At 42.9% G+C, this 57,671-nt stretch carries 58 protein-coding genes (2 of these 58 running past the window's edge); 9 read left to right on the top strand and 49 right to left on the bottom strand.

The genetic code is table 11. The features are described from left to right. The 4 genes from lepA to gpr form a co-directional block, all read right to left on the bottom strand. Positions 1 to 965 carry the 5' portion of a translation elongation factor 4 gene (gene lepA / locus ACJ9PY_RS17870; RefSeq protein WP_057278852.1) on the bottom strand. 871 nt of this gene lie to the left of the window's left edge, so 965 of the gene's 1,836 nt are visible here — the first part of the coding sequence; the start codon lies at positions 963 to 965; the stop codon falls past the left edge of the window. A 175-nt stretch (positions 966 to 1,140) separates the two neighbouring features. Further along, a complete protein-coding gene (locus tag ACJ9PY_RS17875) occupies positions 1,141 to 1,464 on the bottom strand; it encodes a YqxA family protein (RefSeq protein WP_053535740.1) in 324 nt (107 codons plus the stop codon). A gap of 21 nt (positions 1,465 to 1,485) precedes the next feature. Beyond that, positions 1,486 to 2,685, bottom strand: a complete 1,200-nt coding sequence (gene spoIIP, locus ACJ9PY_RS17880) for a stage II sporulation protein P (protein ID WP_034308549.1) — start codon at positions 2,683 to 2,685, stop codon at positions 1,486 to 1,488. An 86-nt stretch (positions 2,686 to 2,771) separates the two neighbouring features. Continuing rightward, positions 2,772 to 3,890, bottom strand: coding sequence for a GPR endopeptidase (gene gpr / locus ACJ9PY_RS17885; RefSeq protein ID WP_057278854.1), 1,119 nt, complete (start codon positions 3,888 to 3,890; stop codon positions 2,772 to 2,774). Positions 3,891 to 4,164: 274 nt separating this feature from the next. On the opposite strand from gpr, the gene rpsT reads away from it, so the two are divergent. Continuing rightward, on the top strand, positions 4,165 to 4,431 hold the full coding sequence (gene rpsT / locus ACJ9PY_RS17890; protein WP_034308554.1) for a 30S ribosomal protein S20: 267 nt from the start codon (positions 4,165 to 4,167) through the stop codon (positions 4,429 to 4,431). A gap of 89 nt (positions 4,432 to 4,520) precedes the next feature. Here rpsT and holA read toward each other — a convergent pair whose 3' ends face one another. Next, entirely contained in the window at positions 4,521 to 5,534 is a 1,014-nt protein-coding gene (gene holA / locus ACJ9PY_RS17895) for a DNA polymerase III subunit delta (protein ID WP_411738658.1), read from the bottom strand. Between the two features lie 339 nt (positions 5,535 to 5,873). On the opposite strand from holA, the gene ACJ9PY_RS17900 reads away from it, so the two are divergent. After that, positions 5,874 to 6,008 (top strand): YqzM family protein, encoded by a 135-nt coding sequence (locus ACJ9PY_RS17900; protein WP_034308559.1) that lies wholly within the window; start codon positions 5,874 to 5,876, stop codon positions 6,006 to 6,008. A 76-nt stretch (positions 6,009 to 6,084) separates the two neighbouring features. On the opposite strand, the gene ACJ9PY_RS17905 is transcribed toward ACJ9PY_RS17900, so the two are convergent. From ACJ9PY_RS17905 to ACJ9PY_RS17915, 3 genes are all read right to left on the bottom strand, one after another. After that, a complete protein-coding gene (locus tag ACJ9PY_RS17905) occupies positions 6,085 to 8,391 on the bottom strand; it encodes a DNA internalization-related competence protein ComEC/Rec2 (RefSeq protein WP_411738659.1) in 2,307 nt (768 codons plus the stop codon). Positions 8,392 to 8,409: 18 nt separating this feature from the next. Further along, complete coding sequence (locus ACJ9PY_RS17910) at positions 8,410 to 8,970, bottom strand: ComE operon protein 2 (protein WP_057278857.1); 561 nt, start codon at positions 8,968 to 8,970, stop codon at positions 8,410 to 8,412. 68 nt (positions 8,971 to 9,038) lie between these two features. Continuing rightward, on the bottom strand, positions 9,039 to 9,674 hold the full coding sequence (locus ACJ9PY_RS17915) for a helix-hairpin-helix domain-containing protein (RefSeq protein WP_411738660.1): 636 nt from the start codon (positions 9,672 to 9,674) through the stop codon (positions 9,039 to 9,041). Between the two features lie 110 nt (positions 9,675 to 9,784). Between ACJ9PY_RS17915 and comER the strand changes: the two genes are divergently transcribed. Then, a complete protein-coding gene (gene comER / locus ACJ9PY_RS17920; protein ID WP_222619912.1) occupies positions 9,785 to 10,615 on the top strand; it encodes a late competence protein ComER in 831 nt (276 codons plus the stop codon). Positions 10,616 to 10,712: 97 nt separating this feature from the next. Here the strand turns inward: comER and ACJ9PY_RS17925 are convergent, their stop codons facing one another. The 8 genes from ACJ9PY_RS17925 to ACJ9PY_RS17960 are packed head-to-tail and all read right to left on the bottom strand — an operon-like array spanning position 10,713 to position 15,726. Beyond that, positions 10,713 to 11,456 carry a class I SAM-dependent DNA methyltransferase gene (locus tag ACJ9PY_RS17925; protein ID WP_057278859.1) on the bottom strand — a complete coding sequence of 248 codons (744 nt, stop codon included), beginning with the start codon at positions 11,454 to 11,456 and terminating at the stop codon, positions 10,713 to 10,715. Continuing rightward, on the bottom strand, positions 11,453 to 11,809 hold the full coding sequence (gene rsfS, locus ACJ9PY_RS17930; RefSeq protein WP_034308569.1) for a ribosome silencing factor: 357 nt from the start codon (positions 11,807 to 11,809) through the stop codon (positions 11,453 to 11,455). Before rsfS ends, ACJ9PY_RS17925 begins: the two co-directional genes overlap by 4 nt. Then, entirely contained in the window at positions 11,809 to 12,381 is a 573-nt protein-coding gene (gene yqeK / locus ACJ9PY_RS17935; protein WP_054400178.1) for a bis(5'-nucleosyl)-tetraphosphatase (symmetrical) YqeK, read from the bottom strand. Before yqeK ends, rsfS begins: the two co-directional genes overlap by 1 nt. Beyond that, complete coding sequence (locus ACJ9PY_RS17940; protein WP_034308571.1) at positions 12,371 to 12,940, bottom strand: nicotinate-nucleotide adenylyltransferase; 570 nt, start codon at positions 12,938 to 12,940, stop codon at positions 12,371 to 12,373. Before ACJ9PY_RS17940 ends, yqeK begins: the two co-directional genes overlap by 11 nt. 11 nt (positions 12,941 to 12,951) lie before the next feature. Beyond that, on the bottom strand, positions 12,952 to 13,242 hold the full coding sequence (gene yhbY / locus ACJ9PY_RS17945; protein WP_034308574.1) for a ribosome assembly RNA-binding protein YhbY: 291 nt from the start codon (positions 13,240 to 13,242) through the stop codon (positions 12,952 to 12,954). Then, on the bottom strand, positions 13,236 to 14,078 hold the full coding sequence (gene aroE / locus ACJ9PY_RS17950) for a shikimate dehydrogenase (protein WP_411738661.1): 843 nt from the start codon (positions 14,076 to 14,078) through the stop codon (positions 13,236 to 13,238). The genes yhbY and aroE overlap by 7 nt, the downstream gene beginning before the upstream one ends. A 20-nt stretch (positions 14,079 to 14,098) precedes the next feature. After that, a complete protein-coding gene (gene yqeH, locus ACJ9PY_RS17955; protein ID WP_411738662.1) occupies positions 14,099 to 15,208 on the bottom strand; it encodes a ribosome biogenesis GTPase YqeH in 1,110 nt (369 codons plus the stop codon). Beyond that, a complete protein-coding gene (locus ACJ9PY_RS17960; protein ID WP_034308582.1) occupies positions 15,205 to 15,726 on the bottom strand; it encodes a YqeG family HAD IIIA-type phosphatase in 522 nt (173 codons plus the stop codon). The genes yqeH and ACJ9PY_RS17960 overlap by 4 nt, the downstream gene beginning before the upstream one ends. 466 nt (positions 15,727 to 16,192) lie before the next feature. Between ACJ9PY_RS17960 and ACJ9PY_RS17965 the strand changes: the two genes are divergently transcribed. Beyond that, positions 16,193 to 16,333 carry a sporulation histidine kinase inhibitor Sda gene (locus tag ACJ9PY_RS17965; protein ID WP_034311351.1) on the top strand — a complete coding sequence of 47 codons (141 nt, stop codon included), beginning with the start codon at positions 16,193 to 16,195 and terminating at the stop codon, positions 16,331 to 16,333. 53 nt (positions 16,334 to 16,386) lie between these two features. Here the strand turns inward: ACJ9PY_RS17965 and ACJ9PY_RS17970 are convergent, their stop codons facing one another. Beyond that, positions 16,387 to 17,172, bottom strand: a complete 786-nt coding sequence (locus ACJ9PY_RS17970) for a phosphatidylserine decarboxylase (RefSeq protein ID WP_098865771.1) — start codon at positions 17,170 to 17,172, stop codon at positions 16,387 to 16,389. A 145-nt stretch (positions 17,173 to 17,317) separates the two neighbouring features. Here ACJ9PY_RS17970 and pssA point away from each other — a divergent pair, with 145 nt between their 5' ends. After that, the gene (pssA, locus tag ACJ9PY_RS17975) at positions 17,318 to 17,857 is read left to right on the top strand and encodes a CDP-diacylglycerol--serine O-phosphatidyltransferase (protein WP_034308587.1); all 540 of its coding nucleotides are present in this window, start codon (positions 17,318 to 17,320) and stop codon (positions 17,855 to 17,857) included. A gap of 66 nt (positions 17,858 to 17,923) precedes the next feature. Here pssA and ACJ9PY_RS17980 read toward each other — a convergent pair whose 3' ends face one another. From ACJ9PY_RS17980 to ACJ9PY_RS18015, 8 genes are all read right to left on the bottom strand, one after another. Continuing rightward, the gene (locus ACJ9PY_RS17980; protein WP_411738663.1) at positions 17,924 to 19,714 is read right to left on the bottom strand and encodes a M3 family oligoendopeptidase; all 1,791 of its coding nucleotides are present in this window, start codon (positions 19,712 to 19,714) and stop codon (positions 17,924 to 17,926) included. A 652-nt stretch (positions 19,715 to 20,366) separates the two neighbouring features. Further along, on the bottom strand, positions 20,367 to 21,089 hold the full coding sequence (gene sigK, locus ACJ9PY_RS17985; RefSeq protein WP_034308596.1) for an RNA polymerase sporulation sigma factor SigK: 723 nt from the start codon (positions 21,087 to 21,089) through the stop codon (positions 20,367 to 20,369). A 697-nt stretch (positions 21,090 to 21,786) separates the two neighbouring features. Next, positions 21,787 to 21,927, bottom strand: a complete 141-nt coding sequence (locus ACJ9PY_RS17990; RefSeq protein WP_076365157.1) for a YrzI family small protein — start codon at positions 21,925 to 21,927, stop codon at positions 21,787 to 21,789. Positions 21,928 to 22,606: 679 nt separating this feature from the next. Continuing rightward, positions 22,607 to 22,873: a YrhC family protein gene (locus ACJ9PY_RS17995; RefSeq protein ID WP_411738664.1), complete on the bottom strand. Its 267-nt coding sequence runs from the start codon at positions 22,871 to 22,873 to the stop codon at positions 22,607 to 22,609. Positions 22,874 to 22,989: 116 nt separating this feature from the next. Next, positions 22,990 to 24,126: a bifunctional cystathionine gamma-lyase/homocysteine desulfhydrase gene (locus tag ACJ9PY_RS18000; RefSeq protein ID WP_034308604.1), complete on the bottom strand. Its 1,137-nt coding sequence runs from the start codon at positions 24,124 to 24,126 to the stop codon at positions 22,990 to 22,992. Position 24,127: 1 nt separating this feature from the next. Then, on the bottom strand, positions 24,128 to 25,051 hold the full coding sequence (locus tag ACJ9PY_RS18005; RefSeq protein WP_411738665.1) for a PLP-dependent cysteine synthase family protein: 924 nt from the start codon (positions 25,049 to 25,051) through the stop codon (positions 24,128 to 24,130). Between the two features lie 94 nt (positions 25,052 to 25,145). Further along, positions 25,146 to 25,841 carry a 5'-methylthioadenosine/S-adenosylhomocysteine nucleosidase gene (gene mtnN, locus ACJ9PY_RS18010; protein WP_098865775.1) on the bottom strand — a complete coding sequence of 232 codons (696 nt, stop codon included), beginning with the start codon at positions 25,839 to 25,841 and terminating at the stop codon, positions 25,146 to 25,148. A 16-nt stretch (positions 25,842 to 25,857) separates the two neighbouring features. Next, positions 25,858 to 26,496 (bottom strand): class I SAM-dependent DNA methyltransferase, encoded by a 639-nt coding sequence (locus tag ACJ9PY_RS18015; RefSeq protein WP_034308611.1) that lies wholly within the window; start codon positions 26,494 to 26,496, stop codon positions 25,858 to 25,860. Positions 26,497 to 26,650: 154 nt separating this feature from the next. On the opposite strand from ACJ9PY_RS18015, the gene ACJ9PY_RS18020 reads away from it, so the two are divergent. Next, positions 26,651 to 26,863: a DUF2536 family protein gene (locus ACJ9PY_RS18020; protein ID WP_048682770.1), complete on the top strand. Its 213-nt coding sequence runs from the start codon at positions 26,651 to 26,653 to the stop codon at positions 26,861 to 26,863. Positions 26,864 to 26,933: 70 nt separating this feature from the next. Here the strand turns inward: ACJ9PY_RS18020 and ACJ9PY_RS18025 are convergent, their stop codons facing one another. From ACJ9PY_RS18025 to cymR, 22 genes are all read right to left on the bottom strand, one after another. Further along, positions 26,934 to 27,641, bottom strand: a complete 708-nt coding sequence (locus tag ACJ9PY_RS18025; protein ID WP_411738666.1) for a YrrS family protein — start codon at positions 27,639 to 27,641, stop codon at positions 26,934 to 26,936. Between the two features lie 88 nt (positions 27,642 to 27,729). After that, the gene (locus ACJ9PY_RS18030) at positions 27,730 to 29,481 is read right to left on the bottom strand and encodes a peptidoglycan D,D-transpeptidase FtsI family protein (RefSeq protein ID WP_098936159.1); all 1,752 of its coding nucleotides are present in this window, start codon (positions 29,479 to 29,481) and stop codon (positions 27,730 to 27,732) included. A gap of 342 nt (positions 29,482 to 29,823) precedes the next feature. Next, entirely contained in the window at positions 29,824 to 30,300 is a 477-nt protein-coding gene (gene greA / locus ACJ9PY_RS18035) for a transcription elongation factor GreA (RefSeq protein WP_034308617.1), read from the bottom strand. Between the two features lie 302 nt (positions 30,301 to 30,602). Continuing rightward, positions 30,603 to 31,241, bottom strand: coding sequence for a uridine kinase (udk, locus tag ACJ9PY_RS18040; protein WP_034308619.1), 639 nt, complete (start codon positions 31,239 to 31,241; stop codon positions 30,603 to 30,605). A gap of 1 nt (position 31,242) precedes the next feature. Continuing rightward, entirely contained in the window at positions 31,243 to 32,514 is a 1,272-nt protein-coding gene (locus ACJ9PY_RS18045) for a peptidase U32 family protein (RefSeq protein ID WP_034308621.1), read from the bottom strand. Between the two features lie 32 nt (positions 32,515 to 32,546). Next, a complete protein-coding gene (locus tag ACJ9PY_RS18050) occupies positions 32,547 to 33,476 on the bottom strand; it encodes a peptidase U32 family protein (RefSeq protein WP_053535758.1) in 930 nt (309 codons plus the stop codon). Further along, positions 33,463 to 34,128 carry an O-methyltransferase gene (locus ACJ9PY_RS18055; protein WP_411738667.1) on the bottom strand — a complete coding sequence of 222 codons (666 nt, stop codon included), beginning with the start codon at positions 34,126 to 34,128 and terminating at the stop codon, positions 33,463 to 33,465. The genes ACJ9PY_RS18050 and ACJ9PY_RS18055 overlap by 14 nt, the downstream gene beginning before the upstream one ends. 257 nt (positions 34,129 to 34,385) lie before the next feature. Further along, entirely contained in the window at positions 34,386 to 35,522 is a 1,137-nt protein-coding gene (gene mltG / locus ACJ9PY_RS18060) for an endolytic transglycosylase MltG (RefSeq protein WP_371748454.1), read from the bottom strand. A gap of 1,749 nt (positions 35,523 to 37,271) precedes the next feature. Continuing rightward, complete coding sequence (locus tag ACJ9PY_RS18065; protein ID WP_034308630.1) at positions 37,272 to 37,562, bottom strand: DUF1292 domain-containing protein; 291 nt, start codon at positions 37,560 to 37,562, stop codon at positions 37,272 to 37,274. An 11-nt stretch (positions 37,563 to 37,573) separates the two neighbouring features. After that, positions 37,574 to 37,999, bottom strand: a complete 426-nt coding sequence (gene ruvX / locus ACJ9PY_RS18070) for a Holliday junction resolvase RuvX (protein ID WP_034308633.1) — start codon at positions 37,997 to 37,999, stop codon at positions 37,574 to 37,576. Further along, the gene (locus ACJ9PY_RS18075; RefSeq protein WP_034311358.1) at positions 37,999 to 38,268 is read right to left on the bottom strand and encodes an IreB family regulatory phosphoprotein; all 270 of its coding nucleotides are present in this window, start codon (positions 38,266 to 38,268) and stop codon (positions 37,999 to 38,001) included. The genes ruvX and ACJ9PY_RS18075 overlap by 1 nt, the downstream gene beginning before the upstream one ends. A 65-nt stretch (positions 38,269 to 38,333) precedes the next feature. Continuing rightward, positions 38,334 to 40,970 carry an alanine--tRNA ligase gene (alaS, locus tag ACJ9PY_RS18080; protein ID WP_328098018.1) on the bottom strand — a complete coding sequence of 879 codons (2,637 nt, stop codon included), beginning with the start codon at positions 40,968 to 40,970 and terminating at the stop codon, positions 38,334 to 38,336. 310 nt (positions 40,971 to 41,280) lie between these two features. Continuing rightward, positions 41,281 to 42,357 carry an AI-2E family transporter gene (locus ACJ9PY_RS18085; protein ID WP_054400170.1) on the bottom strand — a complete coding sequence of 359 codons (1,077 nt, stop codon included), beginning with the start codon at positions 42,355 to 42,357 and terminating at the stop codon, positions 41,281 to 41,283. A 226-nt stretch (positions 42,358 to 42,583) separates the two neighbouring features. Further along, the gene (locus tag ACJ9PY_RS18090) at positions 42,584 to 42,799 is read right to left on the bottom strand and encodes a hypothetical protein (RefSeq protein ID WP_034311361.1); all 216 of its coding nucleotides are present in this window, start codon (positions 42,797 to 42,799) and stop codon (positions 42,584 to 42,586) included. Further along, entirely contained in the window at positions 42,789 to 43,247 is a 459-nt protein-coding gene (locus ACJ9PY_RS18095; RefSeq protein WP_176548612.1) for a PRC-barrel domain-containing protein, read from the bottom strand. Before ACJ9PY_RS18095 ends, ACJ9PY_RS18090 begins: the two co-directional genes overlap by 11 nt. Positions 43,248 to 43,610: 363 nt before the next feature. After that, a complete protein-coding gene (locus ACJ9PY_RS18100; protein WP_411738669.1) occupies positions 43,611 to 44,381 on the bottom strand; it encodes a TPM domain-containing protein in 771 nt (256 codons plus the stop codon). Next, positions 44,381 to 44,950: a LemA family protein gene (locus tag ACJ9PY_RS18105; RefSeq protein ID WP_372464783.1), complete on the bottom strand. Its 570-nt coding sequence runs from the start codon at positions 44,948 to 44,950 to the stop codon at positions 44,381 to 44,383. Before ACJ9PY_RS18105 ends, ACJ9PY_RS18100 begins: the two co-directional genes overlap by 1 nt. Positions 44,951 to 45,032: 82 nt before the next feature. Beyond that, entirely contained in the window at positions 45,033 to 47,438 is a 2,406-nt protein-coding gene (locus ACJ9PY_RS18110; RefSeq protein WP_134782308.1) for an ATP-dependent RecD-like DNA helicase, read from the bottom strand. A gap of 36 nt (positions 47,439 to 47,474) precedes the next feature. Continuing rightward, a complete protein-coding gene (locus ACJ9PY_RS18115; protein ID WP_063577666.1) occupies positions 47,475 to 48,140 on the bottom strand; it encodes a tetratricopeptide repeat protein in 666 nt (221 codons plus the stop codon). Between the two features lie 121 nt (positions 48,141 to 48,261). Next, the gene (mnmA, locus tag ACJ9PY_RS18120) at positions 48,262 to 49,377 is read right to left on the bottom strand and encodes a tRNA 2-thiouridine(34) synthase MnmA (protein ID WP_034308651.1); all 1,116 of its coding nucleotides are present in this window, start codon (positions 49,375 to 49,377) and stop codon (positions 48,262 to 48,264) included. A 30-nt stretch (positions 49,378 to 49,407) separates the two neighbouring features. Continuing rightward, positions 49,408 to 50,553, bottom strand: a complete 1,146-nt coding sequence (locus ACJ9PY_RS18125; protein WP_098185720.1) for a cysteine desulfurase family protein — start codon at positions 50,551 to 50,553, stop codon at positions 49,408 to 49,410. Between the two features lie 60 nt (positions 50,554 to 50,613). Further along, on the bottom strand, positions 50,614 to 51,033 hold the full coding sequence (gene cymR / locus ACJ9PY_RS18130; RefSeq protein WP_034308657.1) for a cysteine metabolism transcriptional regulator CymR: 420 nt from the start codon (positions 51,031 to 51,033) through the stop codon (positions 50,614 to 50,616). A gap of 272 nt (positions 51,034 to 51,305) precedes the next feature. Between cymR and ACJ9PY_RS18135 the strand changes: the two genes are divergently transcribed. Next, the gene (locus ACJ9PY_RS18135; RefSeq protein ID WP_369315707.1) at positions 51,306 to 52,577 is read left to right on the top strand and encodes a replication-associated recombination protein A; all 1,272 of its coding nucleotides are present in this window, start codon (positions 51,306 to 51,308) and stop codon (positions 52,575 to 52,577) included. A 491-nt stretch (positions 52,578 to 53,068) separates the two neighbouring features. Here the strand turns inward: ACJ9PY_RS18135 and ACJ9PY_RS18140 are convergent, their stop codons facing one another. Beyond that, a complete protein-coding gene (locus tag ACJ9PY_RS18140) occupies positions 53,069 to 53,473 on the bottom strand; it encodes a hypothetical protein (protein ID WP_411738670.1) in 405 nt (134 codons plus the stop codon). A gap of 153 nt (positions 53,474 to 53,626) precedes the next feature. Between ACJ9PY_RS18140 and ACJ9PY_RS18145 the strand changes: the two genes are divergently transcribed. Together ACJ9PY_RS18145 and ACJ9PY_RS18150 are read left to right on the top strand one after the other, a co-directional pair. After that, positions 53,627 to 53,911, top strand: a complete 285-nt coding sequence (locus tag ACJ9PY_RS18145) for a hypothetical protein (RefSeq protein ID WP_411738671.1) — start codon at positions 53,627 to 53,629, stop codon at positions 53,909 to 53,911. A 1,312-nt stretch (positions 53,912 to 55,223) separates the two neighbouring features. Then, positions 55,224 to 57,293, top strand: coding sequence for a hypothetical protein (locus tag ACJ9PY_RS18150; RefSeq protein WP_411738672.1), 2,070 nt, complete (start codon positions 55,224 to 55,226; stop codon positions 57,291 to 57,293). A 66-nt stretch (positions 57,294 to 57,359) separates the two neighbouring features. On the opposite strand, the gene ACJ9PY_RS18155 is transcribed toward ACJ9PY_RS18150, so the two are convergent. Next, positions 57,360 to 57,671, bottom strand: partial view of an acyltransferase family protein gene (locus ACJ9PY_RS18155; RefSeq protein WP_411738673.1) — the 3' end only. It continues 852 nt past the right edge of the window; the window shows 312 of its 1,164 coding nt (coding positions 853-1,164); the start codon falls outside the window, past its right edge — the gene reads right to left on this strand; its stop codon occupies positions 57,360 to 57,362.

The raw sequence follows: 57,671 nt of genomic DNA on the forward strand, positions 1-57,671 counted from the left end.
GCATCGCGTAAATCATTGAATTTCGATGCGTCAATTGGGTATAAACCGCAATATACCATCGGATTCATCTTCCTGTAACCCGGCAATGGTTCTGTCGCACTATTCACGGCACTCGTGATCGTATCACCGACAGTCGTATCACCAACGTTTTTAATGGATGCCGTAAGGAAACCTACATCACCGACGTTCAGTTCATCCAAAAGCTGTGTTTTAGGGTTGAAAACACCCAATTCGGTAACATCGAATTCCTTGCCAGTGGACATCATTTTGATTTTGTCGCCCACTTTAATGGAACCCTCAACAACACGGATATAGGCAACTACACCGCGGTACGCATCAAACAGTGAATCGAAAATAAGCGCCTTGAAAGGAGCATCCGGATCACCTTGCGGAGCTGGAACCAATTCAACTACCTGTTCCAAAATCTCCTCGATTCCGATTCCGGCTTTAGCCGAAGCCAAAACTGCATCGGAAGCATCCAATCCGATCACTTCCTCGATTTCTCCGCGCACCCGTTCCGGATCTGCACTCGGCAAATCAATTTTATTGATGACCGGAATGATTTCAAGGTTGTTGTCCAAAGCTAAATACACATTTGCAAGCGTTTGGGCCTCAATTCCCTGTGCCGCATCGACAACAAGGACAGCGCCTTCACAAGCTGCAAGGCTTCGTGACACTTCATACGTAAAATCGACATGTCCCGGTGTATCAATAAGATGGAAGATGTATTCTTCTCCATCTTTCGCGTTATATTTCAATTGAATCGCATTCAATTTAATCGTAATTCCACGCTCACGCTCTAAATCCATGGAATCCAACAGCTGACTCTTCATTTCACGCTGAGTCATGGCGTTCGTTTTTTCAATGATACGATCCGCCAATGTAGATTTACCATGATCGATATGAGCGATGATGGAAAAGTTACGAATTTTTGATTGTCTTTTTAATTTTTCTTCTCTATTCATGACGTTCACTCCCACTAGTCGACACAATACACTATTTTTTATTATATCAATAGAAAATGCAAGATTCAACAGAATAGTTACAAAAGAAGCATCATTGCAGGACAAAGCATAAAAAAAGGCTGCATCCCGGATTCGGATGCAGCCTTTTGCAGGGCACAATCAACTTATTTCCTGCCTAAATCATATCAATAAGGGCTTGAAAGGCACCTGATATGGTTTCTCCAAGCGTTTTGCCGATCGATGAGAAAAAGTTGAAAGCTTTCATTTCTTCAAGCTTTTCTTTTTTCGTCTCCAAATCATGACTCGTCACTTTTTCGCCAAGGATATCCGCTTCCATCTCCCCTTGGTCCGATTGGTTAATGATGAATGCACTATTCAAAGAGGGATCTTCATACCCCTTCATTTTTTTCATCCCGTCGTTCGCTTGCTGCATCCCGATTAGAACACCTAAAAATAATACGAGCACAATCCCTGTACATTTCAACCAAAATCGAACCATGATAAGAGAACTCCTTTCAAATTACCTCGCTTCCGAATCCCCGGTCGGGTTATCCACTGCTTTGGCATCCCAGTAAAATTCACTGAAAACCTCGGTAAAGGCATCAACGGTCAAGTACATTTCCTCGAAAGTATTATCAACACCGCCAACTTCAATAAGCATGGCATTGCCTGATAAATCCTGATTATATATACCATTATGGCTAGATCCGCCCTGTTTCATAACCCCTCGGGAAATACCTGGGTATTTTTTCTCCAATGCTTTATGAAGCTTATTGGCAAGCGCGGCATTTTTTTCATAGTTCGGGTTATTCCCCCCGATCACGAAGGCGATCTTGGCATACTCTTTACCTCTGATTGTAATTGTCGTATGTTTCTTCCGCTTTGAATCGCGGTGGATATCAATCAGGTATTCTAAATCTTTGTTATTGGCCAATGCCGTCTGGACCGATTTTCGTGATTCTTGATACGATTTGGCATAATTCAATCCTTTATTATTCAGATTTCCCATGATATCCGTTTTATCGAGCGAGGAGCCGATCCCCTTATCAGCCAAATCTTCAACCATCCGTTCCCCGAGTTTCGTAATATTGATTTTAGAATGGTAGGCTAGATCGGGGTCTGTCACCCCTTTTAAATATGGAAGATATGACTCCCGGTTATGGCTATGGTATATCTCGACCACTTTCCGGCCATTGGTCGTTTGATTCGGCTGATTGGTCACTCCTTTATCCGGTTCTTTAATCTCATCCAGGTTTTGAAGGGATGCATCCCTTTCTTCATTCAGGACATCCACTGGCGGTGAAGATTCATACGGCATATTCGTATAATTCGTTCCTTCCCCAGCAACGAGGATCTCATTATCAAAAATCGAAAAGCCAGGAAGCTCCCTTCCCAGTAAACTTCGCGGGTCCTCAAGTGAAATGTTGGTCGAGACTTTTATCAATTGATTCGTGATGATCGATTCCTGCTTACCTTCCGGCAGGGCATTAAAAAGATAATGATTTTCGTTGGCCAGCATCGAAAACAGCATTTTTCCCGAGAATTGATTGGCTACAGTATGTACGGAGTTAGAAGATATCCGATACTCCGGTCTTAGGGAAGTCATGACCCCACTGACTGAAAAAACAAAAAGAAGCAAGGCGAGAATACCTAGAAAAGTTTTTATTATTGTTGATCCGTGAATGGCTGTTATGATTCCTGGGGAATTTCTTCTTTTCATCTTTCCACCCTCTCTATAGCTTGTCTATTAATACCTATGACTTTGCTAGAAAGGGTAGAACACCATTTTTGGGCACTGAAAGTGATTTAACGGGTGTAATAGCCGGCATTATCTTGATTTATTGAATGATGCAAGGCTGCATTTAAACCATTGGCTATCAAATTGGCCATATCCTCGATGAAAACATCGACTTCTTTTGGTGTAACCATCAAATTTTGACCAAGCGGTGACAGTACCTCATAAATCAACTTCCGTTTCTCTTCATCAGGGAGGACACCTATCATTCCCAAGAAGGTTTGGCGCTCCTTTTCACCTGGCATATCCTCTTCGGTCAGCTTTGTGCGCTTCCCAAAACTGAATCCAGCTGGTGCCAACGAACGTGATGGCCTGTCCCCTTCATTCAGTTCCTTGCCAAAGTGCTTCAAAATATAATCTATCGTATCGCTGGCAATGGATACGGCATCCACGACAGTAGGTATTCCTATTGCTATAACAGGAACTCCCAGTGTATCCTGGCTCAATTCTTTTCGTTTATTTCCCACACCAGACCCTGGATGGATGCCTGTATCCGTAATTTGAATCGTAGAGTTCACCCGTTCGATCGAACGGGCAGCCAATGCGTCAACGACGATAAGGAAATCAGGATTACTTTTTTCGATGACGCCTTTTATGATGTCACTCGTCTCGATTCCGGTAATCCCCATCACCCCAGGGGAAATGGCACTGACCGGCCGATAGCCTTCCTTGACGGACTCTGGCTGCAATTCGAACAAATGTCTTGTGACCACAAGGTTCTCAACGACTGCAGGCCCCAAGGCATCGGGGGTAACATTCCAATTACCAAGACCGACAACCAAACAACTGCTTTCTTTTGTGATTTTATTCCGTTTCAAGAAGTAAGCCAGTTCGTTGGCGAACACCTTTTCCACCCGTTGCTGCGTTTCCGTATCCTGCTGGCGGATTCCCTGCACTTCGATGGTCAAATAACTGCCCTGTTTCTTACCGATTTCTTTTTCTCCCTCAGCCGTGACCTCAACTAAGGATACCTTCAAATCATCCACATCTTTTTCCTTAATAATGACCCCTTCGATGCGGGAAACATCCACTTCCTCTACTACACCTTTATGTTCAAGGGCAATTTCCTTTGCTTCAATCGCCAAATCTGTCCGAATTCCGTATTCACTAAGGTCCAATTTATTTTCCATAACGGCCTCCTGATGTTTGAATTGTATCTAATCTAGTATTTTCAATAGTCTCTCTTAAACATTCTGTCGTTTTTGCTTTTTTATTATTCATTTTTTTGGTACAATGAATGATGACGAGATGAATTTATTACTGAAATTATAATTCCTTTTCGATTCTCAATCTGAAGTATTGCATATTTATGAGCAGTCTGATAGAATATCACTTGTGCTATTTGATATGGATTTGAAAAGTCGAGTTCATATAATCTCGATTTCTTTGTAGGAGGTGAACGGAATGCCAAACATTAAATCTGCTATTAAACGTGTAAAAATCAACGACAAAAAACGCGTTCATAACATTACTGTTAGATCAACTATGCGTACTACAGTGAAAAACGCTGAAGTTGCATTAGCTGGTGAAAACGTTGAAGCTGCTAAAGAAGCTCTTTTAACAGCTGCTGTGAAATTAGACAAAGCTGCATCTAAAGGATTAATCCATAAAAATGCGGCAGCCCGTAAAAAATCTCGTTTAGCGAAAAGACTTAACGCTCTTAACGCATAATGACAAAAAATTAAACGATCCAATCGGATCGTTTTTTTTGTGCCGTTTTTTGCATAAAAAAGGTGACAGGAAATCTGCCACCTTTTTTATCATCTAATTTTTAAAAGCAGCAGCTCAAGCGTGATTGCCTTATCTGCTTGGCCGGTCTTCATTTTATAATCCGCTTCCGCTAAGTCGTTCATGATGCTCAACAACTCGCGTTCCTGGAATTTCCCCGTCTTTTCAAGTGCCAGCTTTACCCTGTAAGGGTGCACCTTCAGTTGACCCGCAATTTTTTGCTGGCTATAGCCCTGACGGGAAAGCTCCTTCACTTGATACATGAGCCTGACCTGACCTGCCATGACACTCAAGATCTTGATCGGCTCTTCATTCTGCCTGAGAAGATCGTGCAGTATCGTCATGGCACTCTCCATTTTTCTCTGTAACACATGATCAACAAGTGTGAAGATATTCTGTTCAAGGGATTTTGCGACCAGCTTTTCCACTACCTCGACTGTAATGTGCTTCTCAGCTTCCGTATAAAGCACCATTTTATCCAGTTCATTCGTCAGCATCATCAGATTCGTTCCTGTAAGTTCAAGTAAAAGCTCTGTAGCCTGCTCATCTATTCGGACCGAAGAAGCTTCGACCCTCTCCTTCACCCATCCCTTTAACTCATGATCACCAAGCTTCTTCGCTTCAACGAGAACCGCCTTACGCTTCAGTTCCTTGGTGATTTTTTTCCGTTCATCCAGTTTCTCATAAGGTGCGGTCAATACGACAATAGAATATGGAACCGGGTCAGCCAAATACGCTTCCAGTCTTTTCACATTATGCTCAACTCTTGACTTCGTTTTTTCAGCTGTCAAAAAAAATGGGTTTTGCATGAAGACAAGGCGCCTTTCCCCGATAAACGGGAGGGTTTCGACATCTTCAAGCGCAGTTTCAACAGGCGTCTCTTCTAAATCAAATTGAGAAAAGTTAAAATCCATCTCATCTTCATGAAGGACATTGTCGATCAATAGCTGCTTCGTTTCATTAATTAGATAGGCTTCCGTCCCATATAACAAGTATACTGGCGCGAATTGCCCTTTTTTTATACTTTTCCAAACGTCTAATACCAATAGAATCCGCCTCTTTACTATGTATTCTTCTCTAATGGTATAGGTGGATGGACCATTTGACAAGCTATAAAGGGAACTAGCCCTTAAAAGGGCTAATTCCGGATCTATATGAACACTTTCAAGAAAGGCCCGGGTAATCTCCCTTGAAAGCGGGTAGAGTATTCATGTAGAACAAATGAGCTTTTCGTTTTCGCTTGCTTTGTTTGTACTTTTATTTTGACCTCAAAATCCCAAACTATTTGTGACAACTCTTGTCAGTAAAGGAAATGAAGGAATGAAGCCTGTAGATTTTTTTTTGGTAATGTTTTATACTATTAGCAGAAATAGGAGGGGTAAATAATGAACGAATTCGAAAAGAATGTTCAATCAAAGACAGATGACGTCGCTGATTCCGCTATAGGATTCATCGGTTCTTTTGTATTTTTCGCTGCCATGTTCACCATAGCTGTCGTCATTAAAGCTGTCGGATCCTGATTTCATTCATTACATGCACTTATTTTTCCTGATGGGGGCTGCTGCTGCAGTCCCTTTCTTTTTGATTTTCTATATACTATGGGAGAGTCTTCAGAAAGGTTCCACTGCTTTTGTAATACTTGTAAATAATAGAACCATCCTCGTCCGTCCTGAACACTTTTATGCCATTCCCCTCCAAATTCCCAATTACGTCTCCATGAGGGTGCCCGTAGCGGTTATCTTTTCCAACTGAAATAAGCGCCGCTTTCGGCTGCAGCTGTTCAAGGAAGGGCGCGGAAGAAGACGTTTTACTGCCATGGTGACCGACCTTCAAGATATCCGCCTGCAACTGCGGAAATGTTCTCAAAAGTTCCCTCTCCCCTTCTTCTCCCATATCGCCGGTCAATAACCATGACACTCCGCCAAGCTCCGTGAATAGAACGATGGATGAATCATTCTTATCTTCCTCTTGCTTAAATGGACTTAGCACAGCAAACCGCACTCCGCCCGCCACCCATTGGTCCCCCCTTTTCAGGACGGTCATTTTCACTTTTTTCTCTCTCGCCACGGCTACAAGATCCATATCCCTATATTGCTCTTCACTCCAGCCTCCAATGATGATCTCCGCAACTTTAAAATTATCTATTAATTCTTTTGCACTTCCCATATGATCTGCATCCGGATGGGTTAAAATCAATTTGTCCAATTGGTGGATTCCTTTACTTTTCAATAATGGAATAATGATATCATCCGCCGTGTTGAACTTCTTTCGCTTTATCGCCCATGCATCGATTGGAAATGTAATTTGCCCGCCCGTATCAATTAAATAATTACCGCGATTGAAAGGCAGGGAAATGAAAATGGAGTCACCTTGTCCTACGTCGATTATTTGCACTTCACCGAAAGGCGAGAACCTTTGTAAGTTATATTGCAAAAGTAAAAGGACGATTATCATTCCGCACCAGATTTTACTTTTTTCAAAGGATACTTCCCAAGACAGGCATAACCCTATAAGGAAAATAACAAGTAGTAACATCATGAGGAAAGGCGGCTTTCCAAACGGTATGGAAGCGAGCGGCAATCCTGATGCTGCATCTGCGGCTTTATTGCAGAGTACGAAGGTGAAATTCAATAATGATATGAGAGGTTGACCAAAGGAAGGCAGTAATAAATGAATGAGGAGGGAAATCAGTGAAAATGGCAGCAATATGATGGAATAAAGCGGAACATACAATACGTTCAGAAACACTCCAAGTAAAGATACTTCAAAAAAGTGAAAAAGCAAAATCGGAAGGGCTGCCAGTTGGCAGATGGAACTGAGGATGAATAGCTGCATCGATTTCTTCGGGTATTGCAAGAAGATGCTTGTAGACATGATAATGGAGAATGTGACCGCGAATGAAAGCTGAAAACCTATATCATAGAGCATATTAGGCCGAAAAAACAAAAGTGCCAAATAAGTCGAACCAATTGCGGCACCCGCTGAAATCCGCTTCTTGAATAGCAGGAGTAGAAAGAAAAGCATAGCCATTGAACAGGATCGCACCACTGATGGACTGGCACCTGAAAGTAACATGTAAACCGGAAGGAAGAGTAAGATGGCCATCATCATTCTTTCCCGTGTAATCCCGACCCTGATGCCGATGTAAAATAACACCCCCGTTAAAAAACTGACATGAAGGCCGGAAATCGCCAGTAAATGAACCAACCCCAACCGCTGATAATTAGTAAGGTCCCCTTCATCTATATATCTCTGGTCACCGAATATGAGCGCTGTGACAAAACCGCTCGACTCTTCAGGAAAGTGTTCTCTAATATATGCAATCCCCTTCAGGCGCAAATTACGAATCGAAAGCAGAATCGAGTTTCCACCTTCTTTGCATTCTTGAAATGAAATGGAATCCGCTTTGAATATCCAATGGGTGCCTTGGCGGAAAAGATAACGCTGGTAATCGAAACTGTTTTCATTCCTGTTTTTCTCGGGAATTTGCAATGTCCCTTCAGCCGGACAAGATAAACCGATTCGCAGAAACTGACTAAGCTTTTCCTGTTCCAATTCGGTCGTGATTTTATAACGAAGCAATAGCCGTTCGCCTTTCTCACTGCCAATGAATCCTTTTAATGAATTTCCATCTATATTCGGTTGGTCGGTAAATGTGATGATAAATTGGCTTTCCGTTCCATGATAGGCAGTTTTGTTTCGGTGATCGGAGAAGGAGGCGGCCCCTAAAAATATCCCCATGATCACCAAATGAAAACTAAGGGCCTTCACACTTAAGCCCACCGAAAAATAAAGGAAACAGAGAAAAATTAGGATAATGATCAGCAGCCTTACATTTAAAAGAGAATGGGCCGTAACACCAAATGTAGCTGAAACGGCCAGTAAGATAAGATGTCTGGCCATGCCTGCCCCCCGTCCTATTTAATTTTCGAATATCTGATTGGCCTGCTTTTCCAGTTCCAATAAATCTTCTTTTCCCAGACCGTTTTGTTCAAGTTGAGCTAGCAATGAGAATACAAAGTCCTTTTTTTGTTTTCCATTCACATCGATGGCCCCTTTTGCTTCAACCTTCTCGGTCTTGACACCCGCCTGTTTGAATAATTCGAGGGCATATGGATGATTTTTGTAATCCTCGGCATAATAAACGGCCTTTATGCCAGCTTGGATGAGTGATTTACAGCACTGAAGACACGGAAAATGCGTCACATATATTTCCGCCTGATCAGTCGGCACCCCAAATTTCGCACATTGTAAAAGTGCATTCATTTCTGCATGTATCGTTCTGACACAATGGTTATCAATTACATAACAGCCGTCATCAATACAATGCGTCCCTCCCGCAATGGACCCATTATATCCCCCAGCAATGATTCGATTGTCCCTGACGATGGTCGCCCCTACAGTGAGGCGTGTACATGTGCTTCTTAAAGCTAATAAATGGCTTTGTGCCATGAAATATTGATCCCAACTAATTCTGTTCATGTTGTATCCCCTTACCCCTAGAATGATTTTCTTCAATTTTACCCTCTTCCTGTCCATTTGTGTAGCATTCATTTCACCGAAATGGAATCCCGTAACCTTTCAAACGTTTTATCGCCGATTCCCGTAACCTGCTTCAATTCATCGACCTCCTTGAATTTCCCTATCGTCTCCCTGTATTCCAGGATCGCATTCGCTTTGGATGGTCCAATTCCCGTCAAGGTTTGCAAATCTTCCTGTGTAGCAGTATTCAAGTTCACCAGCCCTCCTGACGTACCCTTAGTGATGGCATCACCAGACGTCCCGACTTGTATATTCTCCAAGTCCCCTTTGTCTTCTTCACCTATTTCCGGAACATAAATGACCATTTGATCTTCGATGATTTGGGCAAAATTCACTTTATCCGTGTCAGCCTTTTCCGTAAAACTGCCCGCAGCCGAAATCAAATCAATCACCCGATCACCTGCCTGTGCAGTAAAGATGCCCGGGGACTTGACCGCTCCTTTAACATCCACTTTAATGATCTCAGGCTCGGCAGCAGATTCATTTACACTTTGTTCCATTTCAGCTTCTTTTGCAGTAATCGAAAATATATCTTCCGTATCAGCCGGATCCTCCCCTTGTTGAGAAAAAAAGTAAATGCCCCCTGCCACAAACGCCACAGCAACGGTAATCATCGTCATTTTCCTTTTTAAAATCCCTTCCATTTCTTTACCTCCTTATTGGATTTCGCACGATACATTGTCATAGGACAGATTAAAAATACATAGTGTTTTTAGGAGAATCAATCGCTTTAAGTGAGAGGAGTTGATCGGAATTGAAGAAAATCGGTGTTATCGGAACCGGAAATATGGGTACCATTTTAATCGAGGCATGGCTGGAGGCAAAAATATTGAATCCGGCAGATCTAATCATTACAAATCGCACACTTTCCAAAGCATTGGTGCTGAAAGAGAAACATCCGGGTATAAAGGTTGCGGAAAGCGCAGCCGAAATCGTCGAACAAGCGGACTTTATCTTTCTCTGTGTAAAACCATTGCAAATTAACAGCCTATTACAAGGCATCAAACAGCATATAAAAAGGGATCAGCTGGTTATTTCCATCACAAGCCCGCTTTCCGTCTCCCAGCTCGAATCGGCAGTGAATGCACCCTGTGCCCGCTTTATCCCGAGTATAACGAACCGTGTGGGTTCAGGCGTATCGTTACTGAGTTTCAGCGAGAGCTGCAGTAAGGAGAAAGTGTCAGCTTTATTTGATTTGGCCTCCGCCATATCGGCACCGGTCATCATTGAAAATGATATCACCCGGGTAGCTTCCGATATTGTCAGCTGCGGCCCTGCCTTCTTCAGCTATTTAGCTCAAGCTTTCATTGACGCGGCTTGCCAAACGACGAAGATAGATAAAGAAACGGCTACGACTTTGACTGAGAATATGCTGGTCGGCTTAGGGGAATTGCTCGGTAAAGGGGTTTATACATTGCCGACCTTACAGGAAAAGGTTTGTGTAAAAGGTGGAATAACAGGTGAGGGGATCAAGGTTTTAGAAGCTGAAACCGGGGAAATGTTCCATCATCTTTTTCAAGCGACACATGAAAAGTTTGCAGAGGATCTTCACGAAGTTGAAAAACAGTTCGGCCATCCTTATTAATATTCGTAATCAAAATCTCAATTCCTTCTAAAAGTAAAAAAAAGAAGAGGTCAGACCTCCTATCGTCCTAGTACGAACGGAGATCTTGACCTCTTTATCATTTACTGGCTACAAACAAGATTCTTTCGGTTTCCGTTACAAGCGGTGCTTCTTCAAGATCCGCCAGAATTTCTGAAACCGTGAAACCTGCTTGCTCCAGCCACTTTTTATATTGTTCAACCGGATAGGTCCGTTGATAATGCAACTCATCAAAACGGTCATAAAGACCGCTTTCATCATCCCTTACGAAAAAACTTAAATCATGTTCCACACTGTAAGGTTCTTCACCCGGGAAGCAATCCCATATATAGGATACTTCTTCACCATTGACAGCAAACGTATGATCACTAAAGATTTCTTCCATTTTATATAGGGAATGGATATCAAACATGAATAATCCGCCATCCTTCAAATGCTCATGAACCCGGCTGAACGTCTTGACGATATCCTCTTCGTCACGAAGGTAGTTCAGCGAATCACAAAAAATCGTGACACAATCAAATTGGCCAAGTCCTTCGAGTTCTGCCATATTCTGCTGGAAAAGCGGAATCGATAATCCAAGCTTAACCGCTTTTTCATTAGCTACAAGAAGCATTTCATCAGATAAATCCACGCCGGTGACTTCGAATCCGTGCTGCGCCAATTCAACGGTCATTTCCCCGGTTCCACATGCCAAATCCAGGACTTTCCTTCCACCAATTCCATACTGTTCCAGCTTCGCCGTAAGGATCATCAGCCATTTTTCATAAGGTGCGTCCTTCATCAATTCATCGTATACATAGGCAAAGCGTTCGTAAGTCATGAAGTCAGTTCACTCTCTAGATCTTCAAAAGGTGCATCTCCCCATAGACGTTCAAGGTTATAGTAGTTTCTTTCATCTTTATGGAAAATGTGGGCCACTACATCGCCAAGATCCACAAGCACCCATTTCGCCTCGTCAAAACCTTCAAGACGCTTTACATTGATTCCTGATTCATCAGCTTTGCTCTTCATTTCACGAGCTATTGCTTGTACTTGTTTTTCAGAATTACCGTGGCAGATCAAAAAGTAATCCGCTACAAGGGAAATACCTTGCATGTTCAATGCCACGATATCCTCTGCTCTTTTATCATCCGCCGCTTTTGCTGCAATTACAAGAAGTTCACGTTCAGTCATTACATCTTCTCCTTCAAATTCATGATCAAATCATTATATGTCTTAAATGTGTCAGGGTAAATTGCCTGATTTCTTTTCATTAAAAAAACAACTGTATTCCTTAAAGCCTGGATGACAGCATGATCCAAATTTTGCTTTGCTGTCTGCCTGACTTCGTCGACACCGGGAAAAGAACGCCCCGGCTCGATATAATCAGCAAGGTATACGACTTTATCCAAAAGGCTCATGCCAACCCTGCCAGACGTGTGATAGGCAATCGCATCCAAGATTTCAGCGTCCTGAATGCCTGCTTCCTTATTCACCAGATAAGCCCCGACAGGAGCGTGCCACAGCTCCATATTATATTCAAGTAACGCCGGGTCCATTTTTTCAGCGATTATTATTTGCTCCATTTCTTCTTTAGGACGAAATTTTGCATAATCATGGAAAATGGCTGCAAGTTCCGCTTTTTTGACGTCGGCACCATATCGTTCAGCAAGTTCAATCGCTGACTCGACCACACCCAAGGTATGAATGTACCTGCGCTCGGTGATTTGTTCTTTGACCAGCGCCAATGCTTTCTCACGATTCATATAAACCATTCCCTTTAATATACTTCACCACTGGATCTGCTATTAAATACTTCACGGTTTTCCCTGTTCTTAACTTCCTTCGTATCATGGAAGACGAAATGAACATCTGCGGGACTTTCACCATCGTGATCGGGTATAAGGTATTCTCATTATATCCAGGGCGCTTTACCCCGACGAAATTGACCATATGCACCAGCTCGTCGATACGATGCCAATTCGGTAAGTACTCAATCATATCTGCGCCAATTATGAAATAGAACTCATTGGCTGGCTCAAGTTCTTTAAGCAATTTTATCGTGTCATACGTATAAGATGTGCCTTTTCTTTCTATTTCAATACCCTCAATATAAAAAGATGGGTTTCCGGCTATCGCGTTTTCCAACATGGCCAGCCTGTCCATATCGGTTACTTCCTCCGATTTTTCCTTATGTGGAGGAACGTGATTTGGCATGAACCTGATTTCATCTAGCTCAAGGGCATCCAGCACTTCATTGGCTATAATTAAATGCCCGATATGCGGAGGATTGAATGTACCGCCAAGAATTCCAATTTTTTTCATAGATAGGTTCCTTAAGGTAATTTAAGTTGTTTGTTTTCTTTTGATTCTTTATATAGCACAATTGTGTTGCCGATAATCTGAACCAATTCAGCCCGTGCACCTTTTGATAAAGTAAGCCCCACATCATTGCGGTCCTCTTCACAGTTTTGCAGGATGCTGACCTTGATCAATTCACGTACTTCAAGCGCCTCACCAATTTGCTTGATGAGATTATCATTGACTCCGCCTTTACCAACTTGAAAAATTGGATTGAGGTGATGGGCCTTTGATCGTAAAAATCTTTTTTGTTTTCCTGTTAACATGTGTTACCTCCTAGTTTGTTCAAGACAATATCTGTCATTCTTGCTGTATCCGGCATAATGCCTGTCCATATCTCAAAGGCAAGTGCGGCCTGGTTGATGAACATTCCCAGACCATTTTGCGTTTCCGCCCCTTTTTCCTCAGCTTCACGCAGCAGCTTGGTTTTTAGAGGGTTATAGATGATATCACTGACAATTGCACCGGTTTTAAGCTGGTCGACCTTTAATGGCGAATGATCCAGTTCAGGACTCATTCCAGAAGAAGTCGTTTGGATGATTAAATCATATTGTGATAAGCTTTCTTCCGCTTCGATAATCGAGAGTGCCTTCGATACTTTATCATAAGGGCAATCAGAAACAAGCTGGGCTGCTCTTTCCTTTGTCCGGTTTGCAATATCTACTTGCTTTACCCCTTCTTTCACGAGGGTAAAATAAATCGCACGCGCAGCACCGCCTGCTCCGATCACTAACGTTTTTTTAGCCTTGATGTCACCTGATATTTCATCGCATAAAGATTTAAAAAATCCTTTTCCGTCTGTATTATACCCTATAAACCGACCATTTTTGTTAACAACCGTATTTACAGCCCCGATTGCCAGGGCCAGTTCATCCACTTCATCAAGGAAAGGGATGATTGAAGTCTTATGAGGGATCGTGATGTTAAACCCTTCTATACCAAGGGCTTTCATGCCTTTCACGGCATCGTTCAAACCTTCTTTCGTCACATGAAAATGGTGATAAACCGCTTCTATATTTTCTTTTTCAAATGCATCATTATGAATGTCCGGTGACATCGAATGTGCAATTGGATCTCCCATTACCCCATATATCTTTTTCATAGACTAGACGACCCCTATATTTAGATTAATGATTTGCGAACGATCACATTGACGCCCTTTGGAACATGTGCAACGATTTTCGCCCCTTGCTCATTGACTGTCACCCAGCCAAGACCAGAAAACACAATATCCATTTTACCATCTTTCAAGGAAAATTCATGTGGAATCAGCTTCGGAAATTCCTCGATTTGTTCCGGCCTTGGGGGAGTCAGTAATTCCCCTGCATGGTTTTTATACAATTCATCGGCATTTTCCAGTTTCGTACGGTGAATATTCAATTCGTTCGAAAGGTAGCAAGTCAATGAACGCCTTCCGCCTGAGACATAGTCCAACCTGGCCAACCCTCCGAAAAATAGCGTCTGCCCTTCATTCAGTTGGTACACTCTCGGCTTGATTTCCTTTTTCGGCATAATCACCTTGAAGTCCCGTTTGTCCACATAGTGAGCCATTTGATGATGATTAATGATTCCAGGTGTATCGATCAATGCTTGTTCATCATCCAAAGGAATTTCAATCATATCCAAGGTAGTCCCAGGGAAGTGGGAAGTCGTGATGATATCACTTTCACCGCTCACTTCTTTTATAAGACGGTTGATGAAAGTCGATTTTCCTACATTCGTACAGCCCACCACATAGACATCTTTTCCTCTGCGATACCGCTCGATCGCATCCGCCGCTTCAAGTATGTGCTTTCCTTTTTCCGCACTGACAAGCAGGACATCGATCGGGTTAAGACCCAATTCCTTGGACGATTGCTTCATCCAATTGATCAACTTGTTCGGTTTTACCGATTTAGGCAATAAATCGACCTTATTTCCGATCAAAAGAACATCATTTCTTCCTACAAATCGATGAAGGCCAGGCAGCCAGCTTCCATTGAAATCAAAAATATCGACGATTTTGACGATTAAAGAGTCGGTTTCGCCTACTTTATTCAAGATTTTCAAGAAGTCATCGTCTGTTAAGGATACATCCTGAACTTCGTTATAATGTTTCAATTTAAAGCAGCGCTGACAAACGATGCTCTCTTTTTCCAGAGCCGATTTAGGGGCAAAGCCCAACTCCTTCGGATCTTCAGTCTGGACCTTCACACCGCAGCCGATGCACACTAATTCTTGATGATTGTTCAATTGTGATCCTCCCATTCTATCATTCCTTTTCGTTTAAAAAACGCCATGATCTTTCTTTCAAAATAACGATTGATCCTTGTTCTGAATTCGTCGGTTTGTGCGACAGGGACCACTAAGATCGTATGAAACCCGCCTCTGTTCCCTCCCAATACATCCGTCAATAACTGATCGCCGATTACCACCGTTTCTTCTAATTTCAACCCCATTGTCTTACGGGCTTTATGGAAAGCCCTTGCCATCGGTTTTCTGGCCTGGAAGATAAACGGAATGTGAAGCGGATCGGAAAAAGCCCGAACCCGATTTTCATTATTATTGGACACAATCGTCACTAAAATCCCATGATCCCGCATATTGTCGAACCATTTGATTAAATCGGGGGTAGCAGTCGGCCTGTCCCATTCAACGAGAGTATTATCCAAATCGGTAATGACGCCCTTAATCCCTCTTTTTTTCAATTCTTGAGGATCTATATTAAAAATGCTTTTAACATGTTCACTCGGCAAAAATAATTTAAGCATATTGGCACCTCTATATTTTCATTAAAATTTACCGTTTCCATCATATCGAATTTTCAGCCCACTTTCAAAAAAAATTAGGAAAGAATGGCTGACGGTAAAGAAACATCATAATGTATGTTTTCTGATATGGAAAGTCATATTTCTTTAAATAATGGGAAATTTGCAGGCAGACCAGAACCAAAGAACTAATTATTCATAAAAGATTTCGACAAAAATTTCATTTATTCAACCTGTGGATAACTTTACTAACATTTTCCATACTGATGGGCACCATTTCGTTCACTTTGCAAACAACTTAACCACAGGTTATCCACTTTCATCTGTGGATAACAGAACGATTGTTCTCCAAGTTTATTTCTGATACAGTAGGGGTACATCAAGGAAGACTTATCAATATATGCAGGTAAACACCAAATTATTCCTCGCAATCCCTACTGGAGGTGAGCAGCCCTTAAGTGGCGTTCTGATGCAAAAACTATCTGATGACCTGTTGCTTGAATCCTATTTTAAAGCACAGAATTTAAAGTTGAGTACCGATTTCATCCGCCTCATAGAAACGGAAATTCATCGAAGGTCCCTAACACATAAAATCCGGTCCATATTTTAATATGAAATACATAGGCTGACATCAAATGTCAGCCTCTTATTTTATATTTACAGTTAGACCGCTCTCATGAATCCGATTGTTTCACCTACACGGACATCTGCGGGAATGGATTTGTTTCCTTCAAGTTCAAAACTTCCTTTTTCAAAAAGAAGCACAACTGTGGACCCAAAGCTGAAATAAGAAAACTCCTGCCCTTTTTCCAATTGATCCGAATCATCAGTAATGACGATCGAATTTATGAACATGGCCCCGACTTTCACCATTGCCAGATTTCCCGCCTCATTTTGTAGTTCAGTTATTGTCCGGTAATTTTTTGATAAAGGCTCTTTTCCATATTTCATCCCCCATTTATTAACGGGGTATGATTTCCTTCCAAGCGTCCATCGCTTGACCACGGAACCCTTGATAGGCGCATGGATCCTATGGTAATGACTCGGGCTTAAGTATAACACGAGATATTTGCCGCCTAAGTACTTTTCCAATAAAAGCTCATCCCCGAGCATTTCCTCCATTGAATATACCTTTCCCTTAACGACGATCTTTTTATCAGCGTGTATCTCCCCTGAGTCCTCAAGTACACCGTCCACGGGACTAGCTACAGCAGATGGAACTGCCGTAATTGGCCTCGCGTCAGCCTTTAACTGCCTTGTAAATAGCTCGTGCAAATTGGTATATGCTTTTAACTCCTTACCAAATTCCTGTGTATTAAGCTTGAATGTTTTTACATAAAGTAAAATTAAGGGCCTGCTCCAACGAGATTGGCTAAAGTGTTTTAATAAACCTGATGAATACTGACCATTCGTCAGTTCAATAAGAACGCGATACAAAGACTGAAACAAAATATAACCACTCCAAATTGTAAAATTGTAAAATTATTCTAAAATCCTCTTGCATAAATTGTATTAAATAAAATATTATTATATAATAAATACTTATGTTTACTATATTTTGTTTTAATTTGTTTCACTTGAAAGGAGTGAAAAGATGTTTTTATTACACGCCCTAGATCAAACCATTAAAAAAGTGAAAGCACAAACAGCAAATATACTTACCTTAATTAATTTATCCCTTGGTGGATTTGCGATAATTGCCGTGATGCACGGTCAATTGAATTTAAGCTTGCTTTTAATCTTCCTGGCTGCCCTTGCAGATCGCTTTGACGGTATGGTTGCACGGAAATTCAACATTGAATCGGAATTGGGTAAGCAACTTGATTCCATGTGTGACATCATATCCTTTGGCGTCGCACCGGCTCTATTATTATACCAAGGAATATTGATAGAATTCGGAGCACCTGGCACACTCTTCACGGTTTTCTATATTGGCTGTGGCGCGTTTCGTCTCGCCCGCTTCAATATAAGTGAAAGCAATGGATATTTTACAGGAGTGCCCATTACGGTTGCGGGCTGCATCGCCACTTTAAGTTATTTAGCCATTCCGTATTTCCATCCGGTCTTTTTCTTATCCCTCATGATTATATTATCATTACTCATGGTCAGTCCATTTAAACTGAAGAAAGTTTAATAAGAAAAGCGGATGTCCTAAACCGGACATCCGCTTTCTTTTGTTCCTATTCCACCTAAACCCATCTTATGCTTTTCGGACTAATGGGTCGGTCAAACGCATGAATTCTTCTACATCCTCCATGCAGGCATTGACTGCTTCCTCCCAAAAATCCCGGGTCTTTAAATCGACGCCTAAATGTTTCTCCGCCAAATCCTCGACCTTCATGGAACCGGTATCCTTTAATAGAGCGATATATTTTTCTTCGAATCCTTCAGGTTCTTTCAGAGCATTCGCGTATATGCCTAATGAGAATAAGTAACCGAATGTATACGGAAAATTATAAAATGGTACACCTGTAATATAAAAATGGAGCTTTGAAGCCCAGAAAGTTGGATTATAATCACTTAAAGCATCGCCATAAGCTTCTTTTTGTGCATCGACCATCAGTTCATTCAACCGTTCGGCACTGACATATCCTTGCTTCCTCTCGTCATAAAACCTAGTTTCGAATAAGTAGCGGGCATGGATATTCATCAATAATGCCACGGAACGCTGAATTTTATCTTCTAAAAGCACCAGCTTTTCTTCCTCACTGGCTGCTTCCTTAACAGCTGCATCCGCTACGACCATTTCAGCAAAAGTGGAAGCGGTTTCCGCCACATTCATTGCATATGACCGATTCAATGGATGGATATCCCTCATCGCATAAGAATGGAATGCATGTCCCAATTCATGAGCCAATGTCGATACATTGGACGGTGTGCCCGAATACGTCATGAAAATTCTTGACTGCTTATTCAATGGAAAGCCGGTGCAAAAACCGCCTGGTCTCTTACCTGGTCTGTCCTCAGCTTCAATCCAGCTGTCTTCAAAAGCTTTTTGGGTGAAGTTCGCTAATTGAGAGCCGAATTTAGCGAATTGCTGGATGATGAAGTCTGCACCTTCTTGATAATCCATTACTTTGGATTCTGCCGTAACAGCGAGCGGTGCATCCAAATCCGCCCAACTTAATTTATCCAAATCCAGTAACTCCGCTTTCCTTTTTAAAAATCTCACAAGCGGCTCTTTTTGATCAGCAATTACATTCCACATGCTTTCGAGGGTTTCTTTTTTCATCCTTCCTATTTCAAGAGGCTCTTTCAAAATATCATCCCAGCCCCTTTTTTCATTCACACTGAGACGGAAGCCAGCCAAGTGGTTCAAAGTCCGGGCAAACAGGTCACTTTTTTCCTCCCAAGCCTGTTCCCACGCTGTAAATAATTCTTTCCGGGTCCTTTCATCAGGATCAGAAAATTTATTCGCCGCTTGGCCTACAGAAAGCTTTTCACCCTTATAAAGGATGGTCATTGACCCGACGATCGTATCATACATTTGGCTCCAACCTTCAAAACCGTCCATGGCCAATTGGGTGATTAATGATTCTTCCTTCACGGAAAGCTTTTCCTTTGCCTTTTCCCGACGTTCATTCAATACGAATTTCAATTCATTCAATGGTTCTTTTTCGAGGATTTTCATGAAAAATGCATCATCAAGCTGCATCAACTTTTCATCCAGCTTGCTTAACACCATTTTTAGTGAAGCGACTATCTTCATTTGTTTGATCCGCAGCTGACCAGCCTTCTTATCCTGCGCATTTTGAGCTTCCAGGCATCCAATGAAAGCACCTGCCTGCGAAGATTTCATATTTGTATTTTTAAAAAGATCAAATGCCTGGATTAAACTGAATTCATCATTTCCTACCGGATTGATATTGCTTACAAGCCTGTCTAATTCTTTTACCTCTTCGTTGAATTCATCTAAAAAAATCAGGAACTCCTTAGAAGAGCTTCCCCCTTTAAAAAAGATATCCAAATCCCATGTCATAGAATATCCCATACTAAATTGCCCCCTTTTTATCACTAACCCCATTATAGAGGTTCATTCAATATTTTTCTAATTAAAAGGAATTTTCAGTATTTTTCAGAACATTTTTCTATATCCCAGATTAAAAGCATGTTATGATGAATATAATCTTGGGAAAGGGGTGGTTGATTCATATGAAATTCTTTATTCACATGTCTGCCATCATCCTGCTCCTTTGGACACTGCCCATACAGTTCCACCATCATGCACAGCAGCTAACCATTGAAGAACATACCGATGTTCACCATTGGGATAAGGCCGACAAGAAACAGCCTTTCGTGCCGTCCTTTAGTTCATGGCAGTCACTTATCGTAATACTCATTTTCGAATTTACCATTTTGGGCTTTCTTTATTTTCCGTCGAATCTTCGACGGCGATATCTCAGTCCCGTTTTTTATCAGGCGAATTACGTAGCCTCACGCTCTGACATTTTATAAAAAATAAAATGGAGGAGTGATTCATATGTGGTTTCGACTAATTATGGTAGGGGTCTTTTCTTTAACCGCTTCACGTCTGTTCCTTTTTCAGGGAATCGAGATTTATCATGCATTTACAGATTTGATCAGAAATAAATATTAAAAAAAGAGTGCGGGGAATTTCCCCGCACTCTCTTTGTTTACCATTCCTATCCTTTAGCTTTCTTTTCCTTCTCTTTTTCTGCCCTGTAAAATTCATGGAACATCTTCATCAAAGCACGTTTTTCGATCCTTGATACATAACTGCGGGAAATGCCAAGCTCTTTAGCGATTTCCCTCTGGGTTTTCTCCTTTTTCAAATCCAGTCCAAACCTGCCTACGATGACTTCCTTTTCGCGTTCATCCAAAATATCAATATACTTTTTCACTTTTTCAATTTCCATATTGAGCTGAATCGTATCGATGACATCTTCCGATTCCGATTTCAGTACATCGATTAAACTGATTTCATTTCCTTCTTTATCCTGACCGATCGGATCATGCAGGGAAATATCTTTCTTTGTTTTCTTTGTCGCTCGTAAATGCATCAAGATCTCATTCTCAATGCATCGCGCCGCATATGTGGCCAGCTTCGTACCCTTCCCATCCGAATAACTCTCAATGGCCTTTATCAAACCAATTGTCCCAATCGAAATCAAATCCTCTGTATCTTCGCCCGTATTCTCGAATTTCTTGACGATATGGGCAACAAGCCTGAGATTATGCTCGATCAGGATGTTACGGGCATCACCGTCCCCCTCACTCATAAGCTTCAGATATTTCTTTTCATCCTGAGATGACAAGGGCTGGGGAAAAGCATTGTTTTTCACATAGGAAACGAATAAGTAAAATTCTTTGATAATATAACCGACAACTGTAAGTATTCCGGGCATTGGCTTCATCCCCCGTTTCTTTGGCTTCCCTATTCATACCTATGCAACAGTGGGCTTGTTCGTGCCTGTCCCGCTAAAAGAAATCGTGAAAGTGTTAAAAGTTCAAACCAGCCTGGATGAATTCCCAAACGAACGAAGGCAAATGTTCATATAATGATAGGGAATTTTTTAGGGAAAGGGGGTTTTTGCGATGGGATATAACTATGGACCATACGGATGCAGCTATGGTTATCCGGCTCCTGCGCCTTGTTATTCAGGGTCCGGTTACGGCTTTGGTTATGGCCTGTTTATTGTCCTCCTGATTTTATTGCTCATTTTCGGGTTTTGGTGGTTGCCGGGATGTGGATTTGGTTATGGTGGGTCAGGTCCGTGCTGCTGATTCAGGCAAAGAAAAAAACTCGGCCATCAGGCCGAGTTTTCCCATTTTACCTATTCATATCTAACGTTGGCGTTCAAAGTTGATCAGCGTCATGACCATCTTGATCAACATCTCTTCAATTCATCACGTTTCCAATGCTTCCGCTGTTCTTATACATACAAACCATGACAATGCTGGCCATGCACCGGCAAATACGTTAGCCGGTATCCTTCTCCTGCCAATAGCAACGCTTCTCTCCTTTTACGTAAAACAAGTTCAACATATTAACCTCCACCTTTCTTTTATTTTTTTTGAACGGAATACCTACCTCATATGTTTTTAGAAAAAAGGACGATGCTTCAACGCTTTATCTAGATGTTCTTCTCGAATCTTGTGGATTCTCTCCTGTTGCAAACATTCCTCGGCAGTCATTTTTTTCATTTTAATCGTGATTGTGAAAAAAAGCATATTCAGTGTCATAATATCACCTCCTTTAAGGGAGCGGCCCAACAAAAAGGCATAAAAAGGCCGCAGAAAGTTACGTCCTCCTGCGGGCTTTTTTAGAAAATATAAAAAGACCGCAGGATAAAACACTTCTCCCTGCGGCCGCTATGTCTGAATGATTAATAAAGCCAAATTGCTTTAGAAATATTCCGCTTGGCACAGGTCGAATGTTATGTGATTGTCATTTGAAACGGACCGGCTGATTGCGACGACTCCATGTAGATACAATGTCATTTTCTTCGACCTCCTTTGGAATATTTTTTATTACTTGGTAAGTATATCCACAAATTCGAAAATTGTAAACGGCTTTTGCCTATTTTTTTGAAAATTTCGATCTTTTTACCCATTTTCAATAGTCATTATTGCCTTAAGGAGGTAAGTCGTATGATAAATCTGCCCCTTAATGGGCTACAACAATTGAAAAATAAAAAAACCTGATTCTTTAAAAGAATCAGGACAGACCGTAGACAAACTCGAGTTTGTCTACAGATTTAATGAGGGTTTGTAAAATCTCGAACGTCGATTTCCTCGTCAGGCACTCGCTTTCCGTGGGCGGTCCGCCCTCGGCGCTTTTCCCGCAGGAGTCTCGCACCGTTCCAATCGCCTTTGTTTTGAAATTTAGATAAAACCCCTTTGTCTAAACTAAGGTTTGCTTCTATTGTTGTAAAGTGTCCTGGTCATCCATTTCGGCCAAGATCTTCTTATATTTTTTTGATAATGAGAAAAATACTATGGATATGCCCAGGAACATGATTGTCGTTCCCATATAGACATATGTGTCAATCATCGCTTTGTCGCCAGTGGGAAGGATGGTTCCTATATAGAAGAACGAACCCACACATAACAAAGTGATCGCAAATTGTTTAAAATCGACCATTTTCGAACGCAGCATTGCCGCTGTTTGTTTTTTGCGGTTTTTCATGCCATTCCACCTTCTTTCAAGCTAATAAGATATCGATATCTCATTCTACCATATTTATTCCAAATGACAGGGTGTAAATAATGGCAGTCAGCTATGAATTTCGGGGCCCTAAACGATTATCCTTGCAGCGCTTGTTCCAAGTCTTCCAATAAGTCTTCAACATCTTCCAGACCTACTGAAATACGAATCAACCCATCCGTTATCCCAAGTTCTGCACGACGCTCAGCCGGAATGGAAGCATGTGTCATCAAAGCCGGAATCGAAATCAAGCTCTCCACTGCCCCCAGACTTTCCGCAAGTGTAAAGTATCTCACTTTGTTCAAAACGGACTCGGCCTTTTCCGCACTGCCGACATCAAATGAAACCATACCGCCGAATCCACGCGATTGTTTTTTGGCAATATCATGATTTGGGTGGTTTTCAAGACCTGGGTAATAGATTTTCGAAACGCCTTCATGCCCGGATAGGAAACGAACGATTTGAGATGTGTTTTTTTCATGTTCTTCCATCCTGATTCCCAGCGTTTTAATTCCTCGCATCAGCAACCATGAATCCTGGGGCCCCAGCACGCCTCCTGTGGAGTTTTGGATGAAATGAAGGTCATTGCCAATCTTTTCATCATTCACCACGACAAGACCCGCTACAACATCGCTGTGTCCCCCCAGATACTTCGTTGCGCTATGAAGCACGATATCGGCTCCAAGTGAAAGCGGATTTTGCCAGTAAGGCGTACTGAAGGTATTGTCCACAATGGTGAGGATGCCGTTTTCTTTTGCTATTTTTGATACTTCTTCCAAATCGGTGATTTTCAATAATGGATTCGTCGGAGTTTCAATGAACAGTGCTTTCGTATTGTCCTTTATCTCTTTTTCGATCGAGTGTATATCACTCGTATTGATGAACGTAGCTTCCACCCCAAAGCGGTTAAGCACTTTAGTGATGACCCGGAAAGAACCTCCATAAACATCATCTGTCATCAATACATGATCACCATGACTGAACAGCATCATAACCGCAGTCATCGCTGCCATTCCTGATCCGAAGGCGAAACCTCTTTTTCCTTCCTCGAGATCCTTGATCAATTCTTCGAGGGCATGGCGGGTCGGGTTGCCTGTACGGGAATATTCATAGCCCCGATGATTCCCCGGACCATCCTGTTTATAGGTGCTCACTTGATAAATCGGCACCGAAACCGCTCCTGTTTGTTCATCACCAAAAATGCCGCCATGGATCAATTGTGTTTTTTTTCTCATTTTACATTCCTCCCTGATAAATTTTTTTGCTTAAGTATCGTTCACTTGAATCCGGAAATATGACGACGATATTCGCCCCCGGGGAAGCCTTGGCCGCTTCTTTCATGGCCGCTGCAAATGCCGCACCGGAAGAACTGCCGACAAGTAGGCCTTCTTTAATCGCCAATTCCTTCACCATATCGAAAGCGTCACGATCGCTTATCGTATGGATTTGGTCAAAATACGTTTCATCCATATAGGCGGGTAGAAATTCCATCCCGATCCCCTCTGTTTTGTGGGGACCTGCTTTTCCGCCGTTTAAAATCGATCCTTCTGGTTCGACAATGACCGTTTTGACAGCAGCGTTCTTTTCTTTCAAATATCGCGATGTTCCCATGAATGTCCCGCCCGTCCCGGCACCGGCAACAAACACATCCACATCGCCTTCCATCTGTTCCCATATTTCAGGTCCCAGCGTTTTATAATAGGCATCAGGATTGGAAGGGTTGGCGAACTGCTGGGGACAATATGATCCCGGAATTTCAGCCAGCAGCTCCTTAGCCTTGGCGATTGCTCCTGTCATCCCTTCCTCTGTCGGGGTTTGGATCACATTCGCTCCAAGGGCACGCATCAATTCCTGTTTCTCGGTACTGAATTTCTCCGGAACGCAAAATATCACGTCCACCCCACTGTTTATCGCAGCCAACGCCAAGCCAATCCCGGTATTCCCGGCAGTCGGTTCGATGATCGTCCCGCCCTTTTTCACCTTCCCTGTCTGCAGCGCTTTGGCTAACAGTTCTTGACCAAGCCGATCCTTCACACTGCCTCCCGGATTGAAGTATTCCAGTTTGGCAAAGATACGGACTTCATCCGGAAGCGGGAAATGGGTGATTTCCATCATCGGTGTTTCCCCTATCAGCTCATGAATATTTTTAAAGACTTTCATATTCGGACATCCTTTCTTAGTTATCCTACCAATTTAATGAGGATTATGCAATAAAGAATGATCAGCAGAAAAGCTTCCGCTGATCACTTACCATTCATTTCATTTTTTCAACCATTTTCAAAATCAGTGCCGCTGAATGAAGAGCCGCAGTTTCCAGGAATTTATCAAAGGAAATATTGGACTCCTTACCTGCGATATCCGAAAGGGAACGAATGATGACAAACGGTGTTTTGAATTGGAAGGCTACCTGTGCAATGGCTGCCGCTTCCATTTCCACCGCGTATAAATCAGAGAATTTCCCTCTGACGAATTCAACCCTGTCAGGATCATTCATGAAAGAATCCCCCGTCACGATCAACCCTTTCGCCACTTGTATATCCTCGATTTCTTTTGCTGCTTCTTCTGCGATTGCAAAAAGCTTTTCATCCGGTGTGAAAGCTGCAGGCAGCTGAGGTACTTGACCGTATTCATATCCAAAAATCGTCACATCGACATCATGGTGCCGCACTTCCTTGGATATGACCACATCCCCTACATTCAGATCTGGATGATAACCGCCGGCAGAGCCAGTATTGATGACCGCATCCGGTTTGAATTTTTCTAACAGGATTGCAGTGGACATTGCCGCATTCACTTTACCGATACCCGATTTAAGTAAAATGACCTCGATACCATTCAGTGTGCCTGTATTGAACTCGGAACCGGCAATGGTCACCTGCTCCAACCCTTCCAATTTATCACGTAAAATCGTAACTTCTTCTTCCATTGCTCCGATTATGGCTACCTTCATTAGTAAAAACCTCTTCCTATAATTTTTCCGCCTCCATGATCCAGACGAATTGATTGCAGCGCTCGAAGTTCACTTTATATCCATTTGCTTCAAGCACTTTTTCCAAAAAAGGAATCGTAGTATAATATTCCGTTTGCAAATCGTTCGCCAAATTATGAAAGCCTGCCTGCCTTGCATCTTGAATCGCTCGTTCATGAGCTTCCTTTGATTGATACATTGTATCAGCAAACACTATTTTACCACCAGTATTCAGTAACTTTCCATAGTTGGCTATCGCTTTTTCTTTTTCTTCATCGGTTAAATGATGAAACGCGTACGTACTCACGATCGAATCAACCTGTTCCGGCTTCGGAAAATCGATAAAATCACCATCTACAATTTCTGTTTTTCCGCTCAGCTTGCTTACCGCTATTTCCCTCATCGCAGGAGAAGGTTCTATTCCCGATACCTTTAGGCCCTTCTTCAAAAGTCTTTCCGTTAAATTCCCGGTACCCACCCCGAACTCCAGCACATGACCAAAAGCCCGATTGGTGACGCTGTCCAATATGCCATCATAATGTTTAAAAACCTCTTGATACTCAATATCGTGTCCACCAACCGTATCATCATACGATTTCGACCATTCTTCAAATAAATCGATAAATTCTCTGCCCATTTTTAATCACCTTTTATTATAAGATAATAAAACCTATAAGCATACTATGAAATAAACAGAGAAACAGTTCTTGTTTTTAGGCAAATTCATTAGGTTCAGATTCGGACAAAATGGTGTTAAACTAACAGTATCTGAATGTTGGAGGGGAACAGTCATGAGTTTTCAACTCGACTTAAACTTATTCGAAGATAAAATAGAATTTTTCGAGGCAGAAAGCATCAAGAATCTTGAAGAAAAAATCCAATCACAAATTGAAATCAATAAAGCGATCATGCTTCAGGTGGAATCCGTGTCACACCAAATGTATGTAAGTGAAGAAGGCAGACGTTTTTATAGTGCAGTCGTCCACTTTAAAGCTAAAAAATGATCACCATGAAAAACCCCCGAAAAGCGGAATTCCTTTCGGGGGTTTTTCGTTTATACATTTTTTCTGAACATTATCTTTTATCGTTTGTCTTCAGCTCTTCGACTTTTACAGGTTTCCAACCTGATCCGTCCACCCATTCAATATAAACCCGGAAGGTTTTAGGGTTGTCCCCTTCAGAAACCGTACCGATTGCCGTGGTCGGCGAACCGCCGTTTTGCAGCCACCATAGCTTCATGCTGCCTTCATCGATTCCAGCTCCGCTTGCTATCGCTTTACTCATTTCATTCCAATCGACCGAGCCCTTTTCGAAGCTGGTAGTGTGCTCCCCGGATTGCTCCGTTCCTACTGGTTTCCAACTCTCACTTGTATATGTAGACGCAACATTGCCATCGCCGCTGCCTTCCACTTCCACAAGTTGGGCATCTCCTGCTTTTTCTGAATCTGCATCATCTTCAGCCTTCTCTTCTGCATCTTCCTCTGTTGCTTTACTATCTTCTTTTTCGGCATCCTCTTCTGTAGCTTCACTATCACCTACTGCGTCTTCCTTCTCTGAATCCATTTCTTCCTCTTTGCCAGCAGGTTTGTCCACTACTTTCCCTTTTTCTGTCTCGGCGACTTGCTTTGGTTCAGTCGTGGCTTTTTTTGTTTCGGTGCCATCATCACTTAAGAAAATCGAGACTGCGACAATGACGATTAAAATGGAAACGATGGTGATTGCAATATTATATATTTTATTTACTTTTCTTTTTTGATCTCTCTGATTGAAACGTGAGCCCAAGGTCCATTCCTCCCCTTACCATTTCTTACTGCCTCATTTTAACATGATTTAGCCAGAGATAGAAGGGAAGGGTTTCCTACACTTTTCGTCAATTCTCGCTAATGTCCTGGTCCTTCGAGTACAGGACTTTTACAATATCTGAAAAAAGAGGCGTCATGCTGGAACTGTTTTCCTTCGTTTCAAAACTTACGGTAACAAGAGCATATTTGGGATCTTTATATGGAAAGTAGCCTGCAAACCATTTATTGAGCTCCCCTTTTTCGATATTGGTCTGAGCTGTCCCGGACTTGCCGGCGACCTCCACAGGCAAATCTCTCAAGGAAGCGCCCGTCCCTTTCTCTTCCGTCACGACCTTCCTAAGAAGATGCTGCATCTTCATCGCTGTATAGGGTGACAGTTTCTCGCCGCCAATGCTTTGATTGGGAAAATCGACTACGGTCGTACTATTGTTAAATTCGACCTTGGAAACGGCTTTGACCTGTTCCTTCTTACCGCCGCGGGCAATCGTTGCCATCATATTCGCGATCGCGAGCGGCGTCGTTTGGACATCCTGCTGGCCAATTGCCGTTTTGGCAACCATTTTGGGATCTTTTTTTAAATCGTCATCATGCCAGACCTTTCCTGTTTGTTCATGATGCAGCTGAGTGACTTCCGTGTGATATACGTCCCCTTGCCAGCCCGTTTCACCAACCAGCCCTAACATTTTTGCATATTTGTCCAAAAAGTCCGGATCCTTCTCCGCTATTTCCTGTGACAATTCGGCAAACGTCCTATTACAGCTTTGAGCAAAGCTATTTTCAAAATTAAGTACGCCCAGTTCCCTCTGTTTATCCGTTTTGCCGTCTATCGTCAAATTACAGTTAAATGTCCTGGTGGGACTGGCCGCTTCATAATCGATGGCCGCTGCTGCCGTGACCGTTTTAAAGACGGAACCCGGCGTTTTTTGAGTCAGCATCATATTGACGGCCCCTTCGCCATTTGGATCTTTTATATTAAGCGCCGGACGTGATACCATGGCGACGATTTCACTTTTTTCGATATCGATCAGGACGAGACCACCTTTTTTTATCCCGCGTTCATCGACGAGCTTCTCCGCTTTCTCTTGAATTTCTTTATCGATCGTCGTCATGACCTTCACCGGGTAAAGCGGATTTGCTGGTTCCACATATTTAACATCGACACCGAACATCGGTCCTCCGCTGGCGTCCACGTGAAAAACGAGCTTCGATTCCCCAGCGGAAAGCAAGAACTCATCAAAGGTCCTTTGCAGTCCCGTATTGCCTATTTTCGTTTCAGGAGATAAATTCATGTCCGGATAACGTTTTTTCTTTTCCGCATCAGATATATTCGTCGTTCCGATCAATTGTGCTGCAGGCATTCGATCATGATATAATTTCTCATTCACGGCAAAGACCCCGGGAATCTTCAATTCATTGATTGCCTTCGATTGGCTGGACGTCAACTCTATCGGTTCATCCCCGCCAAATACGAATGGTTCATCCGCTTCTTCTATCGCCCTTTTTAACTCCGCTTCCGATTTCCCTATTATCGAGGCCACTTCATCTATGGGCCATGTCATTTTTTTTAGAAAGGGAAAAAGGACGAGCGTCGGGATTTCTTCATGTGCCAGTGGTTCACCATTTCTGTCATAGAACTTTCCTCGTCCATCATCAATCTTTAATATTTGTGAACGCTGATTCACGCTTGCTTCCAACAGGTTCACATCATGCTTTGAAAAAGATTCTGTCGATACAAGTTGGATGTAGGCAAGCCTGCCTATGAGCATCAGCATGAAAGTGGTCAAAAAAAGTGCCAGCAACCTCATTCGTTTCTTTTTCATAAAATACACCTCGATAACCATTGTTGACGAGGTGCGAATTTTTAAACAATTATGAACAAATTTAACGCGGCACTTTTCCATAAGGCTCTTTTCGTAAAGATTGTTGTTTTTAAACGAAACTATTTAAGGTTGATTGGAGCGGAAGTGCGAGACTCCTGCGGGAGCAGCGGGACAGGTGAGACCCCACAGGCGTTTACGCCGAGGAGGCTCACCGCCCGCACCAAGGAAAGCGAGCATCTTGAGGGGAAATCAACCACAACTCACTACTGGTAAATAGCAACAAAGTATGTGAAAACAGCATAAAAAAAGGATGCCCCGATGGACATCCCTTTTGCATTTTATTTAGTCGATGGATACAATCTTGACGCTCATTTCGCCGCCAGGTGTCATGATCGATACCTTGTCGCCGACCCTTTTTCCTATCAGGCTTTTCGCGATCGGGGAATCATTGGAGATTTTTCCTTCGAATGGGTCCGCTTCAACGCTTCCTACGATGGAATATGTTTCTTCGTCACCATTTGGAAGTTCCACGAAGGTTACCGATTTTCCAAGTGAAACTGTATCTGTATTCGAATCATTGCCTTCAATGATTTTTGCATTGCGGATCATGTTTTCGATCGTTGTAATACGTCCTTCAACGAAAGCCTGCTCTTCTTTTGCGGAATCGTATTCTGAGTTCTCGGAAAGGTCGCCAAAACTGCGGGCGATTTTGATTCTTTCCACCACTTCTTTACGTTTAACCGTTTTTAACTGTTCCAGTTCCTGTTCAAGCTTTAACTTACCTTCTTTAGTCATTGGATATTCTTTTTCAATTGCCAAAACCCTTCACTCCTTCTAATTCTTTACAGCAAGCATTCGCTGTGACAAGTTTATGTACTATATCGTGCTTAACCCTAAATCGAGTCAAAATATATAATTGCGCGACTTAAAAAGTCGCGCTTCGATACTAAGAAACAATCCGTTCCTTAGTATATAAACCGACTGCGGTGAGCAGCCGGTTCGTTCTGTATCAAGAATAGAGTATTGCGTTTTCCAACATTTGTCCAGTCTTTCCCAATAAATAAATGGGATTTTTAAATAAACGGAGGAAAATGGCACCTATCATTATTTATGCTATGTTATTACAAAAAAGACTTTTGTTCAAGGATTGTTTGAATTTTTGTCACCATAAGGTCAATCGCCACATGGTTTTGGCCGCCTTCTGGTATGATGATGTCGGCATAACGCTTCGTCGGTTCTATGAACTGATTATGCATCGGACGGACGACACTGATGTATTGTTCGATGACGGAATCTATGGAACGGCCGCGTTCTTTAATATCACGGGTCATCCGGCGAAGGATCCGCAGGTCTGCGTCCGTATCGACATATAGCTTCATATCCATCAGGTCCCGCAGGCGCTCATCCTCCAGTACAAGAATCCCTTCAAGGATGATGACATCCTGTGGCTCAACTGTGATGACTTCTTCCGAGCGCGTATGGATCGAATAATCATAAACCGGTTTTTCTATCGTTTCATAGCGCAGCAATGCGTTAATGTGATCGATTAACAAATCATTATCAAATGCAAGCGGATGATCATAGTTCGTTTTCAGGCGCTCTTCAAAAGGCAGATGACTTTGATCTTTATAATAATAATCTTGTTCGATCATCAAGATGGAATGTCCTTGGAAGAATTCAAAAATGGAACGGGTAACACTTGTTTTACCTGATCCCGACCCTCCGGTAACTCCGATGACCACTGGTTTCTTTCTTGTCATATCAATTCTCCTTCCGCATCATATTGTTCACATAAACTCTATTATCTACTTGAATGCGGACAATTTGAAGCGGATGGCGGGCTGCCTCCAGCTCCTTACCTGACTCATCCCAGATCGTACCGATTTTTTGAGTGAAGTTTTCGATTTCCGGTCCAAAAAACTCCACTTCATCCCCAGGCTTGAAGAAATTACGTTGCTGCATGGTGACGATTTTAGTTTCCTCGTTGTAATCAAGCACCAATCCTGCGAAGTCGAAGCGAGTCTTTACGGTATGATTCCCGAACATTTGCTGTTTATACCCAGGAATTTCCCCTTCCATGAACGATGATGCCGTCTCACGGTTCGCACACTTATCAAGCTCTTCCAGCCATTCTTGTTTAATCTTGAAATTGTCGGGATCGGCACAATACGCATCAATCACTTTACGATACACGCTGACAACCGTTGCAATATAATGAATCGATTTCATTCTTCCTTCGACTTTTAAGCTGTCTATGCCAATTTCAATCATGCCAGGCAGTGATTCAATCAGCTTCAAGTCTTTTGGACTCATTGCGAATGGAGCATCTTCTTTATCGAATAAAGCCTTTTCCCCATCTTGATCCAACTCATATAAATCATAATCCCAACGGCAAGACTGACAGCAGCCGCCGCGGTTCGAATCACGCGCCGTCATATGGTTCGAAAGGGTGCAGCGTCCAGAATAGGCAATGCACATGGCCCCATGAACGAAAGCCTCGATTTCGATATCGACCTTTTCCTTCATTTCACGGATTTCATCAGCACTCGTCTCTCGTGCCAAAACAACACGCTCCAAGCCTTCCTCTTTCCAATACTGAACAGCCTTCCAGTTCGATAGCGATTGCTGTGTGCTTAAATGGATCTCGACTTTCGGAGCGACCCTTTTACAGGTTTCGATGATTAATGGGTCGGCGACGATGATACCATGGACCCCTGCCTCCTGAAGACCTTCCAGATATTCATCAAGACCATCGATATTTTCATTATGTGCGAAGATATTTGTAGTTACATATACTTTGGCACCATACTTATTAGCGAATTCGACGCCTTCCTTCATTTCCTCAAACGTGAAGTTACCGGCATTGGAACGAAGGCCATATTCCTGACCGCCAATGAACACGGCATCCGCGCCGTAATGAACGGCAATTTTTAATTTTTCCAGGTTGCCGGCCGGAGCCAGCAATTCCGGTTTTTTTACAATGACTCTCTTTCCATCAACGATCTTGGAAATTTTATCAGCAATAGCATTCAAGGCTATTCCTCCTCTTTCTCTTACCCTTTTCTTTAATAAACCGATTCTTTAAAGAAGAACCCAGTATCCAACTCACGGTTATCCGGCTGAACCGCTTTGACTTTTTCAAAAAGTTCCGATTTGATATCATCATAGCGGTCAGGGTCTTCAGCACATACGTCAATCGCTTCCCGATATAACCTTGTCATTTCAATGACATATTCCGGAGTTTGCAGTAACCCTTCGATTTTCAGTGAATCAATTTCCGCTTCAATCAATTCCTGAAGTTCATCAATCATGCACATATCATTCGGACTCATGATATGTGTACCATTTTCATCTTCATAAATCGGGTATTTATTTTCGCGTTCCTTATCATGCAAGAACATATTTCTTTGTTCCTTCCGATTTTCCACTTCCAATGCCTTGCCTTGGTATTCAAAGTAATTACCTAGGAGCGTTCGCTTCGATTGGAACATGCATGTCATGCCATGCACTTGCACTTCAATCTCCACTTCGGCATTTTCCTTCATTTCCACGATCTCGTCCAGACTTATTTCACGGGCAGCAACGGCACGGACAGCACCGCGTTTTCCCCAGTAATTACATGTGTACCAGTTCGTTACCGTCATCTCCGTATTCCAGTGCAGGGGCATATCAGGTGCCACGGCACGGACAGCCATCAAGACTGCGGGATCACCGAAAATGATCCGGTCGGCACCAGCCTCTTTGAGGAATGTAACATACCCTTCAAGCTCGTCCACTTTTTCATTATGAAAAATGGCGTTCATGGATACGTACACTTTCTTGCCAGCAGCATGTGCAAGTTCAATTGCCTTCTCTACATCTTCACGATTGAACTCCCCTGCCAGCCTTAGTGCATAACGTTGTTCGCCAATGACAAAGGCATCAGCGCCAGCATCGATGAGTTCTGTTATATGATCGACACTTGTCGGAGTCACGAGTAATTCAGGCTTTTTCATTTTTGTCACCTCTATGTTTACTAATGGCCACACCATCACCAATCGGCAAAATTACAGTATCGAAATGGGGATGGTCATGTAACCAGATGTTAAAGTCTCTGATTTTTTTGATAAGAGCTCGCTTTCTTCTCGTCATTTCCATTTCTTCAATGTTTTCGGCAACCAAGCCTTTGAATAAAACATTGTCAGTAATGATGATGCCAGCATCAGCAAGGAATGGTTCAAACAGTTCAAAGAATCGCTTGTACTGCCCTTTAGCTGCATCAACGAAGATGATATCGAACGGGCCATGCTCCATCACTTTCGGTCCCGCTTCAAGGGCATCCCCTTCAATGAGGGTGATCCTTTCCGACAGTCCTGCCTTCATGAAGTTAGCCTTTGCCTGCTCAATGCGGGCTTCATTCCGTTCAAGTGTGACGATTTGAGCTTCCGGAAGGGTCTCAGCCATCCTTATGGCCGAATAGCCAATTGCCGAACCTACTTCCAATATCGCTTTTGGCTGATGAAGCCTTAAAATCTGAAGCAACACTTCAATTCCTTCGGGCTCCATGATCGGCACATTATTTTCCATCGCAAAATCTTCCAACTCCTTAAGCAAACCCGTACGCTCCGGAATTAAGGAATGAAGATATTGTTCTATTTTTCCGTTCAAAACGTTTCCTCCATTTATAAGGAAAACAAAAGCGCTTGGTCAGTAATATGAAAAAATTGATTAAACAATTTCTTCACAAGGAGCTGAAACAAGTATGCTTGACGATCTACATTTCCTTATCTTTCAAAATAAAACCCGGCATTCGCCGAGTTACGTCACCGATAAGAATCGGATCAAAAATTCACTTGTACTATTCTATCATAAAAACAAGGGGAAAGTAATATCTCTCCCCCCTCGGTGTCCTTGCATTTTTTTATTTATTTATTGGAAATATGCTCTGCCTTTTTGTTATTGTGGTCATCCAAGGTCTTGGAGTAAAGGACTTCCCCTTCAGGTGTTGCCAAAAAGTACAGGTAATCCGTTTTCTCAGGTTTCAATACCGCATCGATCGATGTCGTTCCGGCATTTGCAATCGGCCCTGGCGGAAGCCCCTTGTTCTTATACGTATTATAAGGGGATTTCACCTCAAGGTCTTTATAATACACCCTGCTCTTATGTGAACCCTTCGCATACAAAACGGTCGGATCCGTTTGAAGCGGCATATCTTCCTTAATACGATTGTAAAAGACGGAAGCTATCTTTCCGCGATCGACTTGTGCCGTCGCCTCTTCTTCGACAAGCGAAGCGAAGGTCAGCATCTCGTGTACGGAATAATCGTTCTTGTCCATTTGGCCCTCGTAAGCCTGCAAAGTCTCTTCGGTTTTCTTCAGCATCTCGATGACGATCGACTCCAGGGTCGGCTTTTCTTCATAAAAGTCATAAGTAGCTGGGAAAAGGTACCCTTCCAGCGGATATAAAACCTTTTCATTTTCAATTTCCGAGGTCAATAGCTGCGGAAATTGCTCTTGCATGGAATTAACGAACTTCTTATCATTCAATTTCTTGAAGACCTTTTTCGGATCTTCACCCGTCTTCCCCGCGATGATATCGGCAATTTGGATTAGCTGCTTCCCTTCAGGAATCGTTATCTTCATTGCCGCTTCCTTCATGAGTTTTCCGGTTTTGATGCTTGTGACAATATCTTCAATCGGCATCGAAGGTGATAATTTATACTCCCCTGCCTGAAAACCGGATTCATTGCGGAATTTAATATAATATTTGAATACGCGTGCGTCCTTGATTATTCCCTGCTCTTCAAGCAGAGTTGAAATTCCGTTAACGGATGAACCGATCGGGATTTTCACTTTCTTGATGGTGTCATCATCCGGATCGACTGGTTTCATGGCTGAGTTGATATATAAAAAGCCCACAAGACCAACTATCCCGATTAGTAAAATAAGCGAAGCGATCGTAATCATGATGATTTTACGAACCAGCTTGGCTTCTCCTTGCTGTTCTAACAATTTCATTCGGATATGTTCCTTTTTAGATAGATTTTTATCTTTTTCATCCATGTTCATTCCCCCTGCAAACTCACACCAACTACAGAATGGTTTCTAGATGATGCTTTTCTCTAATTAATCTTTGCTTCGAACATTATACTAAAATCAACAAATAATTACATGTTTTTTGCAAAACTACATTCATCAATACTCTATTTATGGCAAAAATGCACTAGTTTTGTCAATATACAGGTATTATTTAATAGGAAAATAGTGATATCTTTGTCTAAAGTTTTTTTGAGGGTATCTTGATTTCCTCTCCAGGCATTTCCTTTGACGCGTTTTTCCCACAGAGACCCCCTACCTTACTCCCCAATCAACTATTTATTAACTTAGAAACCATACTCGAGGAGTTGATGGTGCTGCTTGGGGTCAGTTGGTTCGGGAACATCATTTGATGAAAGATATGTTTCCGAATCCTTTTGCCCACAGTCTTTTTATGACTTGTACAATTTAGACGTTGATTTACGCTCCAGGGACTCGCTTTCCGCGGGCGGTCCGCCCTCTGCGCTTTTGCGCCTTTGGGGTCTCCCTTGGACACGTATTCCCGCAGGAGTCTCGCCCCTTCCGTTCCAATCAACTTTGTAAAAATTCAGTTTGTAACCCTTTTGTCTAAAAAAGTGGCTCGGAATGTCACAGCTGAACAATGAAATGTTATTTGGTGGTGGACTTACTTTCCACTTCAGGTTCTCGCTTTCCGCGGTCTGTCCGCCCTCGGCGTCCGCATGCGGGGTCTCCCCTAGACGCGCTTTTCCCGCATTAGTCCCGCACTTTACTCTCCAATCAACTTTGTTTTAATTATTTACTCAGCTTAAAAATTTGTTCCCTGCATGTATTAGGCATTTCAAGAAATAGCAGGAATATTCATATAGGAATGCCATAATGATTTGAGGAAAAGGAAAGGTGTGAAGGAGTTGGATCAGTATTATTTTGTAGGTTGGGGGACATTGGCACTCATAAACGCCGGACTTGCTCAAGGAAAAAATAGAACGGCGCTGAATTGGTTCTTGCTATCATTATTTTTGGGTCCGTTCGCTACTTTTATGCTTTTATTCGCAAAGAAAAGATAAGGGGTTACTGGTACAAAAATGAAAAAACGATCTTCATGTCCACAGTTTATTATGGGTTTGTACAATTTGAACGTGATTTCCACTCCAGGTACTCGCTTTCCGCGGGCGGTCTCGGGAGCCTCCTCGGCTTTCGCCTGCGGGGGCTCCTTAGACACGCTTTTCCCGCAGGAGTCTCGCACCTTCCGTTCCAATAAAATTTTATAAAAAATTCAGATTGTAACCCTTTTGGCTCGGAATGTCACAACCCGACCATAAAATGTTATTGGTGTTAGACTGAAATTTCCACTCCAGGTACTCGCTTTCCACGGGCGGTCTCGGGAGCCTCCCTTGCTTCCGCCTGCGGGGTCTCCTTAGACACGCTTTTCCCGCAGAGGTCTCGCACACCCGCCCCCATCAATTTTGTTATTAAATTTTAGATGAAGTTCCTTTCAAAAAAAAGGCTATTTTCATACTTTGATGCTATTTACGAAGTAGTGCAGTGTGGTTGATTTCCCCTCCAGGTGCTCGCTTTCCTTGGTGCGGGCGGTGAGCCTCCTCGGCGTAAACGCCTGTGGGGTCTCACCTGTCCCGCTGCTCCCGCAGGAGTCTCGCACTTCCGCTCCAATCAACCTAAAATAGTTTCGTTTTAAAAGCAACAATCTTTACGAAAAGAGCAAAAAAAAACCGACCTTTAGGGGCCGGTTTTTTTCTTTTATTCTTCTTCCGCTTCTTCTTGGTCAAGGAATGTATTTAACATTTCTTCGACAAGATCCCACTCTTCTTCTGTTTCGATCGGTGTAAGTTCACCATCTTTATTATCTTCGCTCGGTACGAATGATGAAGCGTGGATTTCAATTTCTTCCTCTTCATCTTCTGCAGACATCGGATAGTAAAGTACATAAGATTTGTTGAATTTATCTGAGTCGAATGTGAAAAGGATTTCGCAAAGCTGCTCGTTTCCGTTTTCATCTACTACTGTAATGTTGTTTTCGCCGTGTTCCATTTGTATTCACCTCATATTGAATTTGTTTGTCTGTCCAAGAATCCTTGCAGAATCATGACAGCTGCCATTTTATCAATGACTTTCTTGCGTTTGCTTCGGCTCACGTCCGCCTCAAGAAGGACACGTTCAGCCGCCATAGTTGTCAACCGTTCATCCCAGAGAAACACCGGCAGCTTGAATTTGTTTTCTAATCGTTTAGCGAAATCTTGGCTGATTTCGCCTCGCGGTCCAACAGTCCCATTCATGTTCTTAGGTAAACCGAGGACAATTTTAGAAACATCATGCTCTTTTATTATTTCATTGAGGCGTTTAAAGCCGAAGTCATTTCCAGCTTCGTTAATTTTGATCGTTTCCAATCCTTGTGCAGTCCAGCCCATCGCGTCGCTCAGGGCGACGCCGATGGTTTTTGAACCTAAATCAAGTCCCATTGTGCGCATTAGTATTCCTCTCGATGGTTCTTAAGATACGATTTAACCAATTCTTCGATGATTTCATCGCGTTCAAGCTTACGAATAATGTTTCGAGCATCCATATGGCGCGGGATGTAGGCCGGGTCACCAGATAATAGATAACCGACAATCTGGTTTATCGGGTTATAACCTTTTTCCTGAAGTGCAACATACACTTGAGACAATACTTCTTGTACATCTCTTTCGAATGGTTCTTCGGGAAAATTAAATTTCATCGTTTTATCAAAGGAACTCATTAACATGCACCTCTCCTCAGCGTCCAAATCCACTATTACCTACATTGTACAACACTTTCCATTGATTATGAAATCGATAAGACCCATTCTTCAACAAAATTAAGTGCTGCATCCAATTTTTCAGGGTCTTTTCCGCCGGCTTGGGCCATATCTGGACGTCCGCCACCTCCACCGCCGCAACGGGAAGCAACTTCTTTGACCAATTTACCAGCATGGAAACCGCGGTCGATGTAATCCTTGGTCACCCCGGCAATCAAATTGACTTTATCACCTTGGGCCGAACCTAATACGATAATGACAGAATCGAGCTTTTGTTTCAAATCATCCGCCATGGCACGCAGATTATTCATGTCAGTAGCTTGAACCTTCGCCACCAATACTTGAACACCATTTACGTCTTTTACGTTAGAAACAAGGCTGCTTGCTTCAATATTACTTAATTTTGCAGTAAGGCTTTCATTCTCGCGATGAAGATCCTTCACTTCAGCCAGTACCGTTTCAATTCTTGATGGTACGTCTTTCAAGTTCGTTTTCAATTTAGCAGCCGCGTCCTTCAAGACTCCGATTTGATCGGTCATCAATTTGTACGCCCCGGCACCCGTTACCGCTTCTATACGGCGAGTTCCTGCACCGATGCCGCTTTCGGAAACGATTTTGAACAAGCCGATCACCGCTGTATTCGGAACGTGGACACCGCCGCAAAGTTCCAAGCTGTAATCGCCTATTTGAACGACACGTACAATCTTGCCGTATTTTTCGCCGAACAAGGCCATTGCGCCCATAGCCTTGGCTTCTTCGATGTTTTTATAATCCGTATTCACTTGTAAGCTTTGCCAAATCTTTTCATTTACAATCGTTTCGATTTGTTCAATCTCTTCCGCCGTTATCTGGCCAAAATGAGAGAAATCGAAGCGAAGGCGCTCAGCCTGTACGAGTGAACCCGCTTGGTTGACATGTGTACCAAGCACATCTTTCAACGCCTGATGCAAAAGGTGCGTCGCTGTATGGTTTTTCGTGATATGGATGCGATTTTCTTGATTTACCGCAGCAACGATATGGGAATCTGCTGTTAACGTACCGGCAGTAACTGCTACACGGTGCAGATTTTGGCCATTAGGAGCTTTTTGGACATCAAGGACATCAACCTTCACCGATTCACTGGCCATCGTTCCTATATCGGCTATTTGTCCGCCGCTTTCCGCGTAGAAAGGAGTCTTGTCCAATATCACTTGAACTTCTTCTCCTTCTTGTGCCTCGGTTACAAGCTCGCCATTTTTAATGATGGCAGCAACTTTGGCTTCGACAGCAACTTGATCATATCCGACAAATTCACTTTCAACTTTAATATCGCCCAATACCCCGCCTTGGATTTGCATGGAATCAACATCTTGACGCGCTGAACGGGCACGTTCACGCTGTGCATCCATCTCTTTTTCAAATCCAGCTTGATCGACCGCCATGCCTTCTTCTTCAGCATATTCTTCCGTTAACTCAATCGGGAAGCCATATGTGTCATATAAACGGAATGCATCGCTGCCCGGAATGGTCGTATTGCCTTTTTCCTTTTCCTTTTTAATGACCTCAGAAAGGATGGACAGTCCATCATTCAGGGTTTCATGGAATCGTTCTTCTTCATTCTTGATTACTTTTGCAATGAATTCTTTATTCTTGAGGACTTCAGGATAGAAGTCTTTCATGATTTCACCGACGACCGTCACAAGCTCGAACATGAATGGTCGGTTGATGTTGATTTGCTTAGCATATCGAACCGCTCTGCGAAGTAAACGGCGCAATACATAACCACGGCCTTCGTTGGATGGAAGAGCCCCGTCACCTACTGCAAAGGCTACCGTACGAATATGGTCTGCAATAACTTTGAATGCCACATCTTTTTCTGAATCAACACCATATTTCACATCGGATATCTCTTCGACTGCGCGGATGATTGGCATGAATAAATCTGTATCATAGTTCGTCGCCACATCTTGAACGACGGAAGCCATACGTTCAAGGCCCATCCCTGTATCGATATTTTTCTTTGGAAGCGGTGTATAAGAACCGTCCGGATTATGGTTGAATTGAGAAAAAACAAGATTCCATACTTCCAGATGACGTTCATTTTCCCCGCCTGGATATAGTTCCGGATCATTCGGATCATCGCCATATGCTGGTCCGCGATCATAAAAAATCTCCGTATTCGGACCGCTTGGACCTTCCCCGATATCCCAGAAGTTTTCTTCCAGGCGAATGATCCTTTCAGCAGGAACACCGATTTTCTTATTCCAAAGTTCGAATGCTTCATCATCTTCAGGATGGATCGTCACAGCCAATTTATCTTTGTCGAACCCAATCCATTTTTCATCGGTCAAAAATTCCCATGCCCATGTAATGGCTTCTTCTTTGAAATATTCACCAATGGAGAAGTTTCCGAGCATTTCGAAAAACGTATGATGACGTGCCGTTTTTCCCACGTTTTCAATATCGTTTGTACGGATCGCCTTTTGAGCATTCGTAATCCTTGGATTTTCAGGAATCACCCGTCCATCAAAATATTTCTTTAAAGTCGCCACCCCGGAATTGATCCAAAGCAATGATGGATCTTCATGAGGAACCAATGACGCACTTGGTTCGATGTTATGTCCTTTTTCACTAAAAAAGTCTAAATACATTTGGCGGATTTGAGCACCAGTTAAATACTTCATATATATATCCTCCTTTTAAAAATTATGTAATTTTGAGCACACAAAAAACCCCCATCCCAAAAACAGGGACGAGAGTTGACTCGCGGTACCACCCTGATTATGGACGCAGGAATTCATCCCAGGTCCATCACCTTCATAAAAGCCTTAACGCGGCGTGACGGCAGGTATTAGCTGCTCTCAGGACTAGCTTTCTGCTGCTCTTCACCTGGCAGTCCCTTTCAGCCTGGGGGACCCCTCTCTTTAGATGGACTTCAGCATACTTCATCCTTCAACGAATTATCTTATGTTATGGATTATATTCACAAGACTTTTATTTGTCAATAAGGGGCGGCTTCTTTCTAAAGTGAACGCGGGCATGAAGTACAAAAACTTTCAACACAGCCAAGATTGGAATCGAAAGGACCATGCCGACAATACCGCCTATTTCGCCTCCGGCCAATAATGCAAGCATGATGAACAGCGGATGCATATGAAGGCTTTTACCGACTATTAGCGGAGACAGGATATTTCCTTCGAGAAATTGAAGGACAAGCACGATGACCGCGATGATCAACACCATTTTCACTGACATTGTCGCGGCGATGACCACAGCAGGAATGGCCCCAATAATCGGTCCGAAATACGGAATCACATTCGTTATTCCGATTATCGCCCCCAAAAGAAGCGGATATTTCATTCCGGCTATCCAGAAGAGCAGCGAGGAAATCAAGCCGATCACGACACAGACGATGATTTGTCCGCGGATATAGCCGCCAAGCGATGCATCGACATCACGAACGAATGCCCGACCCTGATTGCGCCATTTTTTCGGGGTCATATACCATGCCATTTTTTTTAAAACGGTGAAATCTTTCAGGATATAAAAAGCAATGAAGGGAATCAACGCAATCAGGACGATGAAATCAATCATCTTCATTGCATACTCCATCGCCTTTTCAGGTATACGCTTCAGCCAGCCTTCGAAAAGGGTGACACCCTCTTCGAATCTTTCATGAATTCCGAACGGCCAGGCCGCCGTTTGATGATTGAGTTTATCAATCCTGCCCCGGTACTGTTCAACCAGTTCCGGCACGCTTTCCGACAGCTCGCGAACCTGGCTGACGATCACTGGAATCCCTTTATAAACGGCAAAACCGATCCCCCCGAAAAACAACAAATAGATGATCGTGATCGAAAGCCAGCGACGCATCCCTTTCTCATTCAAATATTCCACTACAGGGTGCAGCAAGTAACTGATGAACGCACCGACCAAAAAGGGCAGCAGCACCGTCACACATACAGTAACGGCAGGTCCCCACATGGGCTTAAGTTTCATAAAAATATAGATGACGAAAAATAAGAGCAATAAAAAACCCAGGCGATAAAACCACTTTAGCCGAATACTCACAATAAACACCCCCCGCTCATTTATTCTTCGAAAGGCGGAAGGTTTTCATACATAAAAAAGAGTGCCCTCATTATCAGGACACCCATTCCTGCTATAATAATGACTTTAATCTTTTGCGTATTTTCTTCATGTTCCGTTTGATCATCTTCGAGTTCATCAAGTCCGAACCCATATTCATTAGAGTATTGCGTGAACGTCTAGCCATTGCAAACACCTCTTCCGTTATTTACATACCGAAGCGGCGGTCATTTTCCTCAAACAAATCGTCCAATGAGCTTAAACTTCCATCTTCCTCGACTTGGTGCGTATTGATGAGCCCTTCGGACAGAGTCATTTCAATAAAGCAATTCCAACAATAATATTGATTTACGCCAATCTTCCCAACATCTTTACTGCGGCAATTCGGACATTTAATTTCCAAAATGGACACCTCACTGTTCATAAACTGAAACAATGATGGTATCCTTCCCTAATGCAGGCGGCTGTTTTGATTCTATCACTGTCGACTCCGAGAAAAACCCATCCGTTGTTTCATACGCTATAATCGTGCCCATTTTTTCCTTGAAATATACATCCTGCAGTAAACCAAGTTCTTCGCCCATTTCTGAAAACAGCATGCGTCCCAATACTTCGTCCTTCGAAAGGCAAATGGAATCCGCAGGCACTTTCCTTAAGGTTGAATCTTGGTGGCTGATGACGATCCCATCTGGTCCGAATGAAGAAATCTCGTCAAGTTTCAAATGAAAAGCTCTTTTGAACAATGCTTGCTGATGAACGACCAAGCCCGTTACCTGTCCCATTTCGGAAATTGATAAATCGTGGACCGTACCGATTCTTTCTCCTTTGATTGTGAAAACCGGCATTCCTTTCAATAAAGAAAACGTCCGCAAGGTCATCCCGCCTTTCCGAACATTTTTATTATCTCTTTACTACTGAAAATAGATGTGCTGAAAGGTTTTCCATTGTTGGTCCGACACAGGGGCCATACATAAAAAAAGGCTGTTTTCACATACTTTGTTGCTATTTACCAGGTAGTGAGTTGTGGTTGATTTCCCCTCCAGATGCTCGCTTTCCGCGGGGCGGGCGGTGAGCCTCCTCGGCGTAAACGCCTGTGGGGTCTCACCTGTCCCGCTGCTCCCGCAGGAGTCTCGCACTTTCGCTCCAATCAACCTTAAATAGTTTCGTTTTAAAAACAACAATCTTTACGAAATGAGCCTAAAAAAAAGACCGGTTTCCCGGTCAGATCCACTGCTTTACCAGCCCCTGCTGGCACCTCCGCCGCCGGAACTTCCTCCGCCGCCGCCCCGTGGACCGCCGCTTCCGCCTCCACGGCCGCCGCCGCCGCGACTTATGAATATCAAAAGGATATTGATTAGCGTTTGAAGGAAAAACCCTTTAAAGAACTTGGCATCGAGGATGAATATGATGATGACGACGATGATAATGAGGAAAATCTGTAAACCTGATGGCTGAAAGGTTTCTGACTCGGGCTGAACGGAGAGATCTTGATAAAACTCGTCACCTAGGTTGTATTCTTTCGTGACGTCATTATATACAGCCTTATAGGTCTCCGTCAGGGCAACATCATATTTACCCTTTTTCAGCGCGGGGATAGCCACATCATCCAAAATCTGTCCAGATTTTATATCGGTGATGGCCCCTTCCAAACCGTACCCCACTTCAATACGGATTTTCTGTTCTTCCATGGCCAGCACGATGAGGACTCCATTGTTCAGCTCTGCATCACCAAGCTTGAATGATCTTAATGCCTCGACCGAGTACTCCTCGATCTCGGATCCTTCCATCGAATCAACCGTCAAAATGGAAATTTGTGCTTTTGTGGCATCATCCAATCGTTTCCCAAGTTCGATGAGTTCCGATTTTTCCTGATCATCCAGGACTCCAGCGAAGTCCTGAACATATATATCCCCAACTGGTTCAGGAATGTTAGGTTGTGCTGCGGCCACGTTTGCTAAACTGAACGTGAGAATGAAGAATAGCGCAAACACAGCGAGTTTTTTCATTATTTATCGCTCCCGAAATCAACCTTTGGCGTTTCTTTTTCTTGATCGGTCACTTCAAAATATGGTTTGGCATCGAACCCGAACGCTCCTGCCATCATATTCTTCGGAAAGCGTTTAATCATCTTATTATAGTTGGTAACTTCATCATTATAATCTTTTCGTGCTACCGTAAGCCGATTTTCCGTGCCTTCCAAACTATCCATGAGGCCCTTAAAGTTCTCATTGGCCTTTAAGTCCGGATAGTTCTCGACAACAACCAAAAGACGGCTCAAGGCCCCGCTCAATTCTTGATCGGCTTCAATTGCATCTTCGGTCGAATTGGCACCTGCCAGCTTCGAGCGTGCATCACTCACCGCTTTAATGGCTTCCGTTTCATGCGAGGCATAACCCTTCACCGTTTCAACAAGATTCGGAATCAAATCCGCTCTTCGTTTTAATTGGTTATCCACCTGTGACCATTTATTATCGACGTCTTCACTGGCACTAACAAGTCCGTTGTACGAAGATGCGCCATAAATGACCAGTAAAACGACAACGACTATCCCGATTATCCAACCCTTTTTCATCAAATCCCCCCTGCTTACATATAAGTTATATCCTTATTAGTTCCACCAAAACCATGAATTTTAAACAAAATCAATCAAAAAGTACCTACATAAAATCATATGGCGTGACATTCTCCATCCCGATCATCGGGTCAGCATGCATAAGAATATCAAGATAACTTGCCTCTTGATGCACCTCTCCCTTTTCAACCGGCATTTCTTCTTCACTCAAGATCTCCCTCAGCTTTTCACGCAAAGTCGTTTTCCGGCGCATCTCATCATTACGTTCGATCCCTAAACGGAATGCATCTTCTTCACCACATAGGATCAAGAAATTTTTACTGCGGGTAATCGCCGTATACAATAAATTACGGCGGAGCATCCGGTAATAACTTTTCACTACAGGTAAAATGACGATGGGGAATTCGCTTCCCTGCGACTTATGGATGGAGCAGCAATAGGCATGTGTGATCTGGTTCAAATCCTGCTTCGTGTAAGTCACTTCGATGCCTTCGAACGATATGATCACTTTATCGACAGAATCGGTATTTTCTTTAGCGAACAATATGGACACGATTTCCCCCATATCGCCATTAAAGACACCCTCCTCTGGCTGGTTCACCAGTTGAAGCACCTTATCTCCGGTTCTGTATATCACATCGCCGAATTTTATTTCCCGCCGCTTTTCATTCGCATTGCTATTGAACACTTCCTGAAGCATTTTATTCAGTGCATCAATTCCGGCAGGCCCTCTATACATGGGAGCCAGCACCTGGATATCTTTGGCCGTGAAGCCTTTCGTCCTGGCATTGGCAACCACTTTCTCGATCACTTGGGGGATTTGATTGGTTTGGCAGCGAATGAACGATCGATCTTCCTGCTGTTTCGTGACATCATCCGGAAGCCTTCCTTTTTTGATTTCATGGGCCAATTCAATGATCGATGACCCATCAGCTTGACGATATATATGTTCGAGACTGACAGTCGGTACACAATTCGATGCAAGCAAATCCTTTAAAACCTGCCCAGGTCCAACAGATGGCAGCTGATCTTCATCACCAACCAAAATCACCTGGACATTTTCCGGCAGAGCTTTAAATAATTGATGGGCCAGCCACGTATCCACCATCGAAACCTCATCGATGATCACGATACGGCCATCCAGCTGATTATCCTCATCATGGGAAAAGCCTTCACTTCCGTTCCACCCCAGCAAACGGTGGATCGTGACTGCGGGGAGCCCCGTCGACTCGGCCATGCGTTTCGCTGCACGGCCAGTAGGAGCCGCAAGTACAAATGGAAAGGGATCGCTTCCTTCTTTTTTATAATCGTTAATGTCCATGGATACACCATGCAGCTCTGCATATAGCTCAACGATGCCTTTGATGACTGTTGTCTTACCGGTACCAGGTCCCCCAGTCAAGATTAACATCGGCGATTGCAAGGCTGTCTGGATCGCTTCCTTTTGGGCCGGGGCATAGGAAACATCCAGCCGCTCTTCCAGCTCCCCAAGTGCCAGCAAGAACTCCGATTCGGGGAACTGGTCCTCATACTCGGTTTGAGCAAGCAGCCGCTTAATGTTCATCACGATTCCCTTTTCCGAATAGAATAGCGAAGGCGGATAAATTCGTTGATCCTCGACAACGATTTTCCCCTCTTGCGTCAATTCGATTATTTCCGAGGAAATGTTGGTGAACTCAATACGATCCCGTTTATTTTCCTCCAGCAGCCGTTTGACCGCTTCCAAAAGCTGCTCGGCTTCTATGTATATATTTCCGTCCTGGAGGCATTGGGATTCAAGCGTATACAAGCACGCAGCCTTGATTCGGTCGGGGTGGCTGCCGGAAATGCCCAGCTGATGCCCAAGCTCATCCGCCCGTCCAAACCCAATCCCTTCAATATCCTCTACGAGCTTATACGGATTCCCCTGAACCATCGTGATCGTATCCTGCTTATACATTTGATAAATTTTCATCGACAGCTGCGGACCGAAGCCATATTGATTCAAGGCGATCATCACCTGCTCCAGACCTTGATGCTCGACTAATGTATCATAGAGGCCTTTTGCCTTTTCCCCTGATAGCTTCGGGATATCATCAAGCAGCGAAGGCTGAGCCAGAATTTTTGAAATGGCCTTATCACCCAGTGTCTCAACAATGCTTTCGGCTGTTTTTTTCCCAATGCCCTTGAAAAGGTCACCTGATAAATAACTGACGATGCCTTCCTTGGATTGAGGCAGATCCTTGCGAAAATGCTCTACATGGAATTGAAGGCCAAAACGCGGATGTTCCTTCATGGCCCCATAAAAAATATAGATCTCATCCTCATGCATCCTTGGAAAATAACCTGTTACGACCGCTTCCTTCTCTTCATAATCCAGATTCGTTTCATGCACACGAATTCTCACAACCGAGTACATATTTTCTTCATTATGAAAGATCGTCACTAAATGACTGCCTTTCATGAACTTTTTCTCTTCTGAAAACAAATCCAACGAATCTTGCTGGCTCAACTCTTCTCCCCACCTTTCCATGCATATGCTTTTTATTTACTCAGCATTCATTTCTTCCATCAGTTTCTTACCGTGCGCAGCAAGCATATGGTCAGGCTGTGCTTCCAAAGCCTTATCAAAATAAACCATCGCGGCTTTCGCATCCTCACGATACCCTGCAAACGCAACACCTAAATTATAATAAGCATCCGCATGGCCCGGATCCTGTTCCACAACTTTATTCAGTTGATTGATCAATTCATCATACAATTCCGCATTAGCAAGACATAACGCATATTGGAATCTTGCATCAACATCCTCAGGGCTCAGCTCCACCGTTCTCTGCAGATAAGGCATCGCCAATTTCGGTTGATCCAATGCCATCAATGTCAATCCAAGCATGAAGTAAGCATCGCTGTTATCCAAGCCTAGACGGATGGCCTTTTCAAACATATCCTTCGCTTCGACCAATTTAGAATCGGATTCATAATATAAGTTTCCTAATGAATAGTACGCCGCTGCTGCATTTTCATCCAGCTCGATCGCCTTTTTGTAAAACTTGACCGCTTTATCCGTTTCACCCACGGCAGTCAATACATTCCCAAAGTTTATGTAAGCAACAGGCTCATTCGGATTTTCCTCGATCGCCTCATTAAAAACTTTCGCCGCTTCTTCGTATTTCCCTTGCTGCATAAATTCAATACCTTGTTGATTCTTATCCATATCCATTCACACTCCATTTTTATATTAAAAAGTATAGCATAAGCCAGTGGTCGAATTCAGGCGGTCACCCGCAATCCAAAAGAAGTCCCCAACCGCAAACACAGCTGGGGACATGATTATTTTACCCTACGTAAGTCAGTTTTTCACCTTTTTTAAATACTTCATCAATCGTACCGCCGCCAAGGCACACTTCACCATCATAGAAGACGACTGCTTGTCCAGGTGTGATCGCACGGACTGGCTCGTCAAAGATGACTTCGACATCACCATTGTCCAAGACCTTCACCTTAACACCGCTATCGTCCTGACGGTACCTGAATTTTGCCGTGCATGTGAATTCATCGGCAGGCGCATGTTCCGCTACCCAGCTGACATTGACTGCACGAAGGGAATTGGAATACAGCACATCATTATCAAAGCCTTGACACACATACAATACATTGCGCTTCAAGTCTTTTCCCGCAACAAACCAAGGATCGCCGCTGCCGCCAATTCCCAGACCGTGACGCTGACCGATCGTGTAATACATCAATCCGTCATGCTTGCCCATTACCTTGCCATCCATCGTGACCATATCACCCGGCTGAGCTGGGAGGTAATTGCTTAAAAACTCTTTGAAATTGCGTTCACCGATAAAACAGATTCCTGTAGAATCTTTTTTCGTTGCCGTGGCAAGACCCGCTTCTTTCGCAATTTCACGGACTTCCTTCTTATCAATATGTCCAAGCGGAAACATGACTTTTTCCAACTGTTCTTGAGTAAGCTGGTTCAAGAAGTACGTTTGATCTTTATTATTATCGACACCGCGCAGCATTTTGTATTCGCCATCCCGGTATTCAACCTGTGCGTAATGACCTGTAGCCACATAGTCGGCACCAAGGCTTACCGCATGTTCAAGAAAAGCCTTGAACTTGATTTCCTTATTGCACATTACATCCGGATTCGGGGTACGGCCCGCTTTATACTCATCCAGGAAATAAGTGAAAACTTTATCCCAATACTGCTTCTCGAAATTGACCGCATAATAAGGGATGCCGATTTGATTACAAACGGCAATTACATCATTGTAATCTTCGGTTGCCGTACAGACTCCGTTTTCATCTGTATCATCCCAGTTCTTCATGAAAATCCCGACCACATCATAGCCTTGATTCTTCAATAGCAGGGCTGACACAGAAGAATCCACGCCTCCTGACATACCCACGACGACGCGGGTGTCCTGTGGTGCTTTTCTCATTCTGTCACCTCATTTATTTTAAAGTAAGAATTATCTTCTCACTAATCTATTAACGATTTTAACGGTGGTTTCTGCCGCCTGCCTTACTTCCTCTTCCGTGTTGTTCAGACCGAAGCTGAAACGGATCGAATTCTTCGTCCGCTCCGAATCTTTCCCGAACATCGCCACAAGCACATGCGACGGATCGATTGACCCGGCAGTACAAGCGGATCCGCTCGATACAGCAACACCTGCCAAGTCCATATTTACGAGCATCGATTCCACATTCGTACCCGGAAAACTAACATTCAGCAAATGCGGCAGCGACTGTTCCATGGATCCGTTAATTTCATATTGTACATCCGCCTCATCAAAGACGGCAAGCAATACGTCTTTGAATCGCTTGTATTGCTCCTTTTTCTTTTCCATCGTGCTCTGTGCAATTGAAACAGCTTCTGAAAAACCGGCAATTGCCGGTACACTCTCCGTACCAGCACGGCGCTTGCGTTCTTGCTCCCCGCCATATAAATGCGGATTCAGCTTCAACCCTTCACGAATGTAAAGAAAGCCAATTCCCTTGGGACCGTTGATTTTATGCGCGGATACACTAAGCAAATCCACACCCAGCTCACGAACGTCGATAGAGATCAAACCATATGCCTGGACCGCATCCGTATGGAAAATGGCTTGATGACCCTTGAGCACCTGCCCTATTTCAGCAATCGGCTGGATCGTACCCACCTCATTATTGCCGAACATGACCGAAACCAAAATCGTGTCGTCCCTCAATGCCGCCTTTAAATCGGCAATTGAAATAAGCCCCGCCTCATTCACAGGTAAATATGTGACCTCAAAGCCAGACTTCTCAAGGTATTGGCAAGTATGCAAGACCGCATGATGCTCAATCTCCGTCGTAATGATGTGCTTCCCTTGTTCTTTATAAGCATTCGCAACACCAATGATCGCCGTATTATCAGCCTCGGTTCCGCCGCTGGTGAAAATGATTTCATTCCGCCCAGCACCGATGCTCGCTGCAATACTCGAACGCGCCTCATCCAAAACATGCCGCGCCTCCCGTCCGAAAGCATGAATGCTCGACGGATTTCCGAAATCATTGCTCATGACCCTCATCATCACATCGATCACATTCGGATGCATCGGTGAAGTCGCAGCATGATCTAAATATATTCTGTCCACTTTTTTGTCGCCTCCATTAAAAAACGCAAGCGCCTACATAATAGGCGCATTGCTGATCATTTAAATATAGTACATATAAGAATCGATTTCACCCGTATCCTTGTAGCTCGCCAAATCCATAAGCGTCGTATTATCCAATACATCCTTCACGGCATCGCGAATCCTGATCCAAAGCTGACGCTTCACCGGCTCTTCATCCTCGATTCCCTCAACAGGCGTAATCGGCCCTTCCAATACACGAATGACATCACCTGAAGTAATCTCCTGAGGATCTTTAGACAGGACATACCCGCCATACGCACCGCGGACACTCTTCACCAATCCCGCATTACGAAGCGGCGCAATCAACTGCTCCAAATAATGCTCCGACAAATTATGCGTCTGGGCAATCGATTTCAAACTCTTTGGGCCTTCTCCATAATGTTTAGCAAGCTCGATCATGATCGTCAAACCATAACGGCCTTTAGTAGATATCTTCATACATATACACCTCAAATTATTTATCCGTTTCTAAATTCTTTTGAAATTATAGCATATTCCCGCCGGAATTGCATTCACCCGCCCTTCCTTTGTCAAATTATCCTAATTGGAGAGGTAGGATAAGTGGAAATAAAGAATGAAATGTAAACCGTTCGAGGGGATGATCGAATTATTCGAGACTGCCATAATAGGAAATCACCCTCTTTTTATAGCATAATCAGCGCATTTCCCCCATCAGTTGTGATACCTTATATAAAAAGGAGAGGTGCGCAATGAATATAAAACCGCTTGCTTTCCGGATGCGGCCTCGATCGATTGATGAGATCATCGGGCAGGAGCATCTGGTCGGTGAAGGAAAAATTATCGCAAGGATGGTCAAAGCCAAGCAGCTTTCTTCCATGATCCTGTATGGTCCCCCGGGAATTGGCAAGACATCGATCGCAAGTGCGATTGCCGGAAGCACGAAGTTTGCGTTCCGGACGCTGAACGCAGTGACCAATAATAAAAAGGATATGGAAATCGTTGCAGCCGAAGCTAAAATGTCCGGTAAAGTGATTCTGCTGCTTGATGAGGTTCATCGGCTCGATAAGGCGAAGCAGGATTTCCTATTGCCTTATCTTGAAAACGGGATGATCACCCTTATCGGTGCAACGACCAGCAATCCCTATCATGCCATCAACCCGGCCATCAGAAGCCGGTGCCAGATTTTCGAGCTCAAATCATTGGTAACCGAGGATATAACCAAAGCGCTGGAACGGGCACTTCATGATGAAGAGCGGGGACTTGGTGCATATGAAACCGAGGTCAGCTATGATGCCCTTACCCATTTCGCGACTGCTTCGAATGGAGATGTCCGCAGTGCCCTTAACGCACTTGAGCTCGCCGTCATTTCCACAGAACCCGATGAGTCCGGAACCATTCATATAGATCTGCAAATTGCCGAGGAATGCATGCAGAAAAAAAGCTTCTCGCATGACAAGGATGGAGATGCCCATTATGATGTCCTGTCCGCTTTCCAAAAATCAATTCGCGGCAGTGATGTGAATGCCGCCCTTCATTATTTGGGTCGCTTAGTCGAAGCCGGCGATCTTGTAAGCATCGCCCGCCGTTTGGTAGTCATCGCTTACGAAGACATAGCTCTTGCCAATCCCCAGGCTGGCCCCAGGGCCCTCGCTGCAGTCGAAGCCGCTGAACGACTCGGTTTCCCAGAAGCCCGGATCCCACTTGCCAACTCAGTGATCGAGTTATGCCTATCACCTAAATCGAACACGGCCATTGTCGCAATCGATGCAGCCCTATCAGACATTCGCAGCGGCCATAGCGGCGATGTACCAGATCATCTTAAGGATGCCCATTACAAAGGGGCCACAGAACTCGGCCGCGGCATCGACTACCTTTATCCGCATGACTACGAAAATGGCTGGGTGAAACAGCAATACTTACCGGACAAACTGCGCAGCAAAAAATATTACAAACCGAAAAAGAGCGGGAAATTTGAACAAGCACTTGCCTCGGTCTATGAAAATATCGAGAAAAAGAAATAACTCCGGATCACTTCAAATCCGGAGTTTTTTTATTATGATGTTGACAAAACTGCCTCCCCATTGTTCATTCATCATCCCGCACTGATCATCCCACTAATCTAACGGACGCAAACTAAATTGAGCACGGACCAGTTTTTTGGTTTGTAAACAGAAAAGTGTACAGCCACATTCCACTTCTATTAAAATCCAAACTGCATGAATCTTTCCAAAGAGTTCCAGTTCAATATATTGACCATTATCCCGCAAAAAACCCCAGTAAACCATTGTGTTTTAATCATCCATAGGCAATATGTACAATTGTCAGCCAAACACTCCGGCTAGGTCCTTTCTTAAGAAACCGCTTAAGCTAAATTCCCTTTGAATTGCCTTGCTTGGCCAATTTTTCCCGTATCTAGTAAATGGATTACAATCCTAGCGTCAATTATGAGTCTAGCGGCATGTCCTTTTACAAAAGAAGGCACAACAACTCTTTGGTTGCTGTACCTGTATGGTCAATCTTCGTCTTTATAGATACCCTTCGATGCTTTAATCATATTTTCCAGCCACATTTTCTTAAATACATTCACACGACGAGGAGTGCCATTTCCCTCACCCTCAGCTGAATTTTCAGTTTCCTCTTCTGTGGCCCCGGAAAGGATTTCATTTGAACTGCTTTCATCTGTTGAACTTTCCGTTGAACTGCTTTCATCTGATGAGCTTTCCGTTGAACTGCTTTCATCTGATGAGCTTTCCGTTGAACTGCTTTCATCTGATGAACTTTCCGGTGAATCACTTTCGTACGATGAGCTTTCCGGTGAATCACTTTCGTACGATGAGCTTTCCGGTGAATCACTTTCGTACGATGAGCTTTCCGGTGAATCACTTTCATACGAGGAACTTTCCGTTGTATATTCCATTTATTCTTTAACCTCCAAAATTTATTTATCCTCTAGGGATATCCGTACTGCATATATATGTTCCTACTTTCTAATAGGGACTTTGCTTATCACCCATTTTTAAGTAAATCTCCGTTCTAATTTAACTAGTTGTTAAATCTGATTAGCTTTCAGTTGAACTACTTTCATCATCTGATTGGCTTTCCGTTAAATCACCCTCGTCTGATGAGCACACTCTCGTACGATGAGCTTTCTGCTGAATCACATTCGTATGATGAGCTTTCCGCTGAATCACATTCGTATGATGAGCTTTCCGCTGAATCACATTCGTATGATGAACTTTCAGTTGAATCACTTTCGTATGATGAGCTTTCCGTTGAATCACTTTCGTATGATGAGCTTTCCGTTGAATCACTTTCGTATGATGAACTTTCAGTTGAAAATTCCATTAGTGCTTAGCCTCCAAGACTTATTTATTCTTTAAGGATATCCGTATCATATATATGCGCCTTCTTTCTTGGAGGGACTTTGCTTATCACCCATTTTGAAGGAACACTCTCCATCCATTTTGACTGGTCCAATTCATTAGATTCATAGTTTTTCTCATTCCAAACAAAAAAAGTAACCACGGACTCTTTTCCGAAGCTACTTTATTATTCCTTCATATTAGCTATGATGTCCCTTTAGCCAACCGATCACTGATTTCCCACTAGATTCTCGAAGACCCTCGACACTTTCCTTAGAGATGATCTCGCCATACATAAGAAGCCATAATCCGGTTTCGCAAGACCCACATTCAGTTTGAGTAAGGTTGATCATGCAGGTATATTTCTGGACCAATTTGTACGTGACAATGTGGCAGCAGGTATCACTGGTCAAATGAACTGAATCTACTTCTTAGAATCGAACAAAGCTCCTGTCTTCACTGGTGCTTGTGCTGCTGCAATTGACGTATACTGTTCAAACGATATCGGTGAAGGTGCTTTTTATACCTGGTATTGAAGGATCATCTAAGCCTGATATCATCGCGAAAAACTCTGATGGTGACAGCGCGGGTATATCTAACCCAATGAACCTATATAGCATAGTAGCATGGAAATCAGTATTCACAGCGTTACGTTTGGAAGGCAATTCTTCGTTACAAATCAGCAATTGTTTAGTGAAACCTATTAAGGTGAGGGCTTTGCGGCTCTACCTTTTTTATTTGAATTTTAAGTGGATTTTATAATGGCAGTTAAATCACAACTAGAGGTTAAAATAAGGAAATATTAAACGAGAAACATTACAAGTATCGAACGAAAGCGCAAATAATTTGATTGTAAGCTTAGGGAAACAGGTTGATGTAATCATCTATGCTTTCCAATCGCAGACTTTTACCACTTTAAAATGAATGCCCATACGGTCATTCATCTTTCGGGTGTAAGCTTCATATTATGAAAGTGCGAAGAAGGTCACCTCCCCTTACTGCACAGTTGGCGGATACTACGAAACAAGTTGAAGTTTTATCGGGACCCGCATAGAAGCATCTCTTGGATTGCTTCAGAAGGGCAACACATACACATTTACTCACCGGGTCAAATATCTGTGTATGTAGGTGTTGTACCTCAATTACCAGATGTAAACTTTCTTGAAGACAGCAACCAGTTTTACATTGTTATGTAACGCCAATGAGATATCTGCTGGATTAAGGTTGTTGCAATTTATAGATAAGTAGTTTCTTGGCTTTATCTGGAATCTAGAATTAGAGTATAGTTAATGAGAGGTGATTAATTTGGAACGAAGAAACTTCTTAGTAAACTTTTTACTTTGGATACTAGTTTCCTTTTTTGGATATACAATCAAAAAAGAAGGTGAGAATTTGAATTTATCAAAAACGGATGCAAGGATGGTTCTAGATCGAGATGGGACAAACATCTCAGTTAAAATTGGAAATATAAATGAACAGTTGTCAGAAACTCTGACAAACAATGAAACATATATAAAAGGAAATGTTTTTGATTACACCTCTTTGAATGATGCTAGATTAAGGGCTGTTAATAGTAAATCCAAGATACTAAATCTAGGTAGCAATAGGACATTTAGTATTGGAGCAAACACACTTGATTTCTCCGGCTTAATTGTTAAAGGGAACAACGTAATCCTTCAAGGTGGAGGAAAAACTGTTGTTAATGTATTAGGTTCTATCGGTAATTACCTACCATTAACTGCTGACGTTAATCGGGGGGATCAAACCGTATCTTCGACATTAGCACCGAGTTTGTCCCCCGGCGACTTAGTGAAAATAATAAGTGACGGGATTTTCTCTCAAGCAGAGCCAGACCGGAAACAAGGTGAGATGCATATTGTCCAATCGGTAACTGGTAAGCAAATTAAGTTTTCAGACTTGATGTTTGACAGTTATACCTTAGCTAATAACGCGAGAATCGCAAAGGTAAATCCGACTACATTTTCCATTTCAAACGGTGTGAAAATTAAAAACACCGCAACATCAGTTGATGAGGATAGGGGGATGTCAATAACTTATGCATACAGACCTAATGTTCAATGCTCTTTTGAGAGGTGTGGGTATGGTGGGTTATTTTTAAATGATTGTTATGCCCCAGTTGCTGATGTCGTAGTAAATGACGCAAGCCATACAGAAAGTCCTTCTGCTTTCACCTCATATGGAGTGAGTGTGAATAACGCTACTATGTATTCTCAAATTAAAGGAACCCTAAATTATTGTAGGCATTGTATAGCACATGGTGGCACTGAACTTGGTGGGGTAGCGTGGGAATCGACAGTTGAAGTAAAAGCTTCAGGAAATACAGATATAACCGGAAATGCCGTATTAGATGCACACGGTTCAACTGGAAGCGTTTATTTCTTCAATTGTAAAATAGATAATTCACTTATAGGGATTAAAGCTAATGCTAGATATAATTATATTAAAAATTGCTCAGGACGGGCTTCAATTGCGGGTGCCGAATTTGTGGTAGTATCCAAATCACCGGGTGCTTCAGTTGATACGTTAGCTGTGGATGGTTTGTACCTTGAGGGGTATGAATGGGCTGTAGAAACAAATCAACCAGTAAAAAATTTATCCATCAAGAATATTAAATCTAAGTGGGGGGTATCGATACGTTCTAATGTTACAAACTGGAATTTCTCTGATATCGATGTGCAGGAATGGGGGGTGGCAGTTTATGCTTCTGCAACAAATGTACCAGATACCCTCGAAGTTACTGATATTAAAGCAACTGGTATAGATCCTTTAAGTAGTGCAATATATATGATTTATGTAGAAAGTCCGGCTGTTAAGAACATGATTCTGGTGAACTGCCGTCAAAAAGATGTAAGTTGTTTAGCTCGTTGTTTAAATAACCTTGACTCCTTACAGTTATATAATTGCCAGTCTATTATGCCGAGAAGTGCTCATTTGTATTTTGATTCAACAACTATAACACGACTTGTTATTTCAGGGGGAGTATATAGAGATAATCAGCAAACAGGCACTACTCACGGAACTGTACTTAAGGGCGGAGTTATTACTGCAACCATTCAAGGTATTACAACATCAGGAACCAATTTGATTTATCTTATTTACGGGAAAGTGAGCACATTAATACACTTTGGTAATAGTTTCCATGCTTTTGCAGCGCTAGTTACAGCTTCTAGCCCTCCGCCTTTACACATAATAGGTGGGTCGTTAGGAAGTGTCAAAATTTATGCTGGGATCGGATCACCTGAATCGGTTGTTGAGGGTAGTATTGGAGATATATACACCCGGACAGACGGCGGCACTACTACTACGCTTTATGTTAAAACAGGCACAGGAAACACCGGATGGGTTGCAAAGTAGGCAATTTGTAAAAAAAATTAACGGAGACATTAATTATAAAATGTCTCCGTTAATAATGTTTAAAATTCAAATGATCTTACGTTCCTCAGTCCTTTCAGAGTGTTGAATTCGTTGAATTTTAACACCTGTGAAGAGGAACTTCCCTATTTTCGTTTTTCTTATTAAAACGAAATCTATAAGGTAAGCAACAAAAATAGAAGCGGCTAGAATGCACAAATATGAAATATAGCTAGAGGTATCTAGATATTCTAAATAATAATATGAAATTACAACAATTACAGGTTGGTGAAGCAGATAAATAGAATAAGAAGAATCAGATAAATACCTAAGTAACTTATTTGTTTTATTTAAAAATTTGTATAATATGTGCATTGTTAA

The organism is Peribacillus sp. S4, from assembly GCF_046715815.1.
GTDB classification, from domain to species: domain Bacteria; phylum Bacillota; class Bacilli; order Bacillales; family DSM-1321; genus Peribacillus; species Peribacillus frigoritolerans.

Bases quoted from the DNA above. Each gene is read 5' to 3' on its own strand.
- ACJ9PY_RS17875 (WP_053535740.1), bottom strand. From the start codon at position 1,464: ATGGTTCGATTTTGGTTGAAATGTACAGGGATTGTGCTCGTATTATTT.
- spoIIP (WP_034308549.1), bottom strand. From the start codon at position 2,685: ATGAAAAGAAGAAATTCCCCAGGAATCATAACAGCCATTCACGGATCA.
- gpr (WP_057278854.1), bottom strand. From the start codon at position 3,890: ATGGAAAATAAATTGGACCTTAGTGAATACGGAATTCGGACAGATTTG.
- rpsT (WP_034308554.1), top strand. From the start codon at position 4,165: ATGCCAAACATTAAATCTGCTATTAAACGTGTAAAAATCAACGACAAA.
- ACJ9PY_RS17900 (WP_034308559.1), top strand. From the start codon at position 5,874: ATGAACGAATTCGAAAAGAATGTTCAATCAAAGACAGATGACGTCGCT.
- ACJ9PY_RS17905 (WP_411738659.1), bottom strand. From the start codon at position 8,391: ATGGCCAGACATCTTATCTTACTGGCCGTTTCAGCTACATTTGGTGTT.
- ACJ9PY_RS17910 (WP_057278857.1), bottom strand. From the start codon at position 8,970: ATGAACAGAATTAGTTGGGATCAATATTTCATGGCACAAAGCCATTTA.
- ACJ9PY_RS17915 (WP_411738660.1), bottom strand. From the start codon at position 9,674: ATGGAAGGGATTTTAAAAAGGAAAATGACGATGATTACCGTTGCTGTG.
- ACJ9PY_RS17925 (WP_057278859.1), bottom strand. From the start codon at position 11,456: ATGACTTACGAACGCTTTGCCTATGTATACGATGAATTGATGAAGGAC.
- rsfS (WP_034308569.1), bottom strand. From the start codon at position 11,809: ATGACTGAACGTGAACTTCTTGTAATTGCAGCAAAAGCGGCGGATGAT.
- yqeK (WP_054400178.1), bottom strand. From the start codon at position 12,381: ATGAATCGTGAGAAAGCATTGGCGCTGGTCAAAGAACAAATCACCGAG.
- ACJ9PY_RS17940 (WP_034308571.1), bottom strand. From the start codon at position 12,940: ATGAAAAAAATTGGAATTCTTGGCGGTACATTCAATCCTCCGCATATC.
- yhbY (WP_034308574.1), bottom strand. From the start codon at position 13,242: ATGTTAACAGGAAAACAAAAAAGATTTTTACGATCAAAGGCCCATCAC.
- aroE (WP_411738661.1), bottom strand. From the start codon at position 14,078: ATGAAAAAGATATATGGGGTAATGGGAGATCCAATTGCACATTCGATG.
- ACJ9PY_RS17960 (WP_034308582.1), bottom strand. From the start codon at position 15,726: ATGCTTAAATTATTTTTGCCGAGTGAACATGTTAAAAGCATTTTTAAT.
- ACJ9PY_RS17965 (WP_034311351.1), top strand. From the start codon at position 16,193: ATGCAAAAACTATCTGATGACCTGTTGCTTGAATCCTATTTTAAAGCA.
- pssA (WP_034308587.1), top strand. From the start codon at position 17,318: ATGTTTTTATTACACGCCCTAGATCAAACCATTAAAAAAGTGAAAGCA.
- ACJ9PY_RS17980 (WP_411738663.1), bottom strand. From the start codon at position 19,714: ATGGGATATTCTATGACATGGGATTTGGATATCTTTTTTAAAGGGGGA.
- sigK (WP_034308596.1), bottom strand. From the start codon at position 21,089: ATGCCCGGAATACTTACAGTTGTCGGTTATATTATCAAAGAATTTTAC.
- ACJ9PY_RS17990 (WP_076365157.1), bottom strand. From the start codon at position 21,927: ATGACACTGAATATGCTTTTTTTCACAATCACGATTAAAATGAAAAAA.
- ACJ9PY_RS17995 (WP_411738664.1), bottom strand. From the start codon at position 22,873: ATGAAAAACCGCAAAAAACAAACAGCGGCAATGCTGCGTTCGAAAATG.
- ACJ9PY_RS18000 (WP_034308604.1), bottom strand. From the start codon at position 24,126: ATGAGAAAAAAAACACAATTGATCCATGGCGGCATTTTTGGTGATGAA.
- ACJ9PY_RS18005 (WP_411738665.1), bottom strand. From the start codon at position 25,051: ATGAAAGTCTTTAAAAATATTCATGAGCTGATAGGGGAAACACCGATG.
- mtnN (WP_098865775.1), bottom strand. From the start codon at position 25,841: ATGAAGGTAGCCATAATCGGAGCAATGGAAGAAGAAGTTACGATTTTA.
- ACJ9PY_RS18015 (WP_034308611.1), bottom strand. From the start codon at position 26,496: ATGGGCAGAGAATTTATCGATTTATTTGAAGAATGGTCGAAATCGTAT.
- ACJ9PY_RS18020 (WP_048682770.1), top strand. From the start codon at position 26,651: ATGAGTTTTCAACTCGACTTAAACTTATTCGAAGATAAAATAGAATTT.
- ACJ9PY_RS18030 (WP_098936159.1), bottom strand. From the start codon at position 29,481: ATGAAAAAGAAACGAATGAGGTTGCTGGCACTTTTTTTGACCACTTTC.
- udk (WP_034308619.1), bottom strand. From the start codon at position 31,241: ATGACAAGAAAGAAACCAGTGGTCATCGGAGTTACCGGAGGGTCGGGA.
- ACJ9PY_RS18050 (WP_053535758.1), bottom strand. From the start codon at position 33,476: ATGAAAAAGCCTGAATTACTCGTGACTCCGACAAGTGTCGATCATATA.
- mltG (WP_371748454.1), bottom strand. From the start codon at position 35,522: ATGGATGAAAAAGATAAAAATCTATCTAAAAAGGAACATATCCGAATG.
- ACJ9PY_RS18065 (WP_034308630.1), bottom strand. From the start codon at position 37,562: ATGGAACACGGCGAAAACAACATTACAGTAGTAGATGAAAACGGAAAC.
- ruvX (WP_034308633.1), bottom strand. From the start codon at position 37,999: ATGCGCACAATGGGACTTGATTTAGGTTCAAAAACCATCGGCGTCGCC.
- ACJ9PY_RS18075 (WP_034311358.1), bottom strand. From the start codon at position 38,268: ATGAGTTCCTTTGATAAAACGATGAAATTTAATTTTCCCGAAGAACCA.
- alaS (WP_328098018.1), bottom strand. From the start codon at position 40,970: ATGAAGTATTTAACTGGTGCTCAAATCCGCCAAATGTATTTAGACTTT.
- ACJ9PY_RS18090 (WP_034311361.1), bottom strand. From the start codon at position 42,799: ATGAACAGTGAGGTGTCCATTTTGGAAATTAAATGTCCGAATTGCCGC.
- ACJ9PY_RS18100 (WP_411738669.1), bottom strand. From the start codon at position 44,381: ATGAAAAAACTCGCTGTGTTTGCGCTATTCTTCATTCTCACGTTCAGT.
- ACJ9PY_RS18115 (WP_063577666.1), bottom strand. From the start codon at position 48,140: ATGGATAAGAATCAACAAGGTATTGAATTTATGCAGCAAGGGAAATAC.
- mnmA (WP_034308651.1), bottom strand. From the start codon at position 49,377: ATGAGAAAAGCACCACAGGACACCCGCGTCGTCGTGGGTATGTCAGGA.
- cymR (WP_034308657.1), bottom strand. From the start codon at position 51,033: ATGAAGATATCTACTAAAGGCCGTTATGGTTTGACGATCATGATCGAG.
- ACJ9PY_RS18135 (WP_369315707.1), top strand. From the start codon at position 51,306: ATGAATATAAAACCGCTTGCTTTCCGGATGCGGCCTCGATCGATTGAT.
- ACJ9PY_RS18140 (WP_411738670.1), bottom strand. From the start codon at position 53,473: ATGGAATATACAACGGAAAGTTCCTCGTATGAAAGTGATTCACCGGAA.